This is a genomic window from Actinomycetospora sp. TBRC 11914 (assembly GCF_012933465.1).
Classification (GTDB): Bacteria; Actinomycetota; Actinomycetes; order Mycobacteriales; family Pseudonocardiaceae; genus Actinomycetospora.
Window position 1 is genome coordinate 1 of the sequence record NZ_JABBND010000007.1, and the last position, 56,986, is coordinate 56,986.

A 56,986-nucleotide genomic window follows, 5' to 3' on the forward strand; every position below is an offset into this window, starting at 1 on the left:
ACGAGCTGGCCGCGCTGCTCGCGCGCCTCGGCGAGCTCGCCGACAGCGTCGATGCGGTGCCGGACGCGGTACGGATCGACCGGATCGCGCTGCTCGAACAGACCCGCGCCGCGCTGGCCGCCGCGCAGCACACCGAGATGGTCGCCTTCGCCGGTTCCCAGGTCGCCACGCACGAGGCCGAGATCGCCGCGGGCCGGCTGGACCCACGCAAGCTCGGCACCGGCATCGCCGACCAGATCGCGCTGGCCGCGCACGTCTCGTCCTGGCAGGGCTCGCGGCGCCTCACGATCGCCCGCGCCCTGGCCACCGACCTCCCCCACGTGCGTGGGCTGCTGGCGGCGGGGCGGATCAGCGAGCGGCTGGCCGAGACCGTCGTCGCCCAGACCAGCCACCTCGACGCGGCCGCGCGACGCGCGGTGGACAAGCAGCTCGCCGATGCCGGGCTCGACGAGCTGGGGTTCCAGCAGGCCGAAGCGACGGTGAAGAAGACCGCTTACGAGACCGACCCCGCCGGCTACACCCAGCGCGGCCGCACCGCCCGCAAGGACCGCCGGGTCACGGTGCGCCCCGCCCCGGACACCATGAGCGTCCTCTCGGGGCTGCTGCCGGTCGAGCAGGGCGTGGCCTGCCTCGCCGCGCTGCGCCGCCACGCCGACGGGTTGATCGCCACCGGCGACACCGGCGGCCGCAGCCGCGACCAGATCCTCGCCGACACGATGGTCGAACGCCTCACCGGACAAGCCCGGGCCCAGGACGTCGACGTCGAGGTCGGGATCGTGCTCCCGCTCGACGCCCTGACCGACCCCGAGGGCCCCGCCACCGGCGAGCTGGTCGGGCACGGGCCGCTACCCGGCGGGATCGTGCGCGACATCCTCGCCTCGACCGGGGGGAAGCGGTGGTGGCGGCGGCTGTTCACCCACCCCGGCCACGGCACCCTCATTGGCGGGGACCCGCAGAAGCGGCGCTTCGACGGATTCCTCGCCCGACTGATCGACCTGCGCGACCACGGCCGCTGCCGCGACCCCTACTGCGGCGCCCCCATACGGCACCACGACCACATCCGCCAGGCCCGCGCCGGTGGCCCCGCCAGCCTGGCCAACGGCCGCGGAGTGTGCGCCCGAGGCAACTTCGTCCGCGAGATGCCCGGCTGGGAGCTCGAGGTCCTCGCCGACGGAATCCACACAGACCAGCCCCACACCGTGCGCACCACCACCCCGACCGGACACACCTACACCAGCCGAGCCGGCCCCTGAGCCGTCGGCGCGCCCATGATCGCCGCCGGCGGTGCGAGCACGGCGTCGAGCGGGAGGACGCGCACCACCCCGAGCGTCACAGCGGTGACCGCCACCAGCCCGAGGACCCCCGCCAGGACGGTCCGCAGTCGACGACGCACCGCGCTCGACAGCCCCGGGACCCGCGACCCGGCGTTCTCCGGCGACCCCTCCCCCCAGGCCCCGCAGTCGGGTGGCCACCTGCCGTGCCGACGGGCGGCGCGGCACCCGGATGTCGGTCATCGCCTGCAGGAGCGCGCGCAGCCCCGGCGGCAGGTCGTCCGGGATGCGCGGGGACACCGTCAGTCGGCTGAAGACCGGTTCGAGCCCGACCCCGGGAAGCCCGAGCTCTCCGGTCGCTGCCTCGAGCAGGACCAGACCGAGGGCGCAGACGTCCGCGGCCGCCCCGACCGGCCCGCCTCGCAGCTGTTCGGGCGCCATGTAGGCGGCCGTCCCGACGACGGCGTCGGTGTCGGTCACCCGGGTGGCATCGACGACGAGCGCGATCCCGAAGTCGGCGAGGCGGGGGCCGTCGTCGGGGTCGAGGAGCACGTTGGTCGGCTTGAGGTCCCGGTGCGTGACCTCCTGCGCGTGGATGTACGCGAGGGCGTCCGCCAGTGCCGCCCCCAGCCCGACCACCTCCGCCACCGGCAACGGACCGTCCTCGAGGCGGCGGGCGAGCGTCGGGCCCTCCACCAGGTCGGTGACCAGGTGGGCGCGGCCGTGCTCGGTCCCGGCGTCGAGGAGACGCACCAGGCCCGGGTGGTCGAGCCGGGCCAGGGTGCGCACCTCCCGGTGCTGCCGGAGCCGGTCCGGTCCGTCGACCTCCGCGAAGAAGCGCTTGAGCGCGACCCCGCGCCCGGTGCGGCGGTCCCGGCCTCGGTAGACGATCGCCGACCCACCGACGCCGAGGACCTCGCCCAGCTCGTAGCGGCCCAGGACGACCTCGATCGACATACGGTCCCACCCCCGGGCAGACGGTCCTGCCCGGGAACACGGAGCCGGGCCGTGCCCGGTTCAGCGCCGCGACGACGGACCGGCCCGGTCAGGCGAGGCCGAGCTGGCGGAGCAGCCCGAGGACGTCGAGCCGGCTCCACATCTCCGCGATCCGCCCCTCGTCGATCCGGTACATGTTGATCCCGGGCAGGACGAGGGTCTTGCCCGTGGGGGCGACGCCGAACAGCTCGCCGCGGTGGGTTCCCGAGGCCGTGAAGCGCTCGACCACCTGGTCCCCCTCGGCGACGAGCGCCTCGAGGTCGCTGTGCCAGTCCGGGAGCGCGGCGCGGACCGTGGCGCTCATGGCGCGCAGTCCGTCCCGCCCCTCGGGCACGCCGCTGAACGGCGGATCGTGATGGACGAAGTCCGGCGTGGTGTAGCGGTCCACCGCGTCGAGGTCGCCCGTCGTGAACAACTCCTGGACGAAGGCGTCCACGAGCTCCTTGTGCTGCGCTGCTGTGCTGGTCATGGCAGGAATGCTCGGCCGGGTCACAGCCCGGTCCCATCCCAATCCTGTGGGGGTGACACGGCCCTGCCGCGGCCGGACACTGCCCGGATGGGCGGACGGGCCGCGGCCCGGCAGGAGCAGGACGTGATCCGGGCCTGCCACCGGGGTCGCGACGTCGAGGGCGTCCAGCGCGAGGTGCTGGCCGCGCTGCGGCGGGTCACCACCGTCGACGCCGCGTTCTTCGCGACCGCGGACCCCGAGACGTTGCTGTTCACCGGCGGCCGCTCCGAGGACCCGTTGGCGTCGGCGCAGCGCTGGTTCATGGACAACGAGTTCGGCGGGGCGGACGTCAACACCTTCGCCGGTCTGGTGACCACCCCAGGCCACGTCGCCACGCTCGACCAGGCGACCCGCCGGGAGCGGGCGGCGAGCCCGCGCTACCGCGAGATCATGGCCCCGCTCGGGCTCGGCGACGAGCTGCGGGCCGCGCTGGTGGTCGACGACCGCTGCTGGGGCTACCTGTGCCTGCACCGGGAGGACGGCGCACGCGGGTTCGCCGCCGCCGACACCGCCCTGCTCGCGCGGGTCGGCCCGCACATCGCCGAAGCGCTGCGTCGTGCCGCCCTGGTGCACGGCGCCACGTTCGCCGCGGCCGACGCCGGCCCGGGCGTCGTCCTGCTCGACGAGCACCTCGAACGCATCGCCGTGACCGGGCGGGCCGAGGAGCTGATGGATCGCATCGCCGACACGAACCCGGGGACGCTGCGGGTCCCAGCCGCGGTGCACACGGCCGCGGCTGCCCTGCTCGCGCTCGAACGGGGACGGTCGACGATGCCGCCGCGAGCGCGGGCTCGTGCCCGCGGCGGCGGGTGGCTGCACGTGCACGCCGCCCGGCTGCGGATCGACCATGCCGACGTCGGGCCTGGCGGCCACCCCGGCGGCCCGATCGCAGTCGTCATCGAGCACGCCGACGCGCAGACCACCACCCCACTGCTCCTGGCCGCCCACGGGCTGACGCCCCGCGAGACCGAGGTGGCCCGCCTGGTGCTGCGCGGGGTCCCGACCGCCGCGATCGTCGGCGAGCTGCACATCTCCCGGCACACCGTGCAGGACCACCTCACAGCGGTGTTCGACAAGGTCGGCGTCCGGTCCCGCCGCGAGCTCATGGGCCGCCTGCTGGGCGCGGCGTCGCCGTCGTAACGAGGATCCCGTGTCCCGCGACATGAGCGGCAACACGGGGATCTTCGAGGGGGACGACGGGGTGCGCACCGCCTACAAGGTCTGGTCCGGCATCGCGGCCGGGGTGTTCTGCCTGGTGGCGGTGGTCGACCTGTCCCGCCAGCAGACACCGGCCCCGACGAGCACGCCGGTCGCCTCGAGCGCGGCCCGCTCGAGCACGCCCACCCCGACCACCACTGCTCCGGCCACCACCGCTCCGGCCATCGGCGAGGCCGCGGTGGCGCCCGAGCCGGGCGAGCCCGGCGGCGGCGGCCAGACCGTCACCGTGAGCCGCGTCATCGACGGCGACACCTTCGTCGCGGGTGGGCAGAAGATCCGCGTCCTCGGCATCGACTCGTGCGAGGCCGGCACGGACGGGGGCAGCGACGCCACCGCGGCGGCCAAGGGCCTGCTCGAGGGACAGCAGGTCGTCCTGCGCGCCCAGCCCGGGGTCGACCGCGACACGTACGGCCGCGAGCTGCGCTACGTCCAGACGGCCGGCGGCGACTACGGCGACTACATGGTCGGCTTCGACCACACCGGGGTGTACCGGGGGAAGAACGACGCGAGCCCCGCCTACGTCGCGAAGCTGCGCAGCGACGACACCACCGGGCGCACCTGCTCGACGCCGGCGGTGGCCACCGACTCGTCGGGCTCGTCGTCGGACCACCACGGCTCGATCAACTGGCCCAGCCCCGGCGACCAGGGCCTGCCCGACGGCGCCCTCACCGGCGGGTACTGCGCACGCAAGTGGTGGTGCTGACGGTGGCGCGACGACCGAGCCCCGCCGGCGGTTGCGGCACCCTGATCGGGGTCCTCCTGCTGGTCGGGCTGGCGATCCTGGTGATCAAGTGGGCGCTGATCACCGCCGCGATCCTCGCGGTGCCCTTCGGCGTGTGGTGGCTCGTGGACCGGTCCCGGCAGCGTCGTCGGGTCGACGCGGCCGGGGCCGCCGCCGCGCGGCGGGCCGAGGTCGAGTCCCGCGCCGTCGTGGATGCGGCCGGTGGCTGCGGCTGGTGCGGGTCGCGGATCCCCCACCGCGACGACCGCACGGGCGTCCCGGTGTCGCCGCGTCGGTTCCACCGCGACGAGATCGAGGAGACCATCGCGCCCACATCCTGAGCCGGTCACCAGGGCACGGTGCGGCCGAGGTAGTCGAGGTACTCGATCCCGGGCCGCTCCCGCTTGGCGAGGAGCACCTCCACGAGGCGCGGCACGCTCTCCTCGATCGTCAGACGCGCCCCGGGTCCGCCCAGGGCGGTCTGCACCCACCCCGGAGCCATCACGACGAACGCGCGCCGGCTCTCGGACTCCCGGGCCGCGACGCTGCGCATGAACATGTTCAGCGCCGCCTTGCTCCCGCGGTAGACCTCGCGGTAGCCGGTGGTGTTGTTCGCGACGCTGCCCTGGCCGGAGGTCATGGCGCCGATGAGGCCGGTCGGCGGGACCAGGTCGGAGAAGCTCTCGACGACCCGCATCGGGCTCAGCGAGTTGGTGATCATGACGCGGACGAACTCGTCGGTGGACACGTCCCCGATGCGCTCGCCCTCGTCGTTGGTGGTCCCGGCGTTGACGAACAGGACGTCGAACGTCCGGTCCGCGAGGCGGGTCCGCAGCGCGGCGATCCCCTCCGGGTCGGTGATGTCGACCGTCTCGAGGTCGACCCGGTCGGGATACTCGTCGGCGAGGTCGTGCAACGCGGTGCGGGCCGAGCCGGGGCGCACCGTGCCCGTGACGCGCCAGTCCTTCTTCGCGAGCTCGGCGGCCATGGCGTGACCGAGTCCCCGGGAGGCACCGACGATCAGGATCGTGGGCGACTGAGCTGATGTCATGGATGCGGACGCTACGATCTGGAGCGCGCTCCAGATCAAGCCCGAACCGCCCCCGGGTGGAGAGGACGGTGCCGTGGTGTCGGTCACCCACCGGTCCCCGCGCTTCGCGGACCTCCCCGACGAGGGTCTGTCGATCGCCGAGGCCGCGCGCCGCAGCGGGGTCAGCGTCGACACGCTCCGGTACTACGAGCGGACGGGGATGATGCCGAGCCCGCCGGCGCGCACCAGCGGCGGCACCCGCCGCTACCACGCCGCGGAGCTCGACTGGATCCGGACGTGCACCAGGCTGCGGGCCACGGGGATGTCCACCGAGAGGATCCGCCGCTACGTCGAGCTGGTCCGGGAGGGCGAGGGCAACGAGGCGCAGCGCCTCGAGCTGCTCGAGACCCATCGCGCCGAGGTCGTCGCCCAGCTCGAGTCGATCACCGAGAACCTGCGGCTCATCGACCACAAGATCGACGTCTACCGGGAACGCGTGGCCCGGGGTGACGCCGACGGGCTCTGGTCGACGCCGCGGTAGGTGGCCTACTCCGTGATCCGGTAGTGGGCGATCTTGCGGTAGAGCGTCGAGCGAGCGAGGCCGAGCGCGGCCGCGGCCGCCACCCGGTTGCCCGCGGACTCGCGCAGCGCGGCGACGATGGTGTCGCGCTCGGCCTCGTCGACCGGCCGCAGCGCGCCCCGCCGGGCGCTCTGGCAGGACTCGGGGAGATCCCCGACCTCGAGGGCGCCCGCCGGGCGGCGCCCCACCGCCGAGGACAGCGCGTCGCGCAGCTCGGCGACGTTGCCCGGCCAGCCGTGGCGGGCCAGCGTGCGCTGCGCGTCGGGGGTGAGCCGGACGTCGCGCCCCGGCGCCAGCTCGGCCAGCACCGCCGTCGCCAACGCGGCCAGGTCGCCCGTGCGGTGGCGCAGCGGCGGCACCGTCACCGAGCGGACGAACCGCGCGGGCAGCTCGGCGAGCGCGGCGTCGGGCCGGCTGGTGGCGGTGGCCGCGAGCCGCACCCCGGGCGTGCGGAGCGCCCCGGCCAGCCCGGCCGGGATGCCGTCCCGGCGGTCCAGGTCGGACAGCACGACCAGCGGCGCGTCCCCCACGGCCCGCAGACGTGCCGCGAGGTCCTCCCCCGTGTCGGCGGGCCCGACCTCGACGGGCACGCCGCCGGTCAGCACGCGGTCGAGGTCGGCGAGGAGCCGACGCCGCCCCGAGCCCGGCTCGCCGAGGACGAGCAGCGGGGTCCGCGCCCGCAGTCCCTCGGCGGCGCCGGTCCAGGCGGTGCGCCAGGCGGGGGTGCTGCCGGTCGGCTCGGGCAGGGGTCGCTCGTCGGGCAGGGCCGCCCGGACCGGCAGGTCGGCCCGCTCCCGCAGCAGCGTCACCACCACGACCACCCCGGCGACCGTCCCCCCGACCGCCACCGCGGTCCCCCGCATCCGCACCCGTGTCCCGGAGGGGAGGACGGTGCGCTGGTCGACGTCGCTGCCCCGGCGCATGACGAAGCGGGCGTGGTCGGAGAGCGCGAGGACGTCGTCGGCGTCGAGCAGGGTCTGCAGCGCCGTGTTCGCCAGCACCGAGCGGTGCCCGACGGCGAGCACCGCGTCGCGCGTGCGGGCCTCGACGCGGGTGTAGAGGTCGAGCAGCGCCTGCCACCCGACGTCGCGGTCGTGCAGCAGCGCGTCCTGGATGCGTGCGGCCGCCGAGCAGACGAGCGAGCGCATGATCGGCGACGAGTGCTCCACGCGGCAGCTGAGGTCGAGGACGCCCTCGATGCGCCCGGTGAAGGGGTCGCGCACCGGGGCGCCCGCGCACGCGTAGTCCTGCAGCCGCTCCACGAAGTGCTCGGCCCCGACGACGTGCACCGACCCGCCGTACTCGACGACGGTCCCGACCCCGTTCGTGCCGGCCACGCCCTCGTCGTAGCCGAAGCCCTCGGCGAAGTTGTTGACGTCCGCGGCCCGCCCGATCGTGGCGGCGGTGTCGAGCCGGACGAGCAGCCGGGCCTGTTCGTCGGTGAGCACCACGCACACCGGGATGTCGGCGGTCTGCTCGGCCAGCTGCTCGATGACGGGACGGGCGGCCCGGACGAGGCGGGACTCGACGTCGAGGTCCGGGTGGTAGGTGTTGACGACGACGGCCGGGTCGACCCCCTGGGCCACGCTGCGGCGCCAGGACGCCGCCACGTGCCGGGGCACGCCGGCCAGCTCGACGTCGGGCCGTTCGAGCAGTTCGGCACGGGCCGCGGTCAGGAGCCGCCGCCGCGCCAGCACGTCCGCCATGCGCCACACCTCTCTGTGTGCACCACGCCACATCTTGTGACGCACGTCAAGTCACAAAGGTGTCCGAAGTTCGGACAGTCCGGCCGTCGGGAGCCGGCCCTACCGTCGCCGGGTCCGCGTCACCGTCGATCCGGGAGGACGGCCATGACCGTCGCCGCCACGGCCGAGCAGGAGCAGCGCAGCGACGCCCAGGAGCACCTGGACGTCCTGATCGTCGGGGCCGGGGTGTCCGGCATCGGCGCCGCGCACCGGCTGCGGAAGGACTTCCCGGACCGCAGCTTCGCGATCCTCGAGTCCCAGGACAACCACGGCGGGACCTGGTGGACGCACCGCTTCCCGGGGATCCGCTCCGACAGCGACCTGTTCACCTACGGCTTCCGGGACAAGCCGTGGAGCGGCCCGTCCATCGCCGAGGGCGGCGCGATCCGCGAGTACCTCCAGGAGATGATCGACGAGGACCACCTCGCCGACCACATCCGGTACCACCACGACGTGACGGCCCTGAGCTGGTCGTCCGACGACGCCCGCTGGACCGCCGAGGTGACCCGCACCGACACCGGCGAGCAGCTGCGCGTCACCGCGTCGTTCCTGTGGATGTGCCAGGGCTACTACAACCACGACGAGCCCTACATCCCCACGTTCCCCGGCCAGGAGCGGTTCGAGGGCACGATCGTGCACCCCCAGACGTGGCCCGAGGACCTGGACTACACCGACAAGCGGGTGCTCGTGATCGGGTCCGGCGCCACCGCGGCGACCGTGGTGCCGGCCGTGGCGAAGACCGCCGCGCACGTGACGATGCTGCAGCGGTCGCCGTCGTACTGGTTCCCGGCCCCGACGGTCCACGAGCTCGCCACGATGCTCGAGCCGCTGGACCTGCCGGCCGAGTGGACCCACGAGATCCTGCGCCGCACCTACGTCCAGCAGCTCGACTGGCTCGCCACGACCGGACGCGACGACCCGGACCAGCTGCACGAGTTCCTCGTCGAGACCATCCGGCCGCTGCTGCCCGAGGGCACCGACGTCGAGAAGCACTTCACCCCGGCGTACCGGCCGTGGCAGCAGCGGATCGCCTTCGTCCCGGACGGCGACTTCTTCGAGGCCATGCGCGACGGCAAGGTCTCCGTCGCCACCGACACCATCGCCGAGTTCACCGAGAAGGGCGTGCAGCTCGCCTCGGGCGAGGTCATCGAGGCCGACATCATCGTCACCGCGACGGGGTTCAACCTCGCGGTGTTCGGCGACATCCCGTTCTCGGTCGACGGCGAGCCGGTGGACTTCTCGCAGCGCGTCACCTGGCACGGCCTGATGATCTCGGGGGTGCCGAACATGGCCTACGCCTTCGGCTACTTCCGGCACAGCTGGACGCTCCGGATCGACCTGGTCAACGACGTCATCGGGCGGATCTTCGACCGGATGGCCGAGCGGGGGGCGTCGACGGTCGTCCCGACGCTGCGGCCCGAGGACGCGGACATGCCGCTGCTGCCGTGGACCAGCGAGGAGAACTTCAACCCCGGCTACGTCACGCGCTCCCAGCACAAGATGTTCAAGCAGGGCGACCGGGAGCCGTGGACCCACATGCACGAGCACGACCACGACCGCGTCGCGCTCCCCCAGGCCGACCTCGACGACGGCCTCGAGTACCGCTGACACCGCCCGCCCGACCCCGAGGAGCCTCCGTGCCGAAGATCGACGTCCGCACCGGCGTCACCCTGAACTACGAGATCAGCGGCGAGGGCGAGCCGTTGTTGCTGATCATGGGGACGTCCGGCGCCATCGCGCTGTGGGGCGAGGTCACCGCCCGCCTCGCCCAGACCCACCAGGTCATCGCCATGGACAACCGCGGCCTCGGCGGCAGCGACCGGGGCGCCGGCCCGATCACGGTGGCGTCGATGGCCGAGGACGCGTCGGCGCTCCTCGAGGCCCTGCAGGTCCCGCGGGCGCACGTCCTCGGCTGGTCGCTGGGCTCGGCGGTCGTCCAGGAGCTCGCGCTCGCCCACCCCGACCAGGTCGCCTCGGCGGTCATGTTCGCGACCTGGGGCCGCTGCGACGGCTTCCAGCGCTCGGTGCTGTCCGCGTTCCGGCTGCCCTACGTGCTCCGCGACATGGACTCGGCGCTCGCGGTGTCCGGGCTCGCGTTCTCGCCGCAGCTGCTCGACCACCCGGACTTCTCGTCGATGCTGGAGCCGATGCTGCCGGCGTTCCCGCAGAACGAGGCGCAGATGCAGGTGACCGTCGAGCAGTGGGACGCCGACCTCGCCCACGACACGATCGACCGGCTCGGCGCGATCACCGCGCCCACGCTCGTCGTCGTCGGGGAGCAGGACCTGCTGACGCCGCCGTGGCAGGCCAAGAAGGTCGCCGACGCGATCCCGGGCGCCCGCTACGAGCTCGTCACCGGCCCCGGGTCGAGCCACGGGATGCACATCGAGCGGCCCGACGACTTCACCAAGCTGGTCACCGGCTTCCTCGGCGAGCAGCGCGTCTGATCACGTCGTCCCGGTCAGCGCCTCGTCGAGGATCTCCAGGCCGCGGTCGATCTCGGCGTCGGAGGCGGTGAGGGGCGGCGACGCCGGGCGTCCACGGCCGGGCATGCCACGGGCCCGGCCACCGCCTCCCGTGGGAGGACCGGTGACCGGGCCCGCGCACACCCCGGTGCGCCCGCCGGGCCCCTGGCCGGCCCGGCGCGCACGGGAGGTCCTAGTCGACCGCGTGGATCGGGTTGTGGCAGCTCTTCGCGTTCGCCGCGGAGTTGCCCTCGCCGGCCTTGGACAGGATCGGCACCGAGCCGGCGTTGTCCTGGACCGGGACCTGCACGCCCAGCGGCCCGTTGACCGGGACGTCGTTGTTGCAGGCCTCGCCGGTGGTGTTCGGGGCGAAGTCGCTGGAGTTGATCAGGCCCTTCTGCACGGTGGGGCCGTCGTGGTGGGAGCCGGCGTCGATCGCGTTGCCGGCGAAGGCCATGCCGGTGGTCGAGAGCAGGCCGGTGGAGAGCATGGCCGTGGCGAGCACGGCGCGGCGCAGGGTCGCCATGGGAGCGGCGGATCCTTCCGGTGGACGGGGAGCGCGGCCACCGAGCGGGAACACGCTCCGCGACCATTGCCTGACGTGTCGACAACGCCTCGACACGAATGTCGGTCACGGCCACTGTCACCCGTTCATCGCAATGGGTGACGCGGCGTCGCCGACCTCCGACGACGAGCCCTCGTCGTCCCGCCCCGCCGTCGGTAGCGTCGTCGGCCGTGCGCTGGTCGATCGCCATCCCGCAGCTCGACACCGACGGGTTCGACGCGCCCGGGCTGCGGAGCTTCCTCGCGCGGGCCGAGGAGCTGGGCTTCGAGGGCGGGTGGACGCTCGAGCAGTCGATCGGGCCGACGCCGCTCCTCGCGCCGCTCGAGGTGCTCGCCTGGGCGGCGGCGGGCACCGAGCGGCTCCGGCTCGGCGTCGGGGTGCTCGTGAGCTCCCTGCACGATCCGCTCCAGCTCGCGGCGTCGATCACCGCGGTCGACCGGCTCAGCCACGGCCGCCTCGACGTCGGGGTCGCCCCGGGCGGCGGGTTCCGCCGGTTCGCGGCGTTCGGCGTGGAGCCCGAGACGTTCGTCGCGCGCTTCACCGAGGGCCTGCAGCTGATGAAGGCGGCGTGGTCCGACGCGCCGACCGTCCGCTTCGAGGGCCGGTTCCGCCACGTCGAGGACCTCCCGCTCGCCCCCAAGCCGGTGCAGCGTCCGCACCCGCCCATCTGGTTCGGCGCCAACGCGCCCCGGGCGATCGCCCGCGCCGTCCGCCACGGCGACGCCTTCCTCGGCGCCGGGTCCGCGACGACGGCCGCGTTCGCCGAGCAGGTCGCCACGCTGCGCGCGGAGCTCGATCGTCAGCGGCGCGACCCGGCGGGCTTCACCGTCGCCAAGCGGGTCTACCTCACCGTCGACGACGACGCCGGGCGTGCCCGGGAGCGGGTGGTCGCCGGACTGCGCCGGATCTACGGGCGGATGCCCGGCATCGAGGACGTGCCGGTCGCCGGGACCGCCGACGACGTCGCCCGCGGCCTGCGGGAGGTCGTCGACGCCGGCGCGGAGATGGTCCTGCTCAACCCGCTCGGCGCCGACGTCGCCGAGGACCGCGAACAGATGGAGCGCCTCGTCGCCGACGTCCTGCCCCGCGTCGGTCCCTCCGGCTCCCCGTAGTCGGCGGGCTCCTGGTACTCGGCGGGCTCCTGGTACTCGGCGGGCCTACTGGTACTCGGCGGGCCTACTGGTCGGCGGGGCGACCGAGGAGGGGCCGCACGAGGTCGCGCAGGGCCGGCGAGGGCGCCAGCCCGAGCTCGGTGCGCAGCAGGCGGCGGAACGCCTCGTACTCCGCCAGCGTCTCCGCGGCGTTGCCCTCCGCGAGGTGGACCTCGATGACCCGGCGGCGGGCGCTCTCTCTCAGCGGCTCCTGGGCGACCGCCTCGAGCCCGAACCGCAGCGCGTCCGCGTAGCGGCCCTCGCGGCAGCACGAGGCGCTGCGGTCCTCGAGGGCGTGCAGGTGCAGCTGGCGGTGGCGCGCCCGCTCCACGAGCACCCAGTCGTCGGACCAGCCCGGCAGCAGCTCGCCCCGGGCGAGGAGGTCGGTCTCCGCGGCCTCGTCGGCGTCGCGGTCGAGCGCGTAGAGGTCGACGGCGGCGGCCGGGTGCAGCCCGACGGTGCCCGCGTCGACACACACCAGGGCGGCGCGGACCGGCGAGGGCACCTTCCACAGCACCGTCCGCAGCCGGGTCAGGCCCTGGCGGTCCGGGTCCTGCGGCCAGAGCGTCCCGGCGAGCTCGTGGCGCCGGACCCGGCGCCGGGCGAGCGCCAGGTAGGCCACCACCCGCTCCGCGGTGGGCGCCAGCCGGACCTCGTCGTCGCCGAGCCGGCAGGTGAACCCGCCCAGCAGCCCGAGGCGGGCCGCCGTCGTGCCGGTGTGCGCCTGCGTGATCATTCGCCGCCACTTCGCGCCGGCCCCCGACGCTGGTGCGCAGGCGGTGGCCGACAGGTCGGGAGCAGGGCGCGGACCCGGAGGCGCCGCGACGGCTGGTGAGCTCAACGCGCGGCTCCACGCTAGGGAGGGCGGGCCGGTGCCGCGACTCGGAGACGGGGCGCAGACGCGTCGGAGACGTCACGTGTACGGCGGAGGAGACGAGCGGGCGACGGCCGGTGGTCATCCGGGGCCCGTTGCGGCCCGAGCAGGACGGGCCGCCGATCCCCGCGACAGTCGACCCCCCGCGAGAGGACGCCCGTGTTCTTCCACGTCCAGCGCATGCTCAACCAGATCGAGTCCGACGAGCCGGACCCCGCGGCCGCGAACGCCCTGCAGGAAGGGCTCGGCGGCCAGTTCGGCGAGATGCGCACGATGATGCAGTACCTGTTCCAGAGCTTCAATTTCCGCGGCCCGACGGGCAAGCCGTTCCGCGACCTGCTCTACGGCATCGGCACCGAGGAGATCGGCCACGTCGAGCTCATCGCCTCGACCATCGCCCAGCTCGTCGACGGCTCGCCGCGCTACCAGGGCAACCCGGGCGCGCTCGACGAGCCCGGCGCCGGCGGTGACACTCCCCTGAACATCGCGCTCTCCGGCGGCAACATCCACCACTGGCTCGTCGGCGCCCAGGGCGCGCTGCCCGTGGATGCCCAGGGCGACCCCTGGACCGGCAAGTACGTCTACGACTCGGGCAACCTGCCGCTGAACCTGCTCTACAACCTCATGCTCGAGTCGACCGGCCGCCTGCAGAAGTGCCGGCTCTACGAGATGACGGCCAACAAGACCGCGCGCTCGACGATCGCGTACCTCATCGTGCGCGACCAGGCCCACGAGAACGCCTACGCGAAGGCGCTGGAGGCCCTCGGCGTCGAGTGGAACAAGCTGCTGCCGATCCCGAAGACGAACGCCGAGCAGTTCCCCGAGGTCAAGACGCTGACCGACCAGGGCCTGCAGTCCACGCAGTACACCTTCAGCCTCGACCAGCTCTCCGAGGCCGGGAAGATCATCCAGGGCACCTCGCCGTCCAAGGACGGCACCACCCTGTCCACCGAGCAGGCCCCCGAGGGCATCCCGTTCCCCGGGATCGCCGTGGAGCGCCCCGAGGAGTTCGGCCCCGGCCTCGACCCGGACCTCATGGAGCTCGTCCAGGCCACCGCCGAGATGGAGATGGCCGCGGAGACCGCACCCCCTCAGTGGGGCCCCGCCGGGAAGTGAGGGCGAAGGTGCTCCCGGACGACCGGGTCGTGGCGACCCGGTCGCCCGGCGGTGCCGCGGGTCAGGACCCGGCGGCGGGGGCCCCGGCGTCGGTCTGGTCCATGAGCACGATCGCGCCGGTCGGGCCGCTGCCCCGCAGCCGCAGCGGGGACGCCGAGAGGACCAGCCCGACGGTGCGGCCCCGCCGGTTGATCGCCTCGAGCCGCAGCGGGTCGCCGTCGGAGTCGCCGACCAGCGCGCCGCGCACGAGGGGACGCAGGCGCTCCATGGGCAGGCCGAGGTCGAGGTTGAGCAGGTGCTGCCCGATGGTCTCCTCGGAGCGCAGGCCCCACAGGTCGTCGGCCTGGGCGTTCCAGGCCCGCACGATGAGGTCGGTGTCCACGACGACGACGGCCGTGCGCAGGCTGCCGAGCACCGACTCGAGGAAGTCGTTGGCCTCGTCGAGCTGCGAGGTCCGCTCGCGCAGCTCGTCGTTCATCGACTGGAGCTCGTCGTTGGTGGACTGCAGCTCCTCGTTGGTGGTCTCGAGCTCCTCGACCGTGGACTGCAGCTCCTCGTTGGTGGTCTCCAGCTCCTCCACCGTGGACTGCAGCTCCTCGTTGGTGGTCTCCAGCTCCTCCACCGTCGACTGCAGCTCCTCGTAGGCGGTCTCCACCTGGCGGTGCGCGGCCTGCAGCTCCCCGGTCATCCGCTGGTAGCGGGTGACGTCGGAGAAGAAGGCGGCGACCGCCACGCCCCCGTTCGCGCCGGTCTCCAGGGGCACGAGCTGGACGTCGAAGAAGAGCGTCTCGGTGGCCGAGCGCGAGAACTGCACCTCGTGCAGCCACATCGGCCCGCGGTTGCGGCGCACGTCGTCGAACGCGGTGCGCAGCCCGCTGATGCGCTGGCAGAGGTCGAGGTCGGGGAAGTTGCGGCCGATCTCGCGGGACGACACCCCCAGCTGGGCCTCGGCGCGCTGGTTCGCCTTCGCGACCACCTCGTCGGGGTTGACGACGATCGTGGCGAGCGGGCTGAGCAGGAGGGCCTCGTCCTCGAGGCGCGGGTCCCGCCCGGCCCGGGACTGGTCGAGGTGGGCCTGCCCGATGCCGAGCCGCTGCCCGGGGTCGACCTGCTCGGCCTTGCGGAAGAAACGGCGCTTGAGGTCGATCGGGAGGAAGAGCCGGGCGTGGCTGAGCAGCATCTCGGCCTTGCCGAGGAACAGGACACCGGTCGGGTTGAGCGCGAAGTGGAACCGCCGCAGCACCTGGGCCTGGGTCTCGGCGTTGAGGTACATCAGCGTGTTGCGGCAGACCAGTAGGTCGAGGCGGCCGATCGGGGCGTCCTGCACGAGGTCGTTGCGGCCGAAGATGACGCTGTGGCGCAGGTCGCCGCGGAAGACGTACCGCGACCCCGTGCGCTCGAAGTAGCGGTCGCGCAGGTCCTCGGGGACCGCCTGGATCTCCTTCTCGCCGTACGTGGCCTGCCGGGCGGTGGCCAGGGCGTCCTCGTCGACGTCGGTGGCGTAGACCTTGACGCGGCGCCGGAAGTCCTCGGAGCCGACCGCCTCGGCCAGCAGGATCGCGAGCGCGTAGGCCTCCTCGCCGCTCGCGCAGCCCGCCGACCACACCCGGATGCTCTCCCCGCGCGTCTTGGGGGCCAGCAGCGCGGGGATGACCTCCTGCTGGAGCTCGCGCCACGCCTCGAAGTCGCGGAAGAACCCGGTGACGTTGATGAGGATCGTGTTGAAGAGCTGGGTGAACTCGTTCTGGTCCACCTGCAGCAGGTCGAGGTACTCGGCGAACGTCTCGATCTCGACCTGCTGCATCCGCCGCTCCACCCGGCGCTGGATGCTCGAGCGCTTGTACCCGGTGAAGTCGAACCCGCGGCTCTCCTTGATGAACTCCAGCAGGTTCTCGAACTCGCTGTCGACCTGCTCGGTCACCCTGCACCGCCGTCCTGGTCGTGGGAGTCGTGGGAGTCGTGGGCCGCGCCGTCATCGGCCGCGCCCCGCGCGGCCGCCCGCCCGGCTCCGACGAGCAGCCGACGCAGGACCGTCGCCGACCGCAGGGCCTCCTCCGCGGACCGGCGTGACTTCTCGGCCACCCGCGCGGACCCGGTGGCCTGGGCGGACCTCGCGACCCGGTTCGACAGCGCGACCTTGTCCTCGAGGGCCCGCAGCGCCGCGTAGAGCGCCCGCTCGACGGCCTCGTCCTGGGCGGCCCCCAGGCTCTGCGGCGACCACGCGTGCCCCGTGCGGCACCGGAACCGGGGGTTGTCCTGCCCGCCCAGGTCGAAGAGCGGCCCCGAGCAGTCCGGGCAGCTCATCCCGACCACCGGCCCGGGCGGGTCGCGCTCGAGGATCCCGGGCGCCTCGCCCCGGCTCACCCGCACCTCGTAGGCCAGCCGCTCCGAGGGCCGGTGCCCGTCGAGCAGCGGGCGCCCGGCGATCTCGGCCAGGACCGGCCCGATGTCGCGGGCGCTACGGACCACCGCGCCGGGGACCTGGTCGAGGGCGGCCGCGGGCATGGCGTCGTAGAGGGCGTCGGCGGTGTCCTGGACGACCGCGGTCCCGCCGTGGCGCACGATGTCGAGCAGCCCGGCGGCCCCGTCGTCGAGCATCCCGCTGAGCACCACCCCGGTGGCGCCCGGGCCGGCCGCGAAGGCCAGCGACCGGAACAGCGGGTCGATGCCGGGCCGGTGCCCGTTCTCCTTCGGCCCGTTGCTGAGCACCACGTGGCCGTCCGCCACCTGGAGGTGCGCGTTCGGGGGTGCCACGACCACCGCGCCCGGCGTGAGGGGCTCGCCGTCCCGGGCGGTGGTGACCGTCAGCGGACACCGCCGGTCGAGCAGTTCGGCGAGCACCGTCGGGCCGTCGGCCGCCTGGTGCACGACCACCAGCACCGCGGCGTCCAGCCCGGTGTCCAGGCCGGCGACCAGCTCGAACAGAGCCTCGATGCCGCCTGCCGAGGCACCGATCCCGACCACTCTGAGGTCGTCCATCCCGCGCTCCCTACCACGCTCCCGGCCGGCCGCCGGGTGGCGACGCGCGGGAGGTCGAGCGGGGCGAGCGTCCCGCCTGGTCGAGGGGCTCGCCGTCGTGCGAGGGTATCGGCACGCCCGTCCTCCCCTCGTCCAGCGGGTGGGAGGAACCGTGCCCGAAGTATCCCGCTCTGCCGACGACGCGGCGCAGCACGCCACGGAGCTCACGGCCCGGCTGGCACGACTGGCCGACGAGGTCGCCGACTCCGAGGAGAAGGTGGCGGCGACCTACGAGAATTCCGCCCGCCTGCGGCCGCACGCCGCGGAGCGCCTCCAGGGCGCGGCGCAGGAGGCCCGCGCCTTCGCCGAGCGCGAGCGCGAGCAGGGCCGGCGGCTGCGGGAGCAGCACGAGCGCTGAGGAGCGCGCTGCCGCCACCGGAACACGATCATGGCGCGGTGAGCGGCAGTTCTCCCGAACCGCACCACGGACGGCGTCGCGGTCCATACCGTCGCGGGGTGTGCCGACCCAGCCGAGCCCGTGGTTCGCGGCGATCACCGCCGTGCGCGTCGTGCTCGTGCTCGCCGCGGCCTTCGCGGCCTGGCGGGCGGTGCACCTGCACCGCACCGATCCCGCCCGCAGCCCGCTCCCCTGGGCCGTCCTGGTGATCCTCTTCATCTCGACCACCGCGATGATCAGCGTCGTGCCCTAGGCATCCCTCGGCAGCGACCGCCGCACCGCGTCCAGGTCGCGGGCGAGGAACCCGTCGCCGGCGTCCGGCACCGCCCCGTCGCCGGACGTGGTCCGCCGCGACAGCGCGTCGAGCTCGACGGCGACCGCCCCGGCCCGTGCCGCGGTCACCGGCGTCGCCGCCTCCCCGCCGTCGACCGCCCAACAGGCCGCGAGGACCTCGTGGGCCAGCCGCCGGGCCGTGTCCAGCGCCGGCCACCAGACCGTCGCCTGGACGCCCCGGCCGCCCGGGAGCGCGAGCTCGGCGACCTGGTGGGCGTCGGCCAGCGCCAGCGCGTCCCGGTTGAGGTCGCGACGGGCCTCCCGGGCCGCGGGGGTCGCCGTCGTGCGGTCGGCGAGGTGGGGGACGACGCGGGCCGCGTCGCGCAGGGTGCCCGCGACCAGGGCCGCGGGCGCCGGCTGGGCCGGTCCGGGCCGGACCAGCAGGAACACCACCACGCCGAGGGCGCACCCGACGGCGGTGTCCACGCCGCGGGCCAGGAGGAACCCGCCCAGGTCGGCCGGGTGGCCGCCGCTGCCGATGGTCAGGGCGAGCGGGGTGATGACGACGACGCCGAGGCCGTAGTTGCGGGGCATGGCGAGCTGGACCGCGCCCTGCAGCACCGCCACCGTCACGGCCAGCCCCACCCCGGCGGGCTCGGCCGCGAGCACGACCGCGGCGAGCAGGAGCCCGAGCCAGGTCCCGAGCAGCCGCTGCACCGCGCGCTCGAGGGTCCCGGCCCAGCTCAGCCCCTGGCAGAGCACCAGCACCGTGGCGGCGACCGCCCAGTACGCGTGGTCGAGGCCGACCGAGGCCCCGAGCGCGCCCGCGACCAGCGCGCCGAGGGCCACCCGCAGGAGCACCACGCGCCAGGGCGACCCGGTCGCGAGCACCTCGCGGGCGGCCCGCACCGGCCCCGGGCCTCCGCGCGGGACGTCGGCCGGACCGAGCGGACCGGGCGCGGACGGCGGATCGGCGATCGCGGCCGGCACCGCCCGCAGCCGGGCCGCGGCGGACGGGTCGACCGGGCGTCCCTCGTCGTGGGCCCGGACGGCGTCGGCGAGCAGGCCGTGGACCTCGAGGCCGATCGCCCGGAGCCGCTCCAGGGTCCCGTCGCGGCGCGCGGCGGCGGGCTGCCGGCCCACCAGCACGACCCAGCACCGGTGCATCGCCCGCGCCGCCCGGTCCCGCCGCGCGGCGTAGTCCGCCTCGTGCACCCCCTCGACCAGCCGCGCGACGGCCGCCGTGCCGTCCCGCAGCGCCGCCTTCTCCGGCCGGCGGACCCCGGCCAGGACCCCGGACATGTGCAGCAGCCACGCCAGGGCCCCGCCCGCGAGCACGAGCAGGCCCAGCCGCCAGGGCTCGGTGGCGGCGCCCGGGATGTTCGAGGCGGTCGCCGCGGCGAGCACGAACATGTAGGCGCCCGGCGGGCCGGTGTCGAGGGCCTGGCAGAGCCACGTCGCGACGACGGCGAGGGCCGCCACGACCACCACGGCGAGCCACACGGAGACCGCCGAGAGGGCACCGAGCGTCACGACGCCGGCGAACGCGACCGCGATGACGGCGAGCTCCACGGCGCGGGAGCGGTACGGGCGCCCCTGGCCGTACAGGGCGGTGAACGCCCCGACGCTCGCGGTCAGCCCGGCCGAGAGCTCGCCGAGGACCCACCCGATGAGCACCACGCCACCCGCGCAGGTGCCGGCGCGGACCGCGTCGACCCAGTCGAACCGGGTCGGCCGCAGCGCCACCAGGCCCCGCAGCCACCCGCGCCACGAGGTCGTCACCCGGCGCATCCTGCCGTGCGGCGTGCGTGGTGGGGAGCTGTCAGGATCCGCGCCATGACCGCCACCATGGCGCCGGAGGGACTGTCGGAGGTCGAGGCCGCGCAGCGCGCGCGGGACGGCCGGGGGAACGTCCCGGTGCGGGGCTCGAGCCGGACGACGGCGCGCATCCTCCGCACGACGGTCTTCTCGTTCTACAACAACGTCCTGTTCGTGATCGGCATCGCGCTCCTGGCGCTCGGCCGCTACTCCGACGCCCTGGTCAGCGTCGGTCTCGGCCTCATCAACGCGGCCCTCTCCGCGGTGCAGGAGCTGCGGGCCCGCCGGGCGCTCGACCGCCTGCAGCTGCTCGCCCGCGAGCCGGTCACGGTCGTGCGGGACGGGACGCCGCGCCCGGTCGCGCCGGCCGACGTCGTCGAGGGCGACCTGCTGGTGCTGCGCACGGGCGACCAGGTGGTCGTCGACGGGCCGGTGCTCGGGGACGCCCCGTCGGCGCTCGAGGTCGACGAGTCCCTGCTGACCGGCGAGGCGGACCCCGTCCCCAAGGCCCCCGGCGACCAGCTGCTCTCCGGGAGCTCGGTGGCCTCCGGCGAGGGGTGGCAGCGCGCCGAGGCGGTCGGTCCCGCGAGCCACGCCGGACGGCTCACCCTCGCCGCCCGGGCCGACACCACCGACCAGACCCCGCTGCAGTGGCGGATCGACCTCGTCGTCCGGCTGATCATCCTGCTCGTGCTGCTGATGAGCGGCGCGATCCTCGCGCAGGCGCTGCTCGACGGCTCGACCGTCCTGCGCTTCGTGCAGACCTCCGCCGTGCTCTCCGGCCTCGTGCCCTACGGCCTGTTCTTCCTCATCGCCGTCGCCTACGCCGTCGGGGCCGCGCGGATCGCCGGCCGTGGTGCGCTGGTGCAGCAGACCAACGCCGTCGAGGCCCTCAGCCGCGTGGACGTGATCTGCACCGACAAGACCGGGACGCTCACCAGCGGCCGGCTCTCCCTGGTGGGGGTGGCCCCCGCGGACGGCGTCGCCGAGGAGGACGCCCGCACCCTGCTCGGGACGTTCGCCCGCTCGGTGCGCTCCCCCAACGCGACCACCGCGGCGCTCGCCGGCGACGGGTCGCTGCCGGGCACGGCCACCGACCGGCTCGACGACGAGGTCGAGTTCCGGTCGTCGCTGCGCTGGAGCGGGATCGCCACCGGCGACGGCACCGTCGTCCTCGGGGCCCCCGCCACGCTCGCGCCGCACCTCGCCGACCCGCCCGACGTCGTCGACGGCCTGCTGCGCCGGGCCCGCGCGCACGCCGCGCGGGGCCTGCGGGTGCTGCTGCTGGCCCGAGGCCCGGCCGGGACGGGGCTGCGCGACGACGCCGGACGTCCCTCCCTGCCGCCGGTGTCCGCGCAGGCCCTCGTCGTGCTCGGCGACGAGCTGCGCGAGGGCGTGACCGAGGTGCTCGCGGGGCTGGCCGAGGAGGGCGTCGCGACGAAGGTGATCTCGGGGGACGACCCGGTCACCGTGGCGGCGCTGGCCCACCGCGCGGGGCTGGCAGGTGAGGCGATCGGCGGTCCGGAGCTCGCCGCGCTCGAACCGGAGCGCTTCGACGAGGCGGTCGACACGTTCACGGTGTTCGGCCGCGTCGCCCCCGAGCAGAAGGAGCAGATCGTCGACGCCCTGCGCCGCCGCGGGCGCCACGTCGCGATGCTCGGCGACGGGGTCAACGACGCCCGGGCGCTCAAGCGCGCCCACGTGGGCGTGGCGATGCGCTCGGGCAGCGCGGTCACCCGCGACGTCGCCGACATCGTGCTGCTCGACGACTCCTTCACGACGCTGCCGCCCGCGCGCACCGAGGGCCGGCGCATCGTGAGCGGCGTCGGGTCGTCGATGTACCTGTTCCTGTCGCGGGTGGCGACCCAGATGCTCGTCATCCTCGTCGTGACGATGCTCGGGCTGGGATTCCCCTACACGCCCACCCAGGTCGGGCTGACGCTGTTCACCGTCGGCGTCCCGACCTTCTTCCTGACGATGTGGGCCCGGCCCGGCCCGCCCGCGGACGACCTCCTGCTCTCCCTCGCGCGGTTCGTCCTCCCGGTCGGCATCCTCACCGCGGGGTTCGGCGCCGCGGTCTACGCGGGCCTCTACGAGTTGGTGCTCTCGGGGCTCAGCACCCCGAACCTGCCGTCGAACGTGTACTCGCTCTTCGAGGAGTACACCGGCCTGCGCTACGGGGTCGACGCCGACTTCGTGACCGCCTCCGCGACCCTCGGTGCGCAGAGCGGACTGTCGATGTTCGTCTCGGTCGCGTCGATCCTGCTCATCCTGCTGCTCGAGCCCCCGGCGCGGCTCTTCACCGCCTGGGCGCCGGTGAGCCCCGACCGTCGCCCCACGTGGCTGGCGGTCGGGCTGTTCCTGGCGCTCGTCGTCGTCCTGATCGTGCCGGCGACGCGCAGCTACTTCGGCCTGACCGCACCCGATCCGCCGGTGGTGTACGCGGTCGTCCCCACCGTCGTGGTCTGGTTCGTGGTGGTGAGCCTCGCGCTGCGCCACCGCCTGCTCGAGCGGCTGCTCGGTCTCAGAAGGTGATCAGCGGCTTGACGATCCCGTCGCGCTTGGTGGCCATCATGTCGAAGGCCTCCTCGACCTGGTCGATCGACATCCGATGGGTCGTCATGGGCGTCGGGTCGATCTTGCCGTTGACGAGCAGCCGCATGAGCCGCTCCATCCGCAGGCGTCCGCCGGGGCAGAGGTCGGTGGCGATCTTCTTGCCCGCCATCCCGAGGCCCCAGGCGTCCAGCGGCATCGTCACCGTCGGGCCGGACTCCCCGTGGTACCCGACGTTGGACAGCGTCCCGCCGGGGCGGGTGGCGTAGAGCGCGGCCTCGAAGGTGACCTGGTTGCCCAGCGCCTCCACCGTCGAGTCGGCGCCGCCGTCGGTGAGCGCGAGGATCTGCTCGGCGACGTCGCCCGACGCTGGGTCGATGACGACGTCCGCGCCGAAGCGCCGGGACAGCTCCTGCCGGTTGGGGAGGCCCTCGACGGTGATGATCAAGCCGGCGCCCCGGAGCTTGGCGCCGAGGGTCGCCGACAGCCCGACCGCGCCCTGCGCGAAGATCGCGACGGTGCCCCCGACCGGGATGGCCGCGTTCTCCGACCCGATGATGCCGGTGGAGAGCATGTCGCAGGCGTAGACCGCGACCTCGTCGGCGAGCCCCTCGGGGATCGGCGCGAGGTTGTAGTCGGCGTCGTTGACGTGGAAGTACTCGGCCATGTTGCCGTCCTTCTGGACGGTGAAGCGGTAGCCGCCGAGCGCGCCGCGGCACTGCGACGTGTGCCCGGCCTGGCAGTTGTCGCACGTGCCGTCGGGCGTGACGGCGTTGACCGCGACCCGGTCGCCGACCTGGACCGACGTCACGCCCTCGCCGATCTCGTGGACGACGCCGACGCTCTCGTGCCCGAGCAGGCGCCCGTCGGGCACGGGCAGCAGCCCCGCCACGGTGTGCACGTCGGACGTGCAGATCAGCGCCGCCGTGGTCCTCACGACGGCGTCGCCCGGCCCGGCGTGCGGGATCGGCCGCTCCACGAGCCCGGTCTTGCCGGGTCCGAGGATCGCGAAGGCCTTCATGGTGTCGGTCATGGTCCGTTCTCCCTCACGCCGTTCGGAGTGCTCACCCGGCAACCGCCCAGGTGTAGACGTGCTCGCTCGCGGGAACCGCCGCTCCGTCGATGGCGAAGCCCTCCCACCCGTTGGCGGCGATCTGGTCGCACTTGGCCCGGTACGGACCGACGAAGTCGAGGTTGGGCATGAACACCCGCGGCTTGCCGGGGATGTTCGCGCCCATGTACCAGGTGTTCGCGGTGGGGAACAGCGTCGCGTTCGCGATCTCCTGGTTGTAGGCGCACCAGCCGTCCTCGGCCTCCTTCGTGGGCTCGATGACGGTCGCACCCCGAGCACGCAGATCGGCGATGATCCGTCCGATGTAGTCGACGTGCTGCTCGATCGACACCGGCATGTTCGAGAGCACCGAGGGACTCTGCGGACCCGTGATGGTGAACAGGTTCGGGTAGCCGTGGCTCATCAGCCCGAGGTAGGTCCGTGGTCCCTCGGCCCATTTCTCGCGCAGCGGCTCGCCGCCCCGCCCGCGGATGTCGATGCGGTTGAGCGGGCCGGTCATCGCGTCGAAGCCGGTGGCGAGCACGAGCGTGTCGAAGGTGTACTCCGCGCCGTCGGCGAGCCGGAGGCCGTCGCGGGTGATCTCGGCGATCGGGTTCGACTTCACGTCGACGAGGTGGACGTGCGGCTCGTTGAACGTCTCGAAGTAGCCCGAGTCGAGCGGATTGCGCTTGCAGCCGAAGGGGTGGTCCTTCGGGATCAGCAGTTCGGCCGTCTCGGGATCGTGGACCTTCTCGCGGATCTTCCGGTCGAGGAAGCGTCGGACGAGGTCGTTGGCCTCGGTGGAGAAGAAGATGTCGGCGTACGCACCCAGCCAGATGTGGAAGCCGCCGCGTTCCCAGTAGTCCTCGAGGAGCGCTTCGCGCTCGGCGTCGGAGACCTCGGCGGCCCCCTTCTCCTGCAGGTAGAGCTCGAACCCGAAGTTCGACTGCTGGATCCGCTCGCGGATGCCGGCCCAGTCCTCGAGGCGCGCGGCCTTGACGTCGGGATCGACGGGGCCGTTGTTGGCCGGGACGACGTAGTTGGCCGTGCGCTGGAACACCGTGAGCTCGTCGGCCTGCGCCGCGATGATCGGGGTGGCCTGCACCGCGCTCGCGCCGGAGCCGATCATGCCGACGTGCTGCCCGGTGAAGTCCACGCCCCCGTGCGGCCACTCGCCGGTGTGGAACGTGGGGCCGGCGAAGGTCTCGATGCCTCGGAAGGGCGGGGTGTTCGACGCCGAGAGCGCCCCCACCGCCGAGATCACGTACGTGGCGGTGACCGTCTCCCCGGCGTCGGTCGTGACGGTCCAGACCTCTCGGTCCTCGTCGAACGTGGCGGACTCGACGCGGGTGCCGAACGTGATGTCCCGCGTCAGGTCGAACCGGTCGGCCACGTGCTCGAGGTAGGCCCGGACCTCGTGCGACTCCGGGTAGCGCTCGCTCCACTCCCAGGACTCCCAGAGGTCCCGGTCGAAGGTGAAGCCGTAGACGTAGGAGTCGGAGTCGGAGCGTGCCCCCGGGTAGCGGTTCCAGTACCAGGTCCCACCGACCCCGTCCCCGGTCTCGAACACCCGGGCCCGCAGGCCCATCTCGTCGCGCAGCCGGTGCAGCATGTAGAGGCCGGAGAACCCCGCTCCGATGATCACGGCGTCCACGGTGCTCGTGGCGCCGTCCGTGCTCGTCGTCATCGTCCCGCGACCTCCTCGCCCGTCGCTCCCGTGGAGTGCACGGTGGAGCCGGACGGCGGCGGAGCGCTTGGACGATCCGGGCCGTCGCTGGGACGCCCTTGCCCGGCACGGGCGTCCTGACCGAATCGGCGCTGGTCAGGATGCTCGAGATTCCGGGTACGAATCCCGGACGATCGGCCTCGTCGTTGGACATCCTTGCGCTGCAGGTGGTTCGTGACCACCGTCACAGCTAGCGTGGTTCCCGGTCGACGACGGGGTGGCGCCATGGGTGACGGGTTCATCGTTCCCGACGAGCTCCCCACGTGGGTCCCCGGCGAGGTCACCGTCCGCAGCCCCGACGAGTCCTGGGACGGGGTGGCGGTGCGCGGCTACCGCTACCAGGACTCCGACGTCGAGGTCCCGCCGCTGCGCGACTTCATGGTCGTCGCCTACCGGCGCGGGGTGACGGAGATGCGGCGCCGGCTCGACGCGGAGTGGCACCACGAACGGCTCGGCCCGGGCGACGTATCCCTGCTGACGCGGGCCGCCGACTCCCACTGGACGTGGTCGGACCCCATCGAGGTCGTCCACGTCTACCTCACCCACGAGCAGCTCGCCTCGACCTGCCGGGCGATGTACGAGCGCGAGGTCACCGACGTCGCGCTGCACGACACCATCAAGGCCGACGACCCGGCGATCCACCGGGCGGCGATGGCGATCGCCCGGGAGGCGGCGCACGGCGGGGTCGGCAGCGAGCTCCTGGTGGACGCGCTGACCACGCAGCTGTCCGTGACGATCCTGCGTCGGCACGCCCACGTCATCTTCCGCGAGCCGGGCGGTTCGGAGTGCCTGACGTTCCGCCAGGAGCACCAGGTGCGCGACCACGTCGCGAGCCACCTCCACGGGCGGCTCACGCTCGACGACCTCGCCGGCGCGGTCGGCCTCTCGAAGTTCCACTTCGCGCGCCGCTTCCGTGCCTCGACGGGGACGACCCCGCACGAGTTCGTGCTGCAGCAGCGGGTGGACCGGGCGCGGCGCCTGCTCGAGCGGACCGGGACGCCGCTGCCCGAGGTGGCGCTGACCTGCGGTTTCGCCGACCAGAGCCACATGAACCGCGTCGTGCGCAAGCGGCTCGGCGTCACCCCCGGGGAGATCCGCCGCCGGGCGTGAGCGCCGAGGTCCTGCTCAGCCGGAGCGGGCGGGTGACGCCTCGGCCGGCTGCTCCCCCGCACGCAGGGCGGGCGAGCGGACCAGCAGCAGCGTCGCGCCCACGATGACCGCGGCGCTCGCGATCTCGCCGACGACCCACGCGCCCCCGCGCGGCACCTCCCCGAACACGAACACGCCCCAGAGCACGCCGACCAGCGGGTTCATCAGCGTGAACCCCGGCTGGGAGGCGTCGAGCTCGCCGGCCTGCAGCGCGGACTGGAGCAGGAAGAACGACGTCGGGCCGAGCACGATGACCGCGTAGGTCTGCCAGGCGGTGAACAGGCCGACGAACCCGCCGGCCCACGCCGCGCCGACGGCCGCCACGAGGGCCGCGACGATGCCGAACAGGGTGCCGGTCGCGAGGCCGAGCGCGGCCGCGCGCTGCTGGCCGTGGCGCGAGGCGCCGACCGCCGTGAGACCGGCGACCACGCCCAGCCCGATCACGAGCGCGATCACCGAGCGGTAGGTGGGCGCGCCCAGGACGTCGCCGCCGGACGGCGCGAGGCAGTACACGAACCCCGCGAGCCCGACCGCCATCGCGCCGATCGCCACCCACTCCCGCGCCGGCAGCGGGTGGGAGAACACCCAGGCGGCCAGCAGCAGCGTCAGCGGCAGCTCGGCGGTGAGCAACGGCTGGACGACCGCGATCCGCCCGACGGTCAGGGCCGCCGCCTGCAGCAGGAAGCCGAGGATCATGCAGAGGATGCCGCCGATCCAGGACGGGCGCTTGACCAGGTCGAAGAGCATCCCGATGGAGAAGGCGGCGTCGTCGGGCTCGTCGCGCGCGGCGCGGCGCTGCAGCACCGTCGAGCAGGCGTTGACGACCGCGGCGAGCAGGACGAGGACGGTGCCCGCGACGTCGTCACCGCTCATCGGTGTCGCCTCCCGGAGGTCAGTCGCTCGTGTCGACGTTCTGGTCGATGATCGTCTGGCGGTGCGGGGTGACCCAGCAGATCACGCGCTCGGACTTGATCGCCTCGGGCGGGTAGTCCTGCCCGGTGTACTTCCGCGCGATCTCGTCGACGTGGGCGCGCGCCTCCTGGCCGGTGGTGAACTCGGTGACCTCGCCCCGCACCTCGGCGTAACGATACGGGTCCTGCTCGTCCCGGATGAGCACCGTGACCCGCGGGTCCTTCTGGAGGTTCTCGTACCGCGTGCGGTGGGTCTCGGTGTTGAACACGAGCCGACCGTCCTTGATGTCGCACCACAGGACCTGGTTCTGGATCAGGCCGCTGGGCAGGAGCGTCGCGACCGAGGCGAAGTTCGCCCCGGAGGCCAGCTCCTCGGTCATCGGGTGCAGGTCGGGGCCGTTGCGGGTGTCCGCCATCGTCGGGCTCCTCTTCCGGGTCGGGTGCGCGGTCGGTGCGCGGCGCGGGTGCCCGGCCCGTTCGCCCGCGCAACCGTCACGTCGGGCACCCGAGGACGGCCCCGCCCCTACCGCCGCGGGGTGGCCTGGGCGACCAGCGCGGCGAGCTGCGGGTGCAGCGCCGCGGCCACCTCGTCGGGCTCGCCGAGCAGGGCGAGGTGCCGGGCCCCGGGGAGCTCGGCGACCAGGCCCGTGTGCAGCCGGGCCGCCGTCGCGAGGGCCTGGGTGTGGTCGAAGCTGCGGTCCTCGCTGCTCGAGAACACCGCGGTCGGGACGCGGATGGCCCGCTCCTGGTCGTCGGTCAGGCCGATGAGGGGCTGACGCGCGATCGCGAGGAAGGCGCCGACGCCGCCGGGGGCGAGGAACGGCGCCCGCCAGCGGTCGATCGCGCGGTCGTCGGTCGGGCAGCCCGGCCCGCACTGCGAAGCCACCAGCCGGCGGATGGGGTCGCGGTGGCGGACCACGGCCGTGACGACGGCGGGTCCGAGCGGCGGCAGCGTCAGCAGCGTCCGCAGGCCGCTCCCACCGCCGCCGGCCTGGGACCGGTCGGCGCCGAAGTACGGGGTGCCGTCGCCGTTGGCCGCCACCACCCCGGTAACCGCGCCCGGGTCGCGCAGGGCGAGCGAGAGCGCGATCGCGGCGCCCAGCGAGTGGCCGAGCACCACCGGCCGCGTCAGGTGCAGCGCCGCCAGGAGCCCCTGGAGCTGGTCGGTGTCGGCCGCGAGCGTGTACGGGCCCTGGTGGGCGGACCAGCCGTAGCCGCGGACGTCGTAGGCGTAGACGTCGCGGTCCTCCGCCAGGCGCGGCGCGAGGCGGGAGAACACGTAGGTCGACTCGGCGAACCCGGGCACGAGCACCACCGGCGGCTGTCCCGACGGGTGGGCCGCCGCCCAGTGCTCGACGTGCGTGGCGACCCCGGCGGCGTCGACGGTGAAACCCGGGATCGGGGTGTTGACGTGCACCGGCGCCAGGTCGTCCCACGCCAGGTAGAGCCCGGCGAGCGCCAGGACGACGACGATGACCGTGCCGAGCGCGATCCCGGTGCGCCGGAGCCACCGCAGCACCCGTCGTCGCACGCCCACCTCCACCCGAGTCGTCGGGTGTCACCCTTCCAGGCGCGTCGTGAGACCGGCGCGGGGCACGTAGGTGACGCACAGCAAGCGCTCACCGGCCCTTCATCGCCCGGGCGCACGCTGTGCTCCATGGACACCGCACACCTCACCACCGGCTCCTGGATCCGCGGCGCCCTCGTCGTCGCGCTCCTGGTCGACGTCCTCGGCCAGTTGGCCGGCGTGGTGCCGGCGGGATCGGTCGGGATGGCGGCCTCCGTCGGCGTGGCCGGCGCGGTCACGGTGCTCGCGTGGCTCGGGGTGCGCTGGATGCGGCACTCGTCCGTGCCTTCCCGGTAGGCCCCCGGGAGCCTCAGGAGGCCGGCGCCGCGACCTCCTGCTGCTGGGCGACCAGACGGTCGACCGACGCCCGGACGGCGCGCAGCTCCGTCACGACCGCGTCGAGCTGCGCGTCGTTGGTGCGGCGCAGCTCGCCCAGCACCTTCTCCAGCAGATCGTTGGTGGTGGTCAAGGCATCCTTGACCGGTCCGATGCCGGCGAAGTCCACGACGGCCTCCTCACGACGACGATGTTTTCGGTACCGACGGTACCTGATACTCCGTCAGTCGTCGTCCCGGGCGGCCGCGCGCTTGCGGCGCTTCCCCTCGTGCATCGCCGTGACCCGGGCGACCGGGATGGTGTGGCCCTCCTCGACGAGGTCGTCGGGGATCGCGCGGGGCTCGCCGAGGCGCTCCACCCAGCTCGGCCCGCGGAGGAACCGGTCCGGGGTCGCGACGGTGATCTCGGAGGGCACGACGTCGTCGAGGTCGTCCCAGTCGCACGGGCACGACACGGGCAGGCCGGGACGCGCCCGCGTGCTGTAGGCGGCGACGACGGTCGCGTTGCCCGCCCGGGTGGCGTCGAGGAAGACCTTGCCGCCGCGGTCGGCGCGGATGAACGCGGTCGTCGTGCCCTCCGGCTCGAGCCGCTCGGCGCGCGCCGCCACCGCCCGCGTGGCGGCGTGGACGTCCTCCATCGATGCCGGCCGGATGGGCGTGACCACGTGCAGCCCCTTCGCGCCGGAGGTCTTCACGGCGGGGTCGAAGCCGGCGTCGCGGAGGACCTCGCGCACCGCCCGGGCGGCGGTGACGACGGGACGCAGGTCGGACCCCTCGGGCGGGTCGAGGTCGAGGACGAGGTGGGTCGGGGTGCCCGGGTCGGCGGCGAGCGTGAGCGGGACGTGGTACTCGACCGCACGCTGGTTGGCGAACCACAGCAACGTCGCGCGGTCCTCGACGAGGGCGTAGTGGACGTCGCGCTGCGAGCTCTCCGACCAGAACGTCACCGACCGGATCCAGTCCGGGGCGCCCTTGGGCAGGTTCTTCTGCATGAACCGCTCGCGGCCGCGGGCGCGGACCACCGAGAGCGGGCGGCCCGCGAGCAGCGGGAGGATGCGGTCCGCGACGGCGTCGAGGTGGTCGACCAGGGCGCGCTTGGTCACGGGGGGATGGTCGTCGTCGCCGGCGAGGAGCTCCTGGTCGAGGTGGGTGAGACCCACCCCGTCGCGCACCTCGTCCGGATCCGTCGCCATGCGCCGACCGTGGCCGCAGCGCGGCGGCCGGTCAAGCCGGAGGCGGCGCCGGGACGTTGGTATCCGGGGAGACCGACGTGTCGCGCACACACCCCGACGCCTGCCAGGCACGGCTCCGAGGGGAACTGCTGCCCCGCGCCTACTCGGCCGGCCTCGGCCACGACTCCGGCGTGCCGGTGATCAGGGAGCCGTTGCACGCCGAACGAAGATCCGCACGGCGTGCGGTGACTCCCTCGGCCCGGCGATCCGAGAACGGCGTGCGCGGCCGATGTGCGCGTGGCGCGCAGGTCCGAGCGGAACCACGCACCACAGCCGCCGGCGTGTGTGCGCCGCGCGCAGGTCCGCCCACGTCCGATGAGCTGTGTCAGACCTCGGTCAGGTCGATCCGGTACCGCGTCAGGGCCAGCTCGGCGTGGTCGGGCAGCGGCGGGTCGTCGTCGCGCACCACGCACCCCGACAGGGCCGCCACCAGCGCGCCCTCGTCCAACCCCGCCCCGATCAGCACCAGCCGCGCCCCGTCGACGACCGCCCGCGGCGGCGCCGGACGCACCCGGATCGCCGTCCCGACGGTCTGCACCTCCCAGACCCCCGACCCCGACGCCACCCGCACCACGCCCTTCGCCCGCACCACGCCCGCCGGCCCGGCCTCGAGGAACGCCGCCAACCGTCCCGGGTCGAGCGGGCGTTCCGACACGAACGACACGCTCTGCGCCGCCTCGTGCGGATGCGCCCCGTCGACCTCGCGCAACAGCTCGTCGAGCCCCAGCTGCGCCGGCTTCGGGCGCGCCACCGGATCCGCGAGCAACGACGGGTCCAGCGCCCCGTGGGAGGTCCCCACGACGGCCCCCGGAGCCACCCCGCGCACCGCCGCCACGGCCGCGTCGCCCGCAGCCTGCGACACCCGGTCCAGCCCGTTCACGACGGCGAGGTCGGCCGGCCGGGCCTGCTCCAGGTCGGGCGCCGCGGCGTCCAGCACGACGACGAGGCCGCCGTACACCGCGTGCGGGTCGGTCGAGGCCAGCAGCAGCCGCACGAGCTCCCGCGGTTCGGCCAGTCCGCTCGCCTCCACGACCACGAGGTCGAGACCCGTGGCGGGTGCGGTGAGGTCGGCCAGCAACCCCGACAGGCCGTCGGCGTCGGTGGTGCAGCACAGGCAGCCGTTGGCGAGCGAGGTGACCGCGTCGGCCTGGCCCGCGACGAGCATGGCGTCGATCCCGAGCGCCCCGAAGTCGTTGACCACGACCCCGATGCGGGTCCCGTCGGCGTGCCGGAGCAGGTGGTTGACCAGCGAGGACTTCCCGACGCCGAGGTGGCCCGCGACGAGGACCACCGGGACCGTGCGGTTGTGACCCACGTCCGGCGAGCCTGCCAGACGCCCACGACGTAGCGTCCCCGGACGTGCGTCCGCTGGAAGGCATCCGCGTCCTGGACCTCTCGAGGGTGCTCGCCGGCCCCTACGCGACCCAGTGGCTGGGCGAGATGGGCGCCGACGTCGTCAAGGTCGAACCGCCGTTCGGGGACGACACCCGCGGCTGGGGACCACCCTTCCTCAACGACGACGAGCACGACGGTGAGCACGACGACGAGCACCAGCGCATCTCGCTCTACTACCTGTCGACCAACCGCAACAAGCGCGGCATCGTCCTCGACCTCACCACCGAGCGCGGCCAGGAGGCGACCCGCCGCCTGGCGGCCCGCGCCGACGTGCTCGTCGAGAACTTCCGCCCCGGCACCCTGGCGCGCTGGGGCCTGGACTACGACACGTTGCGGGAGACCAACCCCGGGCTCATCCACGTCGCCATCTCCGGCTTCGGGCAGACGGGCCCCTACCGCGACCGCCCCGGCTACGACGTCCTCGCCCAGTCCATGGGCGGCATCATGAGCCTGACCGGCGAGCCGGACGGGCCCCCGACGAAGGTCGGCCTCCCCGTGGGCGACCTCAACGGCGGGACCTGGGCGGTGATCGGGGTGCTCATGGCCCTGCAGGCCCGGCACACGACGGGCCTGGGGCAGTACGTCGACGTCTCACTGCTCGACGCCCAGACCGCCTGGCACACCTGGGCCGCCCAGGCGGTGTTCCACGACGCCCGCCGGGCCCGCCGCCTCGGCGCGGCGCACCCCACCGTCGTGCCCTACCAGCCCATGGCGTGCGCGGACGGCACCCTCGTCGTGGCCACCGGGAGCGAGCGGCTGTGGCGGCGCTTCTGCGAGGTCCTCGAGCTCGACGAGCTCGTCGACGACCCCCGCTTCGCCACCAACGCCGACCGCGCCGACCGCCGCGAGGAGCTCATGGCGCTGGTCGAGGACGTGATGCGGGAGAAGCCGGTCGCGCACTGGGCGGGGGCGTTCGACGCGGCCGGGGTCCCCGTCGGCCCGATCAACACCCTCGACGACCTCTACTCCGACCCCTGGTCGTTCGAGCGCGGGCACCACGTGGAGATGGAGCACCCCGGGGTCGGGACCTACCACGGCACCGGCTTCCCGGTGCACGTGTCCGGACCGGGCGCGACGCCGCCGTCCCCGACCGCCCCGCCGCCGCTGCTGGGCCAGCACACCGCCGAGGTGCTCGCCGAGATCGGCTACACCGACGAGGAGATCGCCGGGTTCTGAGAGGTGCGCCCGACGACGGGTCCTACCGCGGCACCCGCCGCGGCGTCCCGTCCTCCGGGGAGCGCCGCTGCTCCGGGATCGCGATCGGCGCCCGGTCCATCGAGTCGGCCCACGCGGCGAGGGCCGCCCGGTAGGCCTGCCAGCGCAGCACGTCCGTGGCGATCGTCCGCTCGGCGTCCAACTCGGTCCCCCACTCGTCGGCCGGCCCGCCCCCGGGCCCTCACTGGCCGGAGGATGGCAGTCCCGAGCAGCCGAGGCCACGCTGAGCGACAAGTTACCGCCGAGCATCACTCTTTCGGCGTAGTGCGACACCGAGTGCCACCTCGCCGATCGCTCACGGTGCACCACGCAGCAGCTCGCGGACCTTCACCGTGCGCAACCGGTTGAGCGCCGCCGCGACCTCGTGACGACGCGGCACGGCGAGGTCGGTGGCGTCGCGCCCGCCGCCGAGCAGCGCGTCGACCCCGGCGCGACCCAGCTCGGCGTCGAGCAGGTCGAGGCCCTCCCCGAGCGGGATCGTCCCGTCGAGCACGCCCTCGCCCAGCAGCGCGAGCGCCCGCCCGATGCCCGTCACCTGTGACCGGTCGACGATCTGCTCGACCGCGGACAGGTCGACGTCGTCCTCCCCGAACGTCAGCGTGTCGACCCCGCGGGCGGTGACCCGGCGCTTGCCCTGCCGTCCGGTCGGGTCCAACGACGACGGGTCGACCACGCGGCGGGTCACCGGCGGGAACCCGGAGTGCTCCACCGCGCGCGTCCGGCCCTGGGCGGCGATCTCGTGGGCCCGCCCGGTCACCTCCCGGCAGGCGTACGAGTCCATCATGATCACCGTGTCGGCGACCTCGAGGTAGTCGCCCGACCCGCCCATGACCAGCACCGACGAGACGCCGCGCTCGGCGTGCAGCGGGCGGATGCGCTCCACGAACGGCACCAGCGGCTCGGTCGCGATGAGCTGCTGCATCCGCCCGTCGCGGATCATGATGTTGGTGGCCGAGGTGTCCTCGTCGACCAGCAGCACGCCCGCACCGGCCTCGACCGCCTCCACCATCGAGGCGGCCTGGCTGGTGGAGCCCGAGGCGTTCGTCGTCGAGAAGTCGTCGGTCGGCAGCGTCTCACCCCTCTGGCCCGAGGGCAGGTGCGTCACGAACGCCGAGACGTCGGTGCGCACGACGCTGCGGCCGTCCTCGGCCCGCACCTTGACCGCGTCGTCGCGGGCCACGACGCGCTCGCGGCCGTCCCCGGGCTGGTGGTCGTACACCCCCGCCTCGATCGCGCGCAGCACCGTCGACTTGCCGTGGTAGCCGCCCCCGACGATGAGCGTGACGCCCTCCGGGACCCCGAGCCCGGTCACGTCGCCCGCGTTCGGCGTCGGGATCGTGACGCGCAACGACTCCGGCGACGCGAACGGGGTCGCGCCCTCCAGCGGGTGGTCGTCCACCCCGGAGCGCCGCGGGAGGACCGCGCCGTCGGCGACGAACGCGACGAGCCGGCGCTCGGCGAGCGCCGCGCGCAGCGCGACCGCGTCCTCCACGGTGGTGACGAACTCGCGGGCCGCGCGGCGGTCGTCGTCGGGAAAGCCCTCCCACCGCAGCTGCGCGACGGCGGCCGGGAGCGTCTCGCCGAGCAGCGTCGCCGCCTCGCGGCCGAGGATCCGGCGCTTGGGCCCGGGCATGGGCACGCCGAGCTCCACGGTGACGGTGCCGTCGGCCTCGACGCGGCCGGCGCTGCGCTCGAGGACCTCGGGTCCCCCGGCGTCGACGTGCACCGGTGTGCCCCGCAGCGCGCGGCGCAGCCGGCGGAGGAGGAAGCCCGACAGCGCCCGCCGGCGGTCGGGCGTCGTCGTCAGCTCGGTGGGTGCGGCGTCGGGCAGCCGCACGCGGATCCGCGACGGCGGGGCGAACGGGTCGGCCTGGACGCGGACGACCGTCAACGTCGCGCCGGAGCCGAGCGGCCAGTCCCCGGACAGCGACCTGTAGCGGCCGTAGCTCTGGCCGTCGAGCGAGCGCAGGGTGGCGGCGAGGTCGTCCCGGGGCATGGCGGGGAGGGTGCCCGACGTGCCCGCCGGACATGTCCGCGGTGGGAGGATGGAGGGGTGATCATCCCGCTCGCCTGGGTGCTCGGCGTCGCGGCCCTGGCCTGGGCGCTGTGGTGCGGTGTGTCGGCGGTCGTGGACCAGGCGCCGACGTACCACCACCGGCTCGCGCTGCTGGTCATCGAGGTCGTCGCGCTGCTCCAGGCGCTGCTGGCCGTCGTGCTGCTCGTCGTCCAGGGCGGGCGGACCGGCGGAGCCGTCGCGGAGATCGTCGGATATCTCATCGCGCTGGTCATCGCGCTGCCGGTCGGCGCCGCGCTCGCGTACCAGGAGCGGACGCGGTACGGCTCGATCGTGCTCGCGATCGCGGGGGTCACGCTGGCCGTGCTCGTGCTGCGCACCACCCAGGTCTGGGAGGCGACCCGTGTCTGACCCGTCGTCCGAGGGGGCGACCGCCACCGCGCCCCGCCGCATCAACAGCGGCCCCGGCGTCGTCCTGCTCGTCGTCTACGTGATCTTCGCGATCTCGGCCGGCGCGCGGGCGGTGTTCCAGCTCGCGGTCCAGTTCCACGTCGCCCCGCTGGCCTACGTGCTCTCGGCGTTCTCGGCGGCGGTCTACATCGTGGCCGCGGTCGCGATCGGGCGCCGGCGCCGGACGCTCGCGCTCACCGCGGTGTGGATCGAGCTGATCGGCGTGGTCGGGATCGGCCTGTTCACCGTCCTCGCCCCGCAGGACTTCACCGACGCCACGGTCTGGAGCGACTTCGGCAGCGGCTACGGCTACGTCCCGCTGATCCTCCCGGTGCTCGGGCTGATCTGGCTGTTCCGCGTGCGGGAGTCCTGACCGTGCAGACCCGCACCCTCGCGACCGCCGAGGTCGACCTCGTCCACGACGTCGCCGGCCCCCTCCCGCCCGCCGACGGACGACCGCCGCTGCTGCTGATCGGCCAGCCGATGGACGCCTCGGGCTTCCGCGCCCTGGCGTCCCACCTCGGCGACCGCACCGTCGTCACCTACGACCCGCGCGGCCTCGGGCGCAGCGTCCGCCACGACGGGCGCACCGACAGCGACCCCGAGGTGCAGGCGCGGGACCTGCACGCGCTCGTCGCCGAGCTCGGCACCGGCCCGGTCGACGTGTTCGCCTCCAGCGGCGGCGCGGTGACGGGCCTGGCCTGGGTGACGGCGTTCCCCGACGACGTCGCCACGCTGGTCGCCCACGAGCCGCCGCTCTTCGGCCCGCTGCCCGACGCCGAGGTCGCGACCCGGGCGTACGACCGGGTGCGCGAGACGTACGAGCAGCGCGGCTGGGGGGCGGGGATGGCCGCCTTCGTCGGCATGACGACGTGGGTGGGCGAGTTCACCGCGGAGTTCCTCGCGCAGCCGCTCCCGGACCCGGCGGCCCTCGGGATGCCGCCCGAGGACGACGGCCGCCGGGACGACCCGCTCCTGTCCGCACGCTCGCTGCCGGTGGTGCGCTACCGGGTCGACCTCGGCGCGCTGGCGGCGGCGCCGACGCGGATCGTCCTCGCGGTGGGCGAGGAGTCGGCCGGCGTGTTCCCGGGCCGAGTGGCGGTCGAGCTGGCGGCGCGGCTCGACCAGGAGCCGGTGGTGTTCCCCGGCGGTCATGGTGGGTTCAGCGCCGAGGACGCCCACTGGCCCGGGCAGGCGACGGCGTTCGCCGAGCGGCTCAGAGCTGCGCTCATGTGAACGGATGTGGTCGTCAGGACGACGAAATCCGTTCACATGGGCGTCAGCCCAGCCCGGTCCCCTCGACCCCGCGGCGCCAGTAGCCGTCGAGGTCGATCCACTCGGTGGGCAGCAGGTCGCGCAGCCGCCGCCGCACCGGGCGCAGCGCCGACGCCTCGGCCCCCATCCACACCAGCCCCTCGCCCCCGGGCCGCTCCCAGGCGGCGACGGCGTCGCCGAGCAGCGTCGTCGTGCCCGGCTCGGCGCCGTCGCGGTGCAGCCACCGGATCCCGACGCCGGGCGGCGCGGCCAGGTCCTGCTCCTCGCCCGCGTCGGCGACCTCGATCAGCGCCAGCCCGGACGCGCCGGCGGGGAGGTGCGCGAGCCACCGGGTGAGCGCCGGCAGCGCGGTCTCGTCGCCGCCGAGCAGGTACCAGTCGCGGGGCTCGGCGGCCAGCGAGGAGCGCGGCCCGTAGAGCCACAGCGCCCCGGCCGGGTCCTCGATCCAGCGGCCCGCGAGGCCGGACCCGTGGCGCACGAAGTCGATCTCGAGCTCGTCGTCGTCCCGTGACCGGAGGGTGTACTCGCGATAGGGGCGCGGGCGGCCCGGCGGCGGCGCGACGAGCCCGCGGGGGCCGATCTCCGGGCGGTCCGGCTCGCCGCCGGGCTCGAGGGGGAAGAAGAGCTTGGCGTGGTCGGTCGGGCCGGTGAGCGGGAGCGCGGCGACCGCACCGGCCGTCGTCGCCCGCAGCCGCACCCGGCGCATCCGCGGCGTCACGTCGGTCGCGTCGAGGACCTCGACCCGCACCGGGTCGACGTCGTGCGCGACCTGCGTGAGGACGGGGGCGTTGCGGACCACCATGGCCGTCACGCTAACGGCGGGTGTTCGCCCGATGTCGCGGACCCGGAACCCGGCCGCCACGGGAGTAGGGCAGCATCCCGGCTCGTGACGGCACAGCAGACGGGCGCCGCGGCCGGCCCGGAGATCTCGGCGGACCGCATCCCGCGCCTCGTGGCGAGCCCGTTCCCGCCGATCGCCGACTACGGCTTCCTCTCCGACTGCGAGACCACCGCGCTCGTCGCGCCCAACGGCGCCGTCGAGTGGCTGTGCCTGCCGCGGATGGACTCCCCCAGCGTCTTCGGCGCCGTCCTCGACCGGGACGCGGGCACCTTCCGGGTCTCGCCGGACGGCGTCGACGTGCCGGCCGCCCGGCGCTACGTTCCCGGGACGATGGTGCTCGAGACGACGTGGTGCACGCGGACCGGCTGGCTGCAGGTGCTCGACGTCCTGCTCATGGGGCCGTGGCACCACGAGGGCGAGCGGTCCGGGTCGCACATGCGGGCGCCGACGGACTACGACGCCGACCACGTGCTGCTCCGCGTCGCGCGCTGCCTGTCGGGGCAGGTGCAGCTGCGCATGGAGTGCGCGCCGATGTTCGACTACGGGCGGACGCCGGCGCAGTGGTCGTATCCCGACGGCGGGTACCGGACGGCGCGCGCCGTCGGCGGTCCCGAGGACGGTCCGGCGCTGCTGCTCACGACCGACACCAACGTCGGGTTCGAGGGCGCGCACGCGACGTCGCGGACGCTGATCAAGGAAGGCGAGTGGCGCTACTTCGCGCTCTCGTGGAGCGAGCACGCCCCGCCGGCGACGGTCGACGAGGCCCTGGACCGGCTGACCTGGACCGAGCACCACTGGCGGCACTGGCTCGACCGCGGCGACTTCCCCGACCACCGCTGGCTGCCCTACCTACAGCGCTCGGCCCTCACGCTCAAGGGCCTGACGTTCGCGCCGACCGGGGCGATCGCGGCCGCGGCGACGACGTCGCTGCCCGAGACCCCGGGCGGCGAGCGCAACTGGGACTACCGCTACTCCTGGATCCGCGACTCGGCGCTGGCCCTGTGGGCGCTGTACGCGCTGGGGTTCGACTGGGAGGCCAACGACTTCTTCTACTTCGTCGCCGAGGCCGCCGAGGCCGCCGCCGGGCACCTGCAGATCATGTACGGCGTCGACGGGCGGTCGCGGCTCGACGAGGAGGTGCTCGCCCACCTCGACGGCTACGAGGGCGCCTACCCGGTGCGCATCGGCAACGGTGCGTACGACCAGGCGCAGCACGACGTCTGGGGCGCCGCGGTCGGGGCGATCTACCAGTACGTCCGCAGCCGCGACCGGCTCGACGACCGCCTGTGGCGCATCGTCGTGACCCAGGTCGAGGCGGCGCTGGAGAACTGGCGCGGACCCGACCGCGGGCCGTGGGAGGTGCGCGGCGAGCCGCAGCACTTCACCACCTCGAAGATCGCCTGCTGGCTCGCGGCCGACCGGGGCGCCCGGCTGGCGGCGCTGCGCGGCGACGCCAAGCGCGAGGACCGGTGGGCGCGGGCGGCGGCCGAGATCCGCGACGACGTGCTGGCGAACGCCGTCGACTCCCGCGGCGTGCTCTGCCAGCACTACGCGACGACGGCGCTGGACGCGTCGCTGCTGCTCATGCCGATCGTCGGGTTCCTGTCGCCGGAGGATCCACGGTGCCGGGCGACGGTGCTCGCGATCGCCGACGAACTCACGACCGACGACCTCGTGCTGCGCTACCTCGTGGAGGACACCGACGACGGGCTCTCCGGGGAGGAGGGCACGTTCACGATCTGCTCGTTCGCCCTGGTGTCGGCGCTCGCGGTGATCGGTGAGGTCGACCGCGCGACCGCGCTGTGCGAGAAGCTCTTGGCCTCGGCGTCGTCGCTGCACCTCTACGCCGAGGAGATCGACCCGCACTCGGGGCGACATCTGGGCAACTTCCCGCAGGCGTTCACGCACCTCGGGCTCATCCAGGCGGTGATGAACATCGTGCGGGCGGAGAAGAAGGCGGCCCGGCGGTAGGGGTCGCGGTGTCGGGATGCCAGCGAAGCGTCGTTGCTTGCATCCAGTGGCAGAAAAGCCGCATCGTCAGGGCGCCCAGACCGGGTCGTCGGCGCCGATCTCGTGAGCCGGGCCCGCCCACTGTCCGCCGAACACCGGCGGCGGCACCTCGACGCGGCCGAGGGACCGGGTGACCGGCCCGACCGGCGGAGCCGCGGTGCCGAGCTCCGGGTGGGCCCACAGCCACTCCGCCGTGCGCGCCAGCGCCAGCTCCCGGATCGACCCCCCGCGGGTCGGGCGCTCGGCCAGGCCGAGGAGCGCAGACGCGGCGGCGAGGTAGCCGGTCGCGTGGTCGAGGGCCTGGGCGGGGAGCGCGCCGGGCCGCCCATCCTCGCGGGCGTGCGCCACGGCGACCCCCGACGCCGCCTGCACGATGCTGTCGAACCCGCGCCGCCCGGCCCACGGCCCCGTCCAGCCCCACGCGTCGAGCCGGACGACGACGAGCTCGGGCCGCCGCGCGAGCAGGTCCTCGGGAGCGAGCCCGAAGCGGTCGAGAGCGCCGGGCCGGTAGCCGGTGACGACGACGTCGGCGGTGTCGGCCAGGGCGCGCAGCCGGGGATCGGCGGCGTCGAGGACCGTCGTGCGCTTGCCGAGGCCGGTGTCGACCTGCTGGGCGGGCACCTCGGGCAGGTGCGGCGGGTCGACGCGCAGCACGTCGGCGCCCGCCAGCGCGAGGGTGCGGGTCGCGACGGGTCCGGCGATGACGCGGGTGAGGTCGAGGACGCGGAACCCACCGGCGACGCCGGCCGCGGGGACCCCGGGGCGCCACACCGTCACCAGCGGCTCGGCGGCCACGGCGCGGCCGGGCGCCGACGACGACCACGTGGTCCGGTCCCGGACGGCCACCGCGATGCCACCGGCCGCTGTCACGACCTCCTCGACCTCGAGGGCCGGGCGGGCGGCGAGAGTGGCGGCGAGGTCGTCCGGGCCGGCGTCGTCGGGGACCCCGAGCGCGGCGAGCAGCCGGGACCGGTGGTGGGGGTAGTTGGCGTGCGTCCGGACCCAGCCGTCACCCGCCCGCCAGAACCCCGACAGCGGCGCGAACCCGCCGGGGGCCTCGCCGTCGATCCGCAGCAGCTGGTCGGCGCGGAAGGAGCTGCCGACCCGGGCCGCGTCGAGCTCCGGCGTCGGTGCCCCGCGCAGCAGTGACGCCGCCCCGGCCGCCGTCGCCACCGAGGCCTGGGCCAGCGCGTCGACGGGCAGCGGCGACGACAGCCCCGTCGACGTCCCGCGCCAGGTCGGCTCCGGCGGCGGCGCCGCGGTGTCCAGCCGGGACCAGAGGTCGCGCACGGCGGCGTCGCGGGGCTCGTCCACGGGCACGAGGATGTGGATTTCCTGCCACTGGACGCAAGCAACGACGCTCCGCTTGCACAGAAGAGGGCGTGCACGAAGGTGGGGCCATGAGCGATCTCCGGGAGCGCCTCGTCGCCGTCGTCGGGGCCGAGCACGTCCTCGACGGCACCGCGAGCCCGGAGCTCGCCCACGACGAGGCCCTCGCCGTCGGACACGGCACCCCGGCCGTCGTCGTCCGGCCCGGCAGCACGGCCGACGTCGTCGGGATCGTCGACGCCGCCCGCGCGACGCACACCGCGCTCGTCGCCCGCGGCGCCGGCACCGGGCTCTCCGGCGGCGCGAACGCGCCCGACGGCGCCGTCGTCGTCGCCTTCGACCGCATGACCGCGATCCGCGCGATCGACACGACCGACCACGTCGCCGTCGTCGAGCCCGGGGTGTCGCTCGCGCAGCTCGACGCGGCCGCCCGCGAGCACGGCCTCACCTATCCGGTGCGGCCCGGCGAGCAGAGCGCGAGCCTCGGCGGCACCGTCGCGACCAACGCCGGCGGCATGCACGCCGTCCGGTACGGGGTGACGCGGGCCCACGTCGTCGGGCTGGAGGCGGTGCTCGCCGACGGCACCGTCGTGCGCACCGGAGGGCGGCTCGCCAAGGTCTCCGCCGGCTACGACCTCACCCAGCTGCTCGTCGGCTCCGAGGGCACGCTCGCGCTGGTCACCGAGGTCACCGTCCGGCTCCAGCCCCACCTCCCGGTGCGCCGCACGGTGCTCGCCCCCTTCGCCGACCTCCCGACGACGACGGCGGCCGTGGCCCGCGTCGTCGGGAGCGGTCTCGCCCCCGCGCTGTGCGAGTACCTCGACGACCCGACGATGGATGCGATCTGCGCGGCCGCCGACCTCGCGCTGGGCGTGCCCGACGAGGTCCGCGCCGGGGCGGACGCGTACCTCGTCGTCGAGCTGGTCGGGCGGCGGGCCGAGCGGGTGGAGGAGGACCTCGCCGAGCTCGGCGAGCTGCTCACCGACGCCGGCGCCCCCGACGTCTACGTCCTGCCCGAGGGGTCGGCCCGGCGGCTCGTCGAGGCCCGCGAGCAGGCGTTCTGGACGATCAAGGCGCGGGGGGCGGACGAGGTGGTCGACGTCGTCGTGCCGCGATCGGCGATGGCGGAGTTCATCGGGCGGTCCCGGGAGATCGGGGAGCGCCACGGCACGCGGGTGCTCGGGTGCGGGCACGCCGGCGACGGGAACGTGCACTTCGCGGTCTTCGGCCCCGGCGGCGACGGCCACGCGGCGGCCCTCGACGCGACGCTGCACGAGGTGCTCGCGGCGGGGGTGGCGCTGGGCGGGGCGGTGTCGGGCGAGCACGGGGTCGGGCGGGCCAAGGCCGGCGCGCTGGCGGAGCTCGCCGACCCGGGAGCGCTGACCACCATGCGCCGGGTCCGGGCGGCGCTCGACCCGGACGGGCTGCTGAACCCGGGATGCGGGCCGGTCTGACGGTGTGGCGTTTCAGACGTTGAGCGTCTGCGATGCGACACCGCTGACTCACTCCCGGGTCTGCAGCGCCGGGCGGTCCGGGTGGTCGGCCAGCACCACGAGGTCCGCCAGCGCCCCCGGGTCGACCTCCTCGACGTAGCGGGCGTAGGCGGGCAGCGTCCAGGCGTCGGGCTCGGGGGTCCGCCGGGCGAGCGCCCCGGCGGAGAGCGACACGTGCACCTCGAGCTCGGCCGGCAGCCCGCGCCCGAGCAGGAGCGGCCCGTCCACCAGCAGCACCCCGCCCGGCGGGAGGTCCACCCGGGCGGCCCGGACCGCGCGGTCGGTCTCCACGTCCCACAGCCGCGGCAGCACCGGACGACCGGCCGCCGCCGGGGCGAGCACCTCACGGACCAGCGCCCCGGCGTCGAGCCAGTCGTCGTAGAACGCGTCGGGATCGGTGCGGCCCCGCTCGAGGCGCAGCGACGCCGGGCGCAGGAAGTCCCAGGCCGACACCCGCAGCACCGCCCGCGAGAGACCCCGCAGCCGCTCGACGAGTCCGTCGGCCCACCGGTCCGGCCGCGCGGCCGCGGCCCCGTCGACGAGGACCCGCACCGACCCGGCGTCGGGAACCCCTCGCGCGTGGATCGCCTCGGCGAGCTCGTCGAGCAGGGCGTCGGGGGTCAGCGGGCGGATCGGGGGGCGGGTCATCGCCCCCAGGATCCCACCGCCGGCCCCCGAGGACCCGGCCCGGGCCCCGGCGACCCGGCTCAGGCCTGGGCGACCGGCCCGTCGCCGAGCCGCCCCGTCTCCCCCGACATGACGGGGACCGGTGCGCCCTCCTCGGAGTGCTCGTCGTCCTCGTCCGGGGGCCGCGGGTGCATGAGCGACAGGGCGATCAGCGAGGCCACCGCGCAGGCGATGATGTAGATCGCGATCCAGAAGAAGCTCCCCGTCGCGGCGAGGATGGCGGCGGCGATCAACGGTGCGGGGCCGCCCGCGATGACCGACGCGAGCTGGTAGCCCAGGCCGGCCCCGGTGTAGCGCACCCCGGTCCCGAAGCTCTCGGAGATCAGCGCCGCCTGCGGGCCGTACATCATGTCGTGGAAGATCAGGCCGAGGATCATCCCGAGGATGACGAGCCCGGGGACCCGGGTGTCGAGCAGCAGGAAGTACGGGAAGGCGTAGAGGCCGGTGAGCACCACCCCGGCGCCGTAGACCACCCGACGGCCCAGCTTGTCGGAGAGCCAGCCGAAGAACGGCACCGAGACGATCCCGATCAGTGCCGCGATGATGAGGTACAGCAGCAGCTGGGACTGCCCCAGCTTGAGCTGCTTGGTGCCGTAGACCAGCACGAACGAGGTGAACAGGTAGAACGGCGCCTGCTCGGCGGTGCGCACGAACATCGCCTTGAGCACGTCGCGCCACTGGTACTTGAAGGTGTCGACCAGCGGCAGCTTGGCGACGGCGCCCCGGGTGCGCAGCGCCGCGAACGCCGGCGACTCGAGCACCGTCAGCCGGACGAACAGGCCGATGCCGATGAGCACGATCGAGGCGATGAACGGCCAGCGCCACCCGCCGGCGAGGAAGCCGGGCCCCGAGAAGAAGTAGACGACCGCGGTGCCCAGCGCGAGCCCGATCGGCACGCCGGCCTGCGGCCACGCCGCCATGAGCCCCCGCTGGCGGCGGTGGCCCCACTCCATCGACATGAGCACCGAGCCGCCCCACTCGCCGCCGACCCCGATGCCCTGCACCACCCGCAGCACCGTCAGGAGGATCGGCGCCCAGATCCCGATCGTGGCGTAGGTGGGCAGGCAACCGATGAGCACCGTCGCCCCACCCATGAGCAGCAGCGTGACGACCAGCGAGTACTTGCGGCCGATCCGGTCGCCGTAGTGCCCGAAGATCGCCGCGCCGATCGGCCGGGCGGCGAACCCGACGAACTGGGTCGAGAACGCCAGCAGGACGCCGCCGGACTCGGAGTTGTTGAAGAACAGCGGGCCGAAGACCAGCGCCGCCGCGGTGTTGTAGAGGAAGAAGTCGTACCACTCGATGGTGGTGCCGACGGTGCTCGCGACGACGGCGCGTCGCTTGACCCGCCGTCGAATCGCCGGGTCGGACAGGTCCGGGGCGTCCGCGTTGCTCGCCATGGCAGGGAATGATGCTCATCACACCCGATCCGGGCAAGACCGGACGTCACCCAACGGAACGGTCAGATCACCGAGAAGCGATCCGTCAACTTCTGTCCGTCCGCCCGGGTGATGAGACAGGACACCAGGCGTCCGCCGGATGACCCCGTGTCAGGACCGTTCGGCGCATCGAAGGCGGCCTCCCCCGGGACGATCGCCGCCACCCGGAGGTCGGAGCGGTCGACGCCGCTCGCGTTCTGGGCGACCTCCCCGGAGGAGACGACCATCGCGCAGAACGCCCGGCCGAAGTCGGCCAGCGCCTCCGCGCCGGGGTAGATGACCTGCCGGCTCTCGTTGAGCGGCGTCGCCGTCCCGACGACCTCGACGTCGTGCGGGTCCCCGCAGGGCGTGTCGGTCCCGCTGCCGTAGACCGCGCCGTCGCCCAGCTTCCCGCTGGCGCACTGCCCGTCGAACAGCTCGAACGTCGGGATGTCGCCGCCCGGACCGAACGTGTAGACCTCGGGCTCGGAGGAGAACGGCCGCCACCCGCCGACCAGCGCGCCCGCCGCGAACACGACGAGCACGACGGCCAGCCCCGCCGCCCCCAGCAGGAGGCGGCGGTCGCGCAGGACGGCCGGGATCGCGGTCAGGGTCAGCTCTCCTGCTCCACGTGGAGCGCCTGCGCCTCGGCGCCCTCGGTCGGCCACTCGCGGTCGACCCGTGCGGCCTCGCCGTACGAGTCGTCGGTCGGCAGTCCGGTCGGCTCCGCGGCGCCGGGCTCCGACGGGACGCCCAGCTCGACCTCGCCGCCGCCGTCGGTCAGCGTCTCGGCCTCGACGGCACCGTCGGGGTCGAGCGGGTCGGCCACCGGGGCCCCCGTGGTGCCGAAGTCCCCGACGCCGTCGACGGCGTTCGCGGGGTCGTCGACGGACTCGTCGAGGTCCATCGCCGGGGTGGCCGCGACGGGCCGCGCCGGGGGCTCCTCGGCCGTGACGTCGGGCTCCTCCTGCGGGATCCGGTAGGCCAGGGTGTCCCGCTCCTCCTCGGACTCGCGGGTGCCGCCGAGCCGCATGTCGCGGCTGTAGCCCTCGGCGGTGTCCATGCCGTCCTCGAGCGGGTCGGTGTCGATCCGGTCCTCGTCGAGGATGACCGACGGCTCCTCGTCGAGGGCGGACGTGTCGTTGTCGACGACGAAGTCGGCGTGCTCGGCGAACTGCTCGCTCACGGGTACGGGCTCCTGTCCTGCCCCACCGGCCGGGGCGGCGCTGGGTGCATGGTGCACGGTCGACGGTGCGTTCCCCGCACCGGGGCGGGCCATGCGTGCCCGGCGGGGCGGTGCCGTCAGCGGCCGTGGCCGTGCCCGTGACCGTGACCGCGGCCCCTCCCGGCACCGCCGCCCATCGCCCGCTCGAGCGCCTGCTCCCACGCCTGCTCGTACCGCTGCGCGGCCCGGGCCCGCATCGCGGCGAGCGCCTCCCGGGCCTCCTCCTGCCGGTCCGTGACGGCGGCGCGGCGGGTGGGGCTCGTGACGTCGGCGCGACGGCGGGTCGGCGTCACCGTGGTCGAGTCCGCGGCCGGCTGCGGGCGGGTGGTGACGGCCGGGCCCTTCGGCACGATCGGCGCCCCGACGGCGGGCGGCGCGAGCGTGGCCGCGGCGCCGGCGGCCGGGGCCACCGACGAGGCGGACGACGTCAGGTCCGGCGCGCCCGCGGTGCCGAGGGTCGCCCCGACGGCGGCCGCGCCGACCGCCAGGGCGCCGGTGGCGACGGCGAGGGCACGGCGCCTCCGGCGCGGTCCGGCGGCGCGGGCCTCGTCCTCGGCACGCGCGAGGTCCAGCGCCAACGGGCCGCTCGACGGCGCGGCGAACGGGTCAGTCGGAAGGCTCATCACTGGTCCCATCGGGTCAACGGCGGCCATCGTTACCGATCCGTGACCCGAGCGCCAGGGTCAGCCCTTGATGCGCTGCTCCTGTCCGCCCCACTCCTTGGCCCGCAGCTCGAACTTCTGGATCTTCCCGGTCGAGGTCTTCGGCAGCTCGGGGACGATCTCGACGTCGCGGGGGGCCTTGTAGCGGGCGATCACGGTCTTGACGTGCTCGATGACCTCGTCCGGCTCGACGGACTTGCCCTGCCGCAGGATGACGAAGGCCTTCGGCCGCTCCCCCCAGCGGTCGTCGGGCACGCCCACGACGGCGGCCTCGAGCACCGCGGGGTGGGAGAGCACCGCCTGCTCCACCTCGACCGTCGAGATGTTCTCGCCGCCGGAGATGATCACGTCCTTGGCGCGGTCGCGGAGCTCCACGTACCCGTCGGGGTGCATGACCCCGAGGTCGCCCGAGTGGTACCAGCCGCCGGCGAAGGCCTTCGCCGTCGCGTCCGAGTCGCGGTAGTAGCCCGACATGACGTTGTTGCCGTGCATGACGATCTCGCCCATCGTCGTGCCGTCGGCGGGGACGTCGACGAGCTCCACCGAGGCCCAGTCGGTGACGTCGGCCGCACCATCCCCCGTCGCTCCGCTCGCCTCGTCCAGCACCTCGACGACCCGCACCGCGTCGGTCTGGATCATCCCGACGCCCTGGCGTGCCTGCAGCCGCGCCCGCTCGGTGTCGGGCAGCGCCGCCCAGTCGTCCTGCCACTGGCACACCGTGTACGGCCCGTAGGTCTCGGTGAGGCCGTAGACGTGGACGATCCGGAACCCCATCTTCTCCATCTCGAGGATGGTCGTCGGGCTCGGCGGGGCGCCCGCGGTCGTCACCACCAGGGCGTAGTCCAGGGTCCGGGCCTCGGCCGCGTTCATGATCGTCGTGACGACGGTCGGGGCGCCGTTGAGGTGGGTGACGCGGTGCTCGCCGATCAGCCCCCAGATCGCGTCGCCGCGGACCTCGCGCAGGCAGACGTGGGTGCCGCCGATCGCGGTGATGCCCCAGGGCGTGCACCAGCCGTTGCAGTGGAACATCGGCAGCGTCCACAGGTAGACCGTCGCCGGGTCGTGGTAGCTCTGGATGATCTCGCCGAGGGAGTTCAGGTACGCGCCGCGGTGGTGGTACTGCACGCCCTTGGGCTTGCCGGTGGTGCCCGAGGTGTAGTTGATCGAGATCGTGCCCCGCTCGTCGTCGACCCCCCAGGGCAGGTCCTCGCCGTCGTCGCCTCGCGCCAGGAGGTCGGTGTAGGTGGCGTCCTCGACGGTCGTGCCGGCGTCGGGGCCCTGGTCGTCCACGTGCACGACGATCTCGCGGACCGTCTCCAGGTCGTCCCGGATCGGGTCGACGACGCCGCGCAGTGCGGAGTCGACGACGAGGACCGTCGCGCCCGAGTGGTCGAGGATGTAGCGGACCTCCTCGGCCGAGAGGCGCGTGTTCACCGCGACGAGCACCGCGCCGGCCAGCGGCACCCCGAAGTGCGCGTGCAGCATCGCCGGGACGTTGGGCAGCAGGCAGGCCACGCGGTCGCCGGGCTGCACCCCCGACGCGCGCAGTCCGCGCGCCAGCCGCTGGGCGTCGCGGGCGAACTCCGCGTAGGTCCAGCGTGCCGCGCCGTGGACGATGGCCGTCTTGTCGGGATAGACCCCGGCCGAGCGGGCCAGGAACGACAGCGGCGTCAGTTCGGTGATCCAGGTCTCGGGACCGCGCGTCATGGCGCGATCCAAGCAGCCCCCGCGACCAGCGGAAAGGCGTGATCACCCTCCGAGAGCGCGTCGTGCCTCTCGGTCCAGGTGGCCTCCGGCCCCGTGAGCACTAACTGTCGCTATACCGACAGTCAGTGCTCACGAGGCGAAGCCACATAGTCGGGCGGCGCGTCCGAGCCCGGCGCCGTCGTGAGACCCGCCGCCTCCCAGGCGCGGTACCCCCCGACGACGTCGGTGGCCCGGTGGATCCCGAGGTCCTGTAGCGCGGCGGCGGCCAGGGAGGAGGTGTAGCCCTCCGAGCACAGCACCACCCAGGCCACGTCGTGGTCGACCGCCTCGGGGATGCGCGCGTCCGAGGTGGGGTCGAGGCGCCACTCGAGGTGGTTGCGCTCGATGACGACGGCGCCCGGGACGGTCCCCTCGGCGAGCCGCTGCCAGCCGGGCCGGATGTCGACCAGCCGGGCCCCGTCGGCGACGGCGGCCGCCGCCTCGGTGGGCCCGAGCCGGTGCAGCCGGGCGCGGGCCGCCGACAGCAGCTCGCCGACCGTCGTCACAGGACCTGGCCTCCCTCGGGGGACGCGCCGGGCTCCACCAGCTCGGAGCGGCGCCGCGTGAGGGTGCCCCGCTCGACCTCGTAGTACGACATCGTCGAGAGCGGCGGCGAGTAGGCGTGGACGCTGACGGCGGGCTCGGGGCGGCGGTTGGACACGTCGTGGACGTGCCCGAGCGGGAAGGCCGCCCCGGAGGAGGCCGGGAGCGCGCGGCGGCGCAGGCCCGGCCCGCACACCGCGAGCTCCTCGGCGGTGACCTGGTCGTCGGTGCGGCCGCTGGTCCAGCGCCACTCGGTGAGCTCGCCGCGGACGACGGTGAGGGCGCCGATCGAGCCGCCGTGGTCGTGGAGCTCGGCGGCCTGCTCGGTGGTCCAGCTGATGAGCCAGACGTCGAGGTGCGGGTCGGCGTGCAGGCGGCGCGACCAGCGGTGGGTGTGGTCGACCCGCACCTCGTGCAGGCCGGCGGCCACCTCGGCGGCGACCTGGCGGGTGATCGTGGTGAGGTCGGCGAGGCTCACCGGGGTGGGCCCGTCGTGCCAGCGGCGGCGGTCGCCGTGGAGCGAGCGGGGCAGGAAGGCGAGCGCGGGCGAGTCGGGGGTGGCGGATGTGACGGGGGTGTCGGCGCGCTCGGGCGTGACGGCGGTCATGACGGGACGGGTCCTCGGGTGGGCGTCGGCCGTCGTCGTCGGGCGCCGGCGGCCGGGAGGAGGTCCCCCGGGGCGTGGGCCTCGCAGGGGGGACGGGACTCGTCGTCAGCGACAGCGCTGGTCGAACACGTGCGCACGCCGGCCCACCCAGAACGGGTCGAGCTCCTCGCGGCGGGTCACGACGCTGATTCCACCACGCGCGGGCCCGGCCGTCAGCACCGGGTGGGGATCCTTCGACGGGCAGGCCGTCGGGGGGTCGACCTAGCCTGGATCGCGTGCCCGACCCCGCCTCCCCCGAGGCCCCCACCACCCCCGGAACCACCGAGATCACCGCTCCCCCGCTCGAGGACACCCGGCCCCGCGACACCGCGCCCGACCCCGGCCGCAGCCGCCCGGACGACCCGGAGCGCGGCTGGGTGCGCCGCCTCTCGCTCGACTGCTGGCGCCACCGCGGCCTCACGGTCGCCTCGGTGGGCGCCTCGACCCTCGGCGTCGGGCTGGAGTCGGTCGGCCCGCTGCTCGTGGCGGTGGCGGTCGACCGCGCGGTGAAGGGCTCGACGGCGGGTCTCGCGCCGATCGTCGCCGCGGTCGTCGCGCTGGCGCTGGTCAAGTTCGCGATGGCGTTCACCCGCCGCTACCTCGGTGGCCGCCTCTCGCTCTCGGTCCAGCACGACCTGCGACGACGGGTGTTCGGCTCGATCTCGCGGCTCGACGGGCCACGGCAGGACGCGCTCCGCACGGGACAGGTGGTCTCGCGTGCCAACTCCGACCTGCAGCAGGTCCAGGGGCTGATCGGGATAGTGCCCTACTCGGTGGGGACGCTCGCGCAGGTCGCGGTGTCCGTCGTGATCATGGCCTGGCTCTCGCCGCTGCTCACCGTCGTGGCGCTGATCACGCTGCCGGTGGCGCTGGTGTTCACGACGGTGATGCGCCGGCGCCTCTTCCCGGCGACGTGGTCGGCCCAGCAGCGGGCGGCCGAGGTCGCGCAGGGCGTCGAGGAGGCCGTCACCGGGGTCCGCGTGGTGAAGGGCTTCGGGCAGGAGGAGCGCGAGACCGCCCGGCTCGCCGCGGTCGCCGGCCGGCTCTACGGCGAGCGGCTGCGCGCGGCGCGCCTCACCGCGCGGCTGACGCCCACGCTCTCCGCGCTGCCGACGGTCGGCCAGCTCGTGGTGTTCGCCCTCGGCGGCGCGCTGGCCCTGGAGGGCCGGATCACGATCGGCGTGTTCCTGGCCTTCACCACCTACATCGCGGCGCTCATCGCGCCGGCGCGGATGGTGGCCGCGGTCGTCGTCACCGGGCAGCTGGCCCGGGCGGGGGTCGAGCGGGTGTACGAGCTCATCGACTCCCAGCCCGACATCGTCGACCCCCCGGAGCCGGCGACGCTGCCCGACGGCCCGGTGGGCCTCGCGCTCGACGACGTCCGGTTCGGCTACGCCCGCAGCGAGCCGGTCCTCGACGGGGTGTCGCTCGCGGTGCGCCCGGGCGAGACGCTGGCCGTGATCGGCACCGCGGGCTCCGGGAAGTCGACGGTGGCCCTGCTCGTCCCCCGCTTCTACGACGTCCAGGCCGGGGCGGTCCGGGTGGGCGGCCACGACGTGCGCGACCTGTCGCTCGCCGCGCTGCGGCGCACCGTCGGCGTGGTGTTCGAGGAGGCGTTCCTCTTCTCCGACACGGTGCGCGCCAACATCGCCTACGGCTGCCCGGACGCCACCGACGCCCAGGTCCGGGCGGCGGCGCGCGCCGCGCAGGCCGACGAGTTCATCCGCGACCTGCCGCAGGGCTACGACACCCGGGTCGGCGAACGCGGGCTCACCCTCTCCGGCGGCCAGCGCCAGCGCGTCGCCCTGGCCCGCGCCCTGCTCTACGACCCCCGCGTGCTCGTCCTCGACGACGCGACCAGCGCGGTCGACGCCGCCACGGAGGCCGCGATCGGCGAGACGCTGCGGGCGGTCACGGCCGCCCGCACGACGCTCGTGATCGCCCACCGCCGCTCCACCCTCGCCCTCGCCGACCGCATCGCGGTGCTCGACGAGGGCCACGTCGTCGACGTGGGCACCGCCGAGGAGCTCGCGGCGCGCTGCGAGCTGTTCACGGCGCTGCTCGCCGGGCCCGGCGAGCGCATCGACCAGCCCACGCGGGCGCGGATCGACGCCGTCGAGGGCCCGGGCCCGGACGGGACGACGCCGTCGTTGTGGCCGGATCCCGAGGGCGTCGACCCCGACGCCGACGCCCCCGCGGGCGACCGCGGCGCCCCCGACCCGATCGCGGCGGGCCTCGACGGCACCGTCTCCTCCCGCGAGATGCGCGCCGCCCTGGCCACGCTGCCCCCCGCCCGGGAGCGGCCCGACCTCCACGGGGAGGACCCCACGGCGCCCGACCCCGGCTTCCGGCTCGGCCGCCTGCTGCGCCCGGTGCGCTGGGCGTTCGCGCTGGTCATCGCACTGGTCGCCGTCGACGCGCTCGCCACCGTCGCGTTCCCGTCCCTCGCCCGGCTCGCCGTCGACGGCGGGATCAACGGCCGCGCGCCGTCGGTCCTGGCGCTCGCGGTGGGGATCGGCCTCGTCGTCGTCGGAGTGGACTGGGTCGTCGTGTTCGCCCAGACGGTGCTGACCGCCCGGGTCGGCGAGAGCCGGCTCTACCTGCTGCGGGTGCGCAGCTTCGCCCACCTCCAGCGGCTCGGGCTGGACTTCTACGAGCGCGAGCTCGGCGGCCGGATCATGACGCGCATGACGACGGACGTGGACGCGCTGTCGTCGTTCCTGCAGACCGGGCTGGCCCAGGCCGTCGTCGCGCTGCTCACCGTGCTGGGCGTGGCGGTGGCACTGCTCGTGACCGACCTCGAGCTCGCGCTGGTCGCGCTCACGGTGATGCCGATCCTGATCGTCGCGACCGTGGTGTTCCGGCGCCTCTCGTCGGTGGCCTACGCCGAGGCCCGCGAGCGGGTGAGCGTGGTCAACGCCGACCTGCAGGAGAACGTGGCCGGGCTGCGGGTCGCCCAGGCCCACACCCACGAGCAGGCCTCGGCCGCGCACTTCGCCGGCGCCAGCGACGCCTACCGCCGCGCCCGCCTGCGGGCCCAGCGGCTGATCGCCACGTACTTCCCGGGCGCGAACCTGCTCTCCGACCTCGCCCAGGCGGCGGTGCTCGCCGTCGGCGCCGCGCGGGTGGCGAGCGGCGACCTGTCGTCGGGGATCCTGGTCGCGTTCCTGCTGTACCTCTCGATGTTCTTCGGGCCGGTCCAGCAGCTCTCCCAGGTCTTCGACGGCTACCAGCAGGCGCGCGTCGGCCTCACCCGCATCTCCGAGCTGCTGCGCACCCCCACGTCGGTGCCGGCGCCGGAGCACCCGGTGCCGGTGGGGGCGCTGCGCGGCGACGTCGAGCTGCGCGACGTCGGGTTCTCCTACGGGGCGAGCGGAGCGACGGGGCAGGACGACACAGCGGGCGCCGGGACCCCGGCGCTCTCCGACGTGTCGCTGACGGTCCCGGCGGGGCGGACCGTCGCGCTCGTCGGGGCCACCGGGGCGGGCAAGTCGACGATCGTCAAGCTGGTGGCGCGGTTCTACGACACGACCTCGGGGCAGGTGCTGGTCGACGGCGTCGACGTGCGCCGCTACGACCTGCCCGGGCTGCGGCACCGGCTCGGGGTGGTGCCCCAGGAGGCCCACCTGTTCGTGGGCGACGTCGCCTCGAACATCGCCTACGGGCGGCCCGAGGCCAACCCGGCGGAGATCGAGGAGGCGGCGCGGCGGGTCGGGGCCCTCGACGTCGTGGCCGCGCTGCCCGCCGGCTTCCGCCAGCCGGTCGGCGAGCGCGGCGGCGGGCTCTCGGCCGGGCAGCGCCAGCTGGTCGCCCTCGCACGCGCCGAGCTCGTCGACCCCGCCCTGCTGCTGCTCGACGAGGCCACCGCCGCGCTCGATCCGGCCACCGAGTCGGCGGTGCTCGCCGCGGGAGACCGGGTAGCCGCCCGGCGCACCACGTTCGTCGTCGCCCACCGACTCGCGACGGCGGCGCGCGCGGACCGCATCGTCGTGCTCCACGGCGGGCGCATCGTCGAGGAGGGCACCCATGCGGAGCTCCTGGCCGCCGACGGGCGCTATGCGATGCTCTGGCGCACCGGCGCGGCCACCGCCGACGACGCCGAGGAGCACCTCGAACGCGACGACGCCGCCCGGGGCGACGCCGCCGTCGCATGAACCGGTGCAGTGGGCGACAGGCCCGCCACCGGGGCCCGGACGGAGCGCTAACCTGGTGTCCGTTTCCACTTCCGCACGAGATTGAGGCGATCTCCAGCCGTGTCGACGAGTAGCCCGGCAGCCCAGTTCGGTCCCAACGAGTGGCTGGTCGACGAGATGTACCAGCGCTACCTGGCGGACCCGGACTCGGTGGACGCGGCGTGGCACGAGTTCTTCGCCGACTACGCCCCGTCCGACGGCGAGAACGCCGCCGGGGCGAACGCGGCCTCGGCCAGCACGGGGTCGGGCACGTCCGGGGCGGGCGGCTCGGCGGCCACCGCGACGGCCGGGTCCACCGCAGCCCAGGGGTCGTCGTCGGAGAGCTCCTCCCAGGCCGCGTCGAACGGGAGCAGCACGGGGTCCTCGACGTCGTCGGGCGGGGCGTCCGCCAACGGCAGCACGTCCACGCCGCGGCCGGCCTCGTCGCAGTCGTCGCAGGCCTCGTCGTCGCAGGCCTCGACCAACGGGTCGGGGTCCTCGGCCCCGCGGTCCACCGAGACGCGCAGCGAGGGCAAGCCCGCCGCCGGGTCGACGAGCCCCGCGAAGAGCCAGGACGACGCCGCCGCCGACGAGACGGTGCGCCCGCTGCGCGGCGCGGCGAACGCGATCGCCAAGAACATGCAGGCCTCGCTCGAGCTGCCCACCGCGACCAGCGTGCGCGCGGTGCCGGCGAAGCTGCTGGCCGACAACCGCATCGTCATCAACAACCACCTGCGGCGCTCCCGCGGCGGCAAGGTCTCGTTCACCCACCTGCTCGGCTACGCGATGGTGCGGGCCCTGCAGGAGTTCCCGAACATGAACCGCCACTACGGGACCGACGAGAAGGGCAAGCCCGCCGTCGTCGACCCGGGGCACGTCAACCTCGGCCTCGCGATGGACCTGCAGGGCAAGGACGGGTCCCGCTCGCTGGTGGTCGTGGCGCTCAAGGGCTGCGAGAAGCTGAACTTCGCGCAGTTCTGGGCCGCCTACGAGGAGATGGTCCGCAAGGCCCGCACCGGGAAGCTCACCACCGAGGACTTCGCGGGCGTCACGATCAGCCTGACCAACCCGGGCACGATCGGGACGAACCACTCGGTGCCGCGCCTGACCGTCGGCCAGGGCACGATCGTCGGCGTCGGGGCCATGGAGTACCCGGCCGAGTTCCAGGGCGCCAGCGACGAGCGGCTCGCGGCGCTCGGCATCAGCAAGATCATCACGCTGACGTCGACCTACGACCACCGCATCATCCAGGGCGCCGAGTCCGGCGACTTCCTGCGGCGGATCCACCACCTCGTGCTCGGCGAGGACGGGTTCTACGACGACATCTTCGCCTCGCTGCGCATCCCGTACGAGCCGATCCGCTGGACCCAGGACCTCCCCGAGACCTCGATCGACCGCACCGCGCGGATCATCGAGCTGATCGACGCGTACCGCACGCGCGGCCACCTCATGGCCGACACCGACCCGCTCGACCACCCGCAGCGCAAGCACCCCGACCTGGACATCCAGACCCACGGGCTCACGCTGTGGGACCTCGACCGGGAGTTCCCCGTCGACGGGTTCGCCGGCCGGCAGTCGATGAAGCTGCGCGACATCCTCGGGGTGCTGCGCGACTCCTACTGCCGCACCATCGGCATCGAGTACATGCACATCCTCGACCCCGAGAAGCGCGCCTGGCTGCAGGAGCGCATCGAGGTGCCGCACGAGAAGGTGCCGGTCGCGGAGCAGAAGTACATCCTCTCCAAGCTCAACGCGGCCGAGGCGTTCGAGGCGTTCCTGCAGACCAAGTACGTCGGGCAGAAGCGCTTCTCGCTCGAGGGCGCCGAGACCGTCATCCCGCTGCTCGACGCCGTCCTCGACGAGGCCGCGGCGCACGAGATGGACGAGGTCGTCATCGGCATGCCGCACCGCGGCCGCCTGAACGTGCTCGCCAACATCGTCGGGAAGCCCGTCTCGCAGATCTTCCGGGAGTTCGAGGGCAACCTCGACCCGGGCCAGGCCCACGGCTCCGGCGACGTGAAGTACCACCTCGGCGCCGAGGGCAAGTTCTTCCGGATGTTCGGCGACGGCGAGACCACGGTGTCGCTGACCAGCAACCCGTCGCACCTCGAGGCGGTCGACCCGGTGCTCGAGGGCATCGTGCGCGCCAAGCAGGACGTGCTCGACAAGGGCCAGGACGGTTTCACCGTCATGCCGGTCGCGATGCACGGCGACGCGGCGTTCGCCGGCCAGGGCGTCGTCGCGGAGACGCTGAACCTCGCCCTGCTGCGCGGCTACCGCACCGGCGGCACCGTCCACGTGATCGTCAACAACCAGGTCGGCTTCACCACGGCGCCCGAGCACACCCGCTCCTCGCAGTACTGCACCGACGTCGCGAAGATGATCGACGCGCCGGTCTTCCACGTGAACGGCGACGACCCCGAGGCCTGCGTCTGGGTGGCGCGCCAGGCGGTCGAGTTCCGCGAGCGCTGGAACTCCGACGTCGTGATCGACATGATCTGCTACCGGCGCCGGGGCCACAACGAGGGCGACGACCCCTCGATGACCCAGCCCGAGATGTACGACGTCATCGACGCCAAGCGCTCGGTGCGCAAGACCTACACCGAGTCGCTCATCGGCCGCGGCGACATCTCGCTCGAGGAGGCCGAGCACGCGCTGCGCGACTACGGCAGCCAGCTCGAGCACGTGTTCAACGAGGTCCGCGAGCTCGAGAAGGCGCAGATCGAGCCGAGCCCGTCGGTCGAGTGGGAACAGGCGGTGCCGAACTCCCTGCAGACCGCGGTGCCGCTCGACGTCGTCCAGCGGATCGCGCGGGCGTTCGTCGACCTCCCCGAGGGCTTCGCGGTGCACCCGCGCGTCAAGCCGGTGCTCGAGCGGCGCGGCAAAGCCGCCTCCACCGACACCGCCGAGGGCATCGACTGGGCGTGGGCGGAGCTGCTCGCCTTCGGGTCGCTGCTCATCGACGGCAAGCTCGTCCGGCTCTCCGGGCAGGACTCGCGGCGCGGCACGTTCGTCCAGCGGCACTCGGTGCTCATCGACCGGCACACCGGCGAGGAGTACGTCCCGCTGCGGCACCTGACGGCCGACCAGGGCAAGTTCATGCCCTACGACTCGGCGCTGTCCGAGTTCGCCGCGCTCGGCTTCGAGTACGGATACTCGGTGGCCAACCACGACGCGCTGGTCTGCTGGGAGGCCCAGTTCGGCGACTTCGTCAACGGCGCCCAGTCGATCATCGACGAGTTCATCTCGTCCGGTGAGGCGAAGTGGGGCCAGACGTCCAACGTCGTCCTGCTGCTCCCCCACGGCCACGAGGGCCAGGGCCCCGACCACACCTCGGGGCGCATCGAGCGGTTCCTGCAGCTGTGCGCCGAGGGGTCGATGACGGTCGCATTGCCGTCGAGCCCGGCGAACTACTTCCACCTGCTGCGCCGGCACACCACCGGCGGCGTCCGCCGGCCGCTCGTCGTCTTCACCCCGAAGTCGATGCTGCGCAACAAGGCCGCCGTGAGCCCGGTGGAGGAGTTCACCTCCGGCGCCTACCACCCGGTGCTGGACGACCCGACGTTTGCGGACGCCGCGAAGGCCTCGGGCGCCT

The 56,986-nt window shown here is 74.3% G+C and carries 50 protein-coding genes and 1 pseudogene (1 of these 51 cut by a window edge); 22 read left to right on the plus strand and 29 right to left on the minus strand.

The features are described from left to right. On the plus strand, positions 1-1,253 hold a 1,253-nt coding region (locus HH311_RS12945), incomplete at its 5' end, for a DUF222 domain-containing protein (protein ID WP_169184083.1). Between the two features lie 216 nt (positions 1,254-1,469). Here the strand turns inward: HH311_RS12945 and HH311_RS33710 are convergent. Both HH311_RS33710 and HH311_RS12950 read right to left on the minus strand, forming a co-directional pair. Continuing rightward, positions 1,470-2,228 (minus strand): annotated as a pseudogene (locus tag HH311_RS33710) (serine/threonine-protein kinase); the annotation flags it as partial. 88 nt (positions 2,229-2,316) lie between these two features. After that, a complete protein-coding gene (locus tag HH311_RS12950; RefSeq protein WP_169184084.1) occupies positions 2,317-2,736 on the minus strand; it encodes an ester cyclase in 420 nt (139 codons plus the stop codon). Between the two features lie 87 nt (positions 2,737-2,823). Here HH311_RS12950 and HH311_RS12955 point away from each other — a divergent pair, with 87 nt between their 5' ends. Genes HH311_RS12955 through HH311_RS12965 form a run of 3 tightly spaced genes read left to right on the plus strand, consistent with a single transcriptional unit; the run spans position 2,824 to position 5,055 of the window. Continuing rightward, a complete protein-coding gene (locus tag HH311_RS12955) occupies positions 2,824-3,915 on the plus strand; it encodes a LuxR C-terminal-related transcriptional regulator (protein WP_211190194.1) in 1,092 nt (363 codons plus the stop codon). A gap of 10 nt (positions 3,916-3,925) precedes the next feature. Beyond that, positions 3,926-4,696, plus strand: a complete 771-nt coding sequence (locus tag HH311_RS12960; protein ID WP_169184085.1) for a thermonuclease family protein — start codon at positions 3,926-3,928, stop codon at positions 4,694-4,696. Positions 4,697-4,698: 2 nt separating this feature from the next. After that, on the plus strand, positions 4,699-5,055 hold the full coding sequence (locus HH311_RS12965) for a hypothetical protein (RefSeq protein WP_169184086.1): 357 nt from the start codon (positions 4,699-4,701) through the stop codon (positions 5,053-5,055). Between the two features lie 5 nt (positions 5,056-5,060). Here the strand turns inward: HH311_RS12965 and HH311_RS12970 are convergent, their stop codons facing one another. Further along, a complete protein-coding gene (locus HH311_RS12970; RefSeq protein ID WP_169184087.1) occupies positions 5,061-5,765 on the minus strand; it encodes an SDR family NAD(P)-dependent oxidoreductase in 705 nt (234 codons plus the stop codon). Between HH311_RS12970 and HH311_RS12975 the strand changes: the two genes are divergently transcribed. Continuing rightward, on the plus strand, positions 5,764-6,285 hold the full coding sequence (locus HH311_RS12975) for a MerR family transcriptional regulator (protein WP_169184088.1): 522 nt from the start codon (positions 5,764-5,766) through the stop codon (positions 6,283-6,285). The two genes, HH311_RS12970 and HH311_RS12975, sit on opposite strands and share 2 nt — an antisense overlap. Before the next feature lie 5 nt (positions 6,286-6,290). Here HH311_RS12975 and HH311_RS12980 read toward each other — a convergent pair whose 3' ends face one another. Continuing rightward, positions 6,291-8,030 carry a sigma-54-dependent Fis family transcriptional regulator gene (locus HH311_RS12980; protein ID WP_169184089.1) on the minus strand — a complete coding sequence of 580 codons (1,740 nt, stop codon included), beginning with the start codon at positions 8,028-8,030 and terminating at the stop codon, positions 6,291-6,293. 144 nt (positions 8,031-8,174) lie between these two features. Between HH311_RS12980 and HH311_RS12985 the strand changes: the two genes are divergently transcribed. Further along, positions 8,175-9,677 carry an NAD(P)/FAD-dependent oxidoreductase gene (locus HH311_RS12985; protein WP_169184090.1) on the plus strand — a complete coding sequence of 501 codons (1,503 nt, stop codon included), beginning with the start codon at positions 8,175-8,177 and terminating at the stop codon, positions 9,675-9,677. A 29-nt stretch (positions 9,678-9,706) separates the two neighbouring features. After that, positions 9,707-10,516 (plus strand): alpha/beta fold hydrolase, encoded by an 810-nt coding sequence (locus tag HH311_RS12990; RefSeq protein ID WP_169184091.1) that lies wholly within the window; start codon positions 9,707-9,709, stop codon positions 10,514-10,516. 211 nt (positions 10,517-10,727) lie between these two features. On the opposite strand, the gene HH311_RS12995 is transcribed toward HH311_RS12990, so the two are convergent. Then, positions 10,728-11,060, minus strand: a complete 333-nt coding sequence (locus HH311_RS12995; protein ID WP_169184092.1) for a hypothetical protein — start codon at positions 11,058-11,060, stop codon at positions 10,728-10,730. 209 nt (positions 11,061-11,269) lie between these two features. Here HH311_RS12995 and HH311_RS13000 point away from each other — a divergent pair, with 209 nt between their 5' ends. After that, on the plus strand, positions 11,270-12,211 hold the full coding sequence (locus HH311_RS13000; RefSeq protein ID WP_169184093.1) for an LLM class flavin-dependent oxidoreductase: 942 nt from the start codon (positions 11,270-11,272) through the stop codon (positions 12,209-12,211). A gap of 64 nt (positions 12,212-12,275) precedes the next feature. Here the strand turns inward: HH311_RS13000 and HH311_RS13005 are convergent, their stop codons facing one another. Beyond that, positions 12,276-12,986 carry a BTAD domain-containing putative transcriptional regulator gene (locus HH311_RS13005; RefSeq protein ID WP_169184094.1) on the minus strand — a complete coding sequence of 237 codons (711 nt, stop codon included), beginning with the start codon at positions 12,984-12,986 and terminating at the stop codon, positions 12,276-12,278. A gap of 297 nt (positions 12,987-13,283) precedes the next feature. Between HH311_RS13005 and HH311_RS13010 the strand changes: the two genes are divergently transcribed. Next, positions 13,284-14,240, plus strand: coding sequence for a manganese catalase family protein (locus HH311_RS13010; protein ID WP_169184095.1), 957 nt, complete (start codon positions 13,284-13,286; stop codon positions 14,238-14,240). Positions 14,241-14,301: 61 nt separating this feature from the next. Here the strand turns inward: HH311_RS13010 and HH311_RS13015 are convergent, their stop codons facing one another. Both HH311_RS13015 and HH311_RS13020 read right to left on the minus strand, forming a co-directional pair. Further along, complete coding sequence (locus tag HH311_RS13015; RefSeq protein ID WP_169184096.1) at positions 14,302-16,161, minus strand: CheR family methyltransferase; 1,860 nt, start codon at positions 16,159-16,161, stop codon at positions 14,302-14,304. Then, positions 16,158-17,219, minus strand: coding sequence for a chemotaxis protein CheB (locus HH311_RS13020; protein WP_169184097.1), 1,062 nt, complete (start codon positions 17,217-17,219; stop codon positions 16,158-16,160). Before HH311_RS13020 ends, HH311_RS13015 begins: the two co-directional genes overlap by 4 nt. 151 nt (positions 17,220-17,370) lie before the next feature. On the opposite strand from HH311_RS13020, the gene HH311_RS13025 reads away from it, so the two are divergent. Continuing rightward, on the plus strand, positions 17,371-17,616 hold the full coding sequence (locus HH311_RS13025; protein WP_169184098.1) for a hypothetical protein: 246 nt from the start codon (positions 17,371-17,373) through the stop codon (positions 17,614-17,616). A gap of 100 nt (positions 17,617-17,716) precedes the next feature. Next, a complete protein-coding gene (locus HH311_RS13030; RefSeq protein ID WP_169184099.1) occupies positions 17,717-17,908 on the plus strand; it encodes a hypothetical protein in 192 nt (63 codons plus the stop codon). Here the strand turns inward: HH311_RS13030 and HH311_RS13035 are convergent. Further along, complete coding sequence (locus HH311_RS13035; protein WP_169184100.1) at positions 17,905-19,710, minus strand: FUSC family protein; 1,806 nt, start codon at positions 19,708-19,710, stop codon at positions 17,905-17,907. The two genes, HH311_RS13030 and HH311_RS13035, sit on opposite strands and share 4 nt — an antisense overlap. A gap of 54 nt (positions 19,711-19,764) precedes the next feature. Here HH311_RS13035 and HH311_RS13040 point away from each other — a divergent pair, with 54 nt between their 5' ends. Then, on the plus strand, positions 19,765-22,281 hold the full coding sequence (locus HH311_RS13040; protein WP_248292544.1) for an HAD-IC family P-type ATPase: 2,517 nt from the start codon (positions 19,765-19,767) through the stop codon (positions 22,279-22,281). Here the strand turns inward: HH311_RS13040 and HH311_RS13045 are convergent. Both HH311_RS13045 and HH311_RS13050 read right to left on the minus strand, forming a co-directional pair. Continuing rightward, positions 22,271-23,332 (minus strand): alcohol dehydrogenase catalytic domain-containing protein, encoded by a 1,062-nt coding sequence (locus tag HH311_RS13045; RefSeq protein ID WP_169184101.1) that lies wholly within the window; start codon positions 23,330-23,332, stop codon positions 22,271-22,273. The genes HH311_RS13040 and HH311_RS13045 overlap by 11 nt on opposite strands. A 31-nt stretch (positions 23,333-23,363) precedes the next feature. Then, a complete protein-coding gene (locus HH311_RS13050) occupies positions 23,364-25,037 on the minus strand; it encodes an NAD(P)/FAD-dependent oxidoreductase (RefSeq protein ID WP_169184102.1) in 1,674 nt (557 codons plus the stop codon). A 264-nt stretch (positions 25,038-25,301) separates the two neighbouring features. Between HH311_RS13050 and HH311_RS13055 the strand changes: the two genes are divergently transcribed. Continuing rightward, a complete protein-coding gene (locus HH311_RS13055; protein ID WP_169184103.1) occupies positions 25,302-26,186 on the plus strand; it encodes an AraC family transcriptional regulator in 885 nt (294 codons plus the stop codon). 15 nt (positions 26,187-26,201) lie between these two features. On the opposite strand, the gene HH311_RS13060 is transcribed toward HH311_RS13055, so the two are convergent. The 3 genes from HH311_RS13060 to HH311_RS13070 all read right to left on the minus strand — a co-directional run bounded on the left by HH311_RS13060 (position 26,202) and on the right by HH311_RS13070 (position 28,667). Next, complete coding sequence (locus tag HH311_RS13060) at positions 26,202-27,098, minus strand: DMT family transporter (protein WP_169184104.1); 897 nt, start codon at positions 27,096-27,098, stop codon at positions 26,202-26,204. Between the two features lie 19 nt (positions 27,099-27,117). Further along, entirely contained in the window at positions 27,118-27,552 is a 435-nt protein-coding gene (locus HH311_RS13065; RefSeq protein WP_169184105.1) for a TIGR03618 family F420-dependent PPOX class oxidoreductase, read from the minus strand. Positions 27,553-27,659: 107 nt separating this feature from the next. Then, positions 27,660-28,667, minus strand: coding sequence for an alpha/beta fold hydrolase (locus HH311_RS13070; protein WP_169184106.1), 1,008 nt, complete (start codon positions 28,665-28,667; stop codon positions 27,660-27,662). Positions 28,668-28,793: 126 nt separating this feature from the next. On the opposite strand from HH311_RS13070, the gene HH311_RS13075 reads away from it, so the two are divergent. Beyond that, entirely contained in the window at positions 28,794-29,000 is a 207-nt protein-coding gene (locus HH311_RS13075; protein WP_169184107.1) for a hypothetical protein, read from the plus strand. Between the two features lie 13 nt (positions 29,001-29,013). Here the strand turns inward: HH311_RS13075 and HH311_RS13080 are convergent, their stop codons facing one another. The 3 genes from HH311_RS13080 to HH311_RS13090 form a co-directional block, all read right to left on the minus strand. After that, positions 29,014-29,208: a hypothetical protein gene (locus tag HH311_RS13080; RefSeq protein ID WP_169184108.1), complete on the minus strand. Its 195-nt coding sequence runs from the start codon at positions 29,206-29,208 to the stop codon at positions 29,014-29,016. Between the two features lie 54 nt (positions 29,209-29,262). Next, positions 29,263-30,231 carry a DNA polymerase domain-containing protein gene (locus HH311_RS13085; RefSeq protein WP_169184109.1) on the minus strand — a complete coding sequence of 323 codons (969 nt, stop codon included), beginning with the start codon at positions 30,229-30,231 and terminating at the stop codon, positions 29,263-29,265. 364 nt (positions 30,232-30,595) lie between these two features. Then, a complete protein-coding gene (locus HH311_RS13090; RefSeq protein WP_169184110.1) occupies positions 30,596-31,585 on the minus strand; it encodes a GTP-binding protein in 990 nt (329 codons plus the stop codon). Positions 31,586-31,629: 44 nt separating this feature from the next. Between HH311_RS13090 and HH311_RS13095 the strand changes: the two genes are divergently transcribed. Beyond that, positions 31,630-32,841, plus strand: a complete 1,212-nt coding sequence (locus tag HH311_RS13095) for a CaiB/BaiF CoA-transferase family protein (protein WP_169184111.1) — start codon at positions 31,630-31,632, stop codon at positions 32,839-32,841. 22 nt (positions 32,842-32,863) lie between these two features. Here the strand turns inward: HH311_RS13095 and HH311_RS13100 are convergent, their stop codons facing one another. Together HH311_RS13100 and HH311_RS13105 are read right to left on the minus strand one after the other, a co-directional pair. After that, positions 32,864-33,022 carry a hypothetical protein gene (locus tag HH311_RS13100; protein ID WP_169184112.1) on the minus strand — a complete coding sequence of 53 codons (159 nt, stop codon included), beginning with the start codon at positions 33,020-33,022 and terminating at the stop codon, positions 32,864-32,866. A gap of 153 nt (positions 33,023-33,175) precedes the next feature. Beyond that, a complete protein-coding gene (locus tag HH311_RS13105) occupies positions 33,176-34,876 on the minus strand; it encodes an ABC-ATPase domain-containing protein (protein WP_169184113.1) in 1,701 nt (566 codons plus the stop codon). A gap of 57 nt (positions 34,877-34,933) precedes the next feature. Between HH311_RS13105 and HH311_RS13110 the strand changes: the two genes are divergently transcribed. Genes HH311_RS13110 through HH311_RS13120 form a run of 3 tightly spaced genes read left to right on the plus strand, consistent with a single transcriptional unit; the run spans position 34,934 to position 36,580 of the window. Beyond that, positions 34,934-35,305 (plus strand): hypothetical protein, encoded by a 372-nt coding sequence (locus tag HH311_RS13110; RefSeq protein ID WP_169184114.1) that lies wholly within the window; start codon positions 34,934-34,936, stop codon positions 35,303-35,305. Next, positions 35,298-35,717 (plus strand): hypothetical protein, encoded by a 420-nt coding sequence (locus HH311_RS13115; protein ID WP_169184115.1) that lies wholly within the window; start codon positions 35,298-35,300, stop codon positions 35,715-35,717. The genes HH311_RS13110 and HH311_RS13115 overlap by 8 nt, the downstream gene beginning before the upstream one ends. Before the next feature lie 2 nt (positions 35,718-35,719). Continuing rightward, entirely contained in the window at positions 35,720-36,580 is an 861-nt protein-coding gene (locus tag HH311_RS13120) for an alpha/beta fold hydrolase (RefSeq protein WP_169184116.1), read from the plus strand. Positions 36,581-36,623: 43 nt separating this feature from the next. Here the strand turns inward: HH311_RS13120 and HH311_RS13125 are convergent, their stop codons facing one another. Then, complete coding sequence (locus HH311_RS13125) at positions 36,624-37,421, minus strand: siderophore-interacting protein (RefSeq protein ID WP_169184117.1); 798 nt, start codon at positions 37,419-37,421, stop codon at positions 36,624-36,626. Between the two features lie 84 nt (positions 37,422-37,505). Here HH311_RS13125 and HH311_RS13130 point away from each other — a divergent pair, with 84 nt between their 5' ends. Further along, positions 37,506-39,431: a glycoside hydrolase family 15 protein gene (locus HH311_RS13130; protein ID WP_312030116.1), complete on the plus strand. Its 1,926-nt coding sequence runs from the start codon at positions 37,506-37,508 to the stop codon at positions 39,429-39,431. A gap of 66 nt (positions 39,432-39,497) precedes the next feature. Here the strand turns inward: HH311_RS13130 and HH311_RS13135 are convergent, their stop codons facing one another. Then, positions 39,498-40,784: a CoA transferase gene (locus HH311_RS13135; RefSeq protein WP_169184118.1), complete on the minus strand. Its 1,287-nt coding sequence runs from the start codon at positions 40,782-40,784 to the stop codon at positions 39,498-39,500. 86 nt (positions 40,785-40,870) lie between these two features. On the opposite strand from HH311_RS13135, the gene HH311_RS13140 reads away from it, so the two are divergent. Beyond that, a complete protein-coding gene (locus HH311_RS13140; RefSeq protein ID WP_169184119.1) occupies positions 40,871-42,253 on the plus strand; it encodes an FAD-binding oxidoreductase in 1,383 nt (460 codons plus the stop codon). A gap of 48 nt (positions 42,254-42,301) precedes the next feature. Here the strand turns inward: HH311_RS13140 and HH311_RS13145 are convergent, their stop codons facing one another. From HH311_RS13145 to HH311_RS13180, 8 genes are all read right to left on the minus strand, one after another. After that, a complete protein-coding gene (locus tag HH311_RS13145) occupies positions 42,302-42,940 on the minus strand; it encodes a uridine kinase (RefSeq protein ID WP_169184120.1) in 639 nt (212 codons plus the stop codon). Between the two features lie 59 nt (positions 42,941-42,999). After that, positions 43,000-44,379, minus strand: coding sequence for an MFS transporter (locus HH311_RS13150; RefSeq protein ID WP_169184121.1), 1,380 nt, complete (start codon positions 44,377-44,379; stop codon positions 43,000-43,002). A gap of 62 nt (positions 44,380-44,441) precedes the next feature. Further along, positions 44,442-45,065, minus strand: a complete 624-nt coding sequence (locus HH311_RS13155; RefSeq protein ID WP_169184122.1) for a hypothetical protein — start codon at positions 45,063-45,065, stop codon at positions 44,442-44,444. After that, entirely contained in the window at positions 45,011-45,583 is a 573-nt protein-coding gene (locus HH311_RS13160; RefSeq protein WP_169184123.1) for a hypothetical protein, read from the minus strand. Before HH311_RS13160 ends, HH311_RS13155 begins: the two co-directional genes overlap by 55 nt. Positions 45,584-45,699: 116 nt before the next feature. Further along, positions 45,700-46,245 (minus strand): hypothetical protein, encoded by a 546-nt coding sequence (locus HH311_RS13165; protein ID WP_169184124.1) that lies wholly within the window; start codon positions 46,243-46,245, stop codon positions 45,700-45,702. Between the two features lie 60 nt (positions 46,246-46,305). Beyond that, positions 46,306-47,991: an acyl--CoA ligase family protein gene (locus tag HH311_RS13170; protein ID WP_169184125.1), complete on the minus strand. Its 1,686-nt coding sequence runs from the start codon at positions 47,989-47,991 to the stop codon at positions 46,306-46,308. A gap of 122 nt (positions 47,992-48,113) precedes the next feature. Next, positions 48,114-48,536: a rhodanese-like domain-containing protein gene (locus tag HH311_RS13175; protein WP_169184126.1), complete on the minus strand. Its 423-nt coding sequence runs from the start codon at positions 48,534-48,536 to the stop codon at positions 48,114-48,116. After that, a complete protein-coding gene (locus tag HH311_RS13180) occupies positions 48,533-49,180 on the minus strand; it encodes a cysteine dioxygenase family protein (RefSeq protein WP_169184127.1) in 648 nt (215 codons plus the stop codon). The genes HH311_RS13175 and HH311_RS13180 overlap by 4 nt, the downstream gene beginning before the upstream one ends. A 416-nt stretch (positions 49,181-49,596) precedes the next feature. Here HH311_RS13180 and HH311_RS13185 point away from each other — a divergent pair, with 416 nt between their 5' ends. Both HH311_RS13185 and HH311_RS13190 read left to right on the plus strand, forming a co-directional pair. Next, positions 49,597-53,373, plus strand: coding sequence for an ABC transporter ATP-binding protein (locus tag HH311_RS13185; protein ID WP_169184256.1), 3,777 nt, complete (start codon positions 49,597-49,599; stop codon positions 53,371-53,373). Between the two features lie 99 nt (positions 53,374-53,472). Continuing rightward, a protein-coding gene (locus HH311_RS13190) for a multifunctional oxoglutarate decarboxylase/oxoglutarate dehydrogenase thiamine pyrophosphate-binding subunit/dihydrolipoyllysine-residue succinyltransferase subunit (protein ID WP_169184128.1) crosses the window boundary here: on the plus strand, positions 53,473-56,986 show its 5' portion. The gene runs 359 nt beyond the window's last position; 3,514 of the gene's 3,873 nt are visible here — the first part of the coding sequence; it begins with the start codon at positions 53,473-53,475; its stop codon lies beyond the right edge, outside the window.

What these genes read in the sequence shown, in the direction of transcription:
- HH311_RS12950 (WP_169184084.1), bottom strand. Translation starts at nt 2,736, where the DNA reads ATGACCAGCACAGCAGCGCAGCACAAGGAGCTCGTGGACGCCTTCGTC.
- HH311_RS12955 (WP_211190194.1), top strand. Translation starts at nt 2,824, where the DNA reads ATGGGCGGACGGGCCGCGGCCCGGCAGGAGCAGGACGTGATCCGGGCC.
- HH311_RS12975 (WP_169184088.1), top strand. Translation starts at nt 5,764, where the DNA reads ATGGATGCGGACGCTACGATCTGGAGCGCGCTCCAGATCAAGCCCGAA.
- HH311_RS12970 (WP_169184087.1), bottom strand. Translation starts at nt 5,765, where the DNA reads ATGACATCAGCTCAGTCGCCCACGATCCTGATCGTCGGTGCCTCCCGG.
- HH311_RS12980 (WP_169184089.1), bottom strand. Translation starts at nt 8,030, where the DNA reads ATGGCGGACGTGCTGGCGCGGCGGCGGCTCCTGACCGCGGCCCGTGCC.
- HH311_RS12985 (WP_169184090.1), top strand. Translation starts at nt 8,175, where the DNA reads ATGACCGTCGCCGCCACGGCCGAGCAGGAGCAGCGCAGCGACGCCCAG.
- HH311_RS12995 (WP_169184092.1), bottom strand. Translation starts at nt 11,060, where the DNA reads ATGGCGACCCTGCGCCGCGCCGTGCTCGCCACGGCCATGCTCTCCACC.
- HH311_RS13005 (WP_169184094.1), bottom strand. Translation starts at nt 12,986, where the DNA reads ATGATCACGCAGGCGCACACCGGCACGACGGCGGCCCGCCTCGGGCTG.
- HH311_RS13020 (WP_169184097.1), bottom strand. Translation starts at nt 17,219, where the DNA reads ATGGACGACCTCAGAGTGGTCGGGATCGGTGCCTCGGCAGGCGGCATC.
- HH311_RS13040 (WP_248292544.1), top strand. Translation starts at nt 19,765, where the DNA reads ATGACCGCCACCATGGCGCCGGAGGGACTGTCGGAGGTCGAGGCCGCG.
- HH311_RS13045 (WP_169184101.1), bottom strand. Translation starts at nt 23,332, where the DNA reads ATGACCGACACCATGAAGGCCTTCGCGATCCTCGGACCCGGCAAGACC.
- HH311_RS13050 (WP_169184102.1), bottom strand. Translation starts at nt 25,037, where the DNA reads ATGACGACGAGCACGGACGGCGCCACGAGCACCGTGGACGCCGTGATC.
- HH311_RS13055 (WP_169184103.1), top strand. Translation starts at nt 25,302, where the DNA reads ATGGGTGACGGGTTCATCGTTCCCGACGAGCTCCCCACGTGGGTCCCC.
- HH311_RS13060 (WP_169184104.1), bottom strand. Translation starts at nt 27,098, where the DNA reads ATGAGCGGTGACGACGTCGCGGGCACCGTCCTCGTCCTGCTCGCCGCG.
- HH311_RS13065 (WP_169184105.1), bottom strand. Translation starts at nt 27,552, where the DNA reads ATGGCGGACACCCGCAACGGCCCCGACCTGCACCCGATGACCGAGGAG.
- HH311_RS13075 (WP_169184107.1), top strand. Translation starts at nt 28,794, where the DNA reads ATGGACACCGCACACCTCACCACCGGCTCCTGGATCCGCGGCGCCCTC.
- HH311_RS13085 (WP_169184109.1), bottom strand. Translation starts at nt 30,231, where the DNA reads ATGGCGACGGATCCGGACGAGGTGCGCGACGGGGTGGGTCTCACCCAC.
- HH311_RS13105 (WP_169184113.1), bottom strand. Translation starts at nt 34,876, where the DNA reads ATGCCCCGGGACGACCTCGCCGCCACCCTGCGCTCGCTCGACGGCCAG.
- HH311_RS13125 (WP_169184117.1), bottom strand. Translation starts at nt 37,421, where the DNA reads ATGGTGGTCCGCAACGCCCCCGTCCTCACGCAGGTCGCGCACGACGTC.
- HH311_RS13140 (WP_169184119.1), top strand. Translation starts at nt 40,871, where the DNA reads ATGAGCGATCTCCGGGAGCGCCTCGTCGCCGTCGTCGGGGCCGAGCAC.
- HH311_RS13145 (WP_169184120.1), bottom strand. Translation starts at nt 42,940, where the DNA reads ATGACCCGCCCCCCGATCCGCCCGCTGACCCCCGACGCCCTGCTCGAC.
- HH311_RS13150 (WP_169184121.1), bottom strand. Translation starts at nt 44,379, where the DNA reads ATGGCGAGCAACGCGGACGCCCCGGACCTGTCCGACCCGGCGATTCGA.
- HH311_RS13165 (WP_169184124.1), bottom strand. Translation starts at nt 46,245, where the DNA reads ATGAGCCTTCCGACTGACCCGTTCGCCGCGCCGTCGAGCGGCCCGTTG.
- HH311_RS13170 (WP_169184125.1), bottom strand. Translation starts at nt 47,991, where the DNA reads ATGACGCGCGGTCCCGAGACCTGGATCACCGAACTGACGCCGCTGTCG.
- HH311_RS13180 (WP_169184127.1), bottom strand. Translation starts at nt 49,180, where the DNA reads ATGACCGCCGTCACGCCCGAGCGCGCCGACACCCCCGTCACATCCGCC.